The sequence below is a fragment of the Ensifer sp. 22521 genome (assembly GCF_052044795.1).
In the GTDB taxonomy this organism is placed as follows: domain Bacteria; phylum Pseudomonadota; class Alphaproteobacteria; order Rhizobiales; family Rhizobiaceae; genus Ensifer.
In genome coordinates this window covers 1-54,559 of the sequence record NZ_JBQENM010000022.1, presented here as the reverse complement: position 1 = coordinate 54,559, position 54,559 = coordinate 1, and the positions used below count along the sequence as shown (strand labels likewise).

Genomic DNA, 54,559 nt, shown 5'->3' with positions numbered 1-54,559 from the left:
CCCTGCAATGTATTCGTGCAGGTGCCGCTCCGTGCGCTGCGCTTCGTCAAGCCGATGCTTGACCACATCGCCGATGCTGACGACGCCCACAATGGCCTCCTCCTCCATGACCAGTACGTGACGTGTCCGTCTCTGGGTCATGATCGACATCACCAGGGGTAGCCCATCGACAGCCGAGCAAATCGCCACATTGCGGTTCATAATATCGGCGACCGGCATCAGCGCCGCCTCTGGCCCGTATTCCGCAAGTGCGTTGCAGCAGTCCCGTTCCGACAGCGTGCCCAGATACCTTCCGGGCGCGTGGCTGACGACCACGAAGCCGATATTGTTGTCACGAAAGAGCCGCAGGATCTCCACCATCGTCTGGTCGGGAGCGACCGCGATCACTCCGGAGCCCTTGTCTTTCACGATTTCACCGACAAGCATCTGAGCCTCCTATCTGCGCGCGCCGGTTTCATCGTTACTCCTCACGTTCGCCGGATGTTGCGCCACCAGTTATAGCCATGCGGCTCGCTCGTCTCGACCAGCACGTCCTGTTCTGTGTTCAGGCGTGCGGCGACGACGCCACCGCCGGTCATTGCCTTTCCAGGTTTGCCAAGCAGATCGTCACGTCCGATCACCAGGTCACGTGACGAGAAACTCGAGAACTCATACTGCTGGCCAAGTGCGATGGCGTCCGCAGGGCAGGCGTCCTCGCACAGGCCGCAGAACAGGCACCGGGCCGTATCGATCTCGAATTTTGCTGGGTGGCGGTTGCCCTTCTCGTCCTCATAAGGAACGACTTCGATGCAATCGCAGGGGCAGATGCGAGCGCAGAGTTCGCACGCGACGCATTTGATTTCGCCCTCTTCGTCCCGTTTCAGGAAGTGATGCCCGCGATAGCGCGAGTAGGGGAGCCATTTCTCCTTGTCCGGATACTGCATGGTCACCGGCTTGGAGAACATATAGCCAAATGTCAGCGTAAAGGCGCTTGCCAGATCGGCAAAAAGCGCCCAGCCGATCCATGTTCCAGCTCTGTCGACTACGCGTGACATCTTCGCGCCCGTTCTACAGCGGCGTGCGTCTATTCCGACGCAGGAGGGCCGCTGTAGTCCCTTCGATCGCTGCACGTACCTTCCTCAGATCACCACCGATCTAGGAACGCACGCGGAGGAGCCGCCATGGCCCCTAAGTGAAAGCAATACCAGTGATAATTATGTTCGCCATCGACAAAGGAAGCAAGACCTTCCATCCGATCGCCATCAGTTGGTCATAGCGATAGCGAGGCAAAGTGAAGCGGAACCACATAAAAACATAAATGAAGAATGCCACCTTGAGCGCAAACCAGAGAAGCGGTGGCAGCGGAAGCAGAACACCGTTCCAGCCGCCGAAAAACAGGATGACGGAGAGGACCGATACCAAGAGCACGATGACGTATTCGCTGACCATGAAGAGCGCGAAGCGGATACCGCTGTACTCGGTATGGAACCCGGCGCCGAGATCCCCTTCCGCTTCGGCCAGGTCGAAGGGAATGCGCTGCGCTTCGGCCAAGCCCGCGACGAAGAAGACGAAGAACCCGATCGGCTGATAGACGATATTCCAGAGATCGCTCTGGGCGCGCACGATGTCCACGAGGCTCATCGACTGTGCCAGCATGACGACGCCGATGACCGCGAAACCCATAGGGATTTCGTAGCTGATCATCTGCGCGCAGGTCCTGAGACTGCCTAGAACCGCGTATTTGCTGTTGGCGGCCCAGCCGCCGAAGATGACGCCATAGACCTCCAGGCCAATCACTGCAAAGACGAAAAGCAGTGCCACGTTCAGGTTGGAAACGTAGAGCGTTATCTCGGCATTGAGCACTGAAACTGTCTCCCCGAAGGGGATCGCGACGAATACGACAAAGGGCGGAGCGAGCGCCAGGATCGGCGCCAGCTTAAACAGGAAGCGGTCAGCTTCTGCAGGGATGTGGTCTTCTTTCGTCAGAAGCTTGATACCGTCCGCCACGGGCTGCAGCAGCCCGTGCCACCCCACGCGCATGGGACCCATCCGTTGCTGCATATGGCCGGCAATCTTGCGTTCCAGCCAGGTCAGCGGCAAAGGCAGCAGAAGCAGCATTGCGATCAGCAACGCGATCTTGATGGCGATCACGCCAAGAGCGAAGAGAAGGTCCATGTTCCGCGGCCAACTAGTCAACAGGCTGAAACACGACTGCACTTGGCCGAGCTTACCCGTTGAGCGCTTCGGTACTCCGATTTCTCGATTCTCTCACGAAACGGCGGCTGTGGACAAGCTGCTGCTTCCGGCGAATGCCAAGATCATCGCGGGGTCCTTGGCGTATGACCAACACCCCGACGAAGCCGGAACCCACCTGTTAAGGGCGAATGGCCTCATTGGCGGCATCGCGGAATGAGACGAGTCTCTGGCGTCCGTCATCCCACAAGACGAGCCTGACGCAGCGCAAGCTTTCCCAAAGAGTGATGCGGCCGATATCCGCGAGTTGGGGGTGGTCGCGCAGAACTTCCGGCAATCTGTAGTAAGGGATCCTGCTCGACAGGTGATGCACGTGATGAATGCCGATATTGCCGGTCAGCCATCTCAGCACCAGCGGCAGGTCATAGTGGGATGCGCCGTGGAGGGCTGCCTGGGGAAACTGCCAATCCTCGCCGGCCGACCAGTGCGTCTCCTCAAACTGGTGCTGCACGTAGAAGAGCCAGATGCCGGCGGCGCCGGCCAGGAGCACGATCGGCAGATGGATCACGAGGAAAGGCAGGAGCCCAACCATCCAAGCCACCAAGGCGGCGCACACCAGGATCGCAGCGTTCGTCGCCATGGTGGAGACCCAGGGCAGCGCACCTCCCTTCATCATCCCGAAAGGCACACGCTGCTTAAGGAGAAAGAGCCAGGCAGGGCCGATGCCGAACATCACGAGCGGGTGCCGGTACAGGCGATAGCCCAGGCGTTTCATGGGTGAAAGTGCACGGTATTCCGAGATCGTGAGCGTGGTGATGTCGCCGGTACCCCGCTCGTCCAAATTGCCAGCCGAGGCGTGATGAGCGGCGTGTGCCCGGCGCCAGTAATCGTAAGGCGTCAACGTAAGCACGCCGATGACACGACCTGTCCAATCGTCAGGGCCGCGGCGGGCGAAGAACGAACCGTGGCCGCAATCGTGCTGGATCATGAAAAGGCGTAGGAGAAAGGCTGCGCCCGGAATGATTGCGATCAGTCCGTACCAGAACCCATAAGCGAGGGAAAAATAGGCGATGGCCCAGAAGCCGGCGAACGGCACGACTGTGACAAGAAGCTCCAAGGCGCTGCGCCCAATTCGGGGCTGACGGTATTTGGCGAGGATCTTCAACCACGCTCGGGCATCATTTTCTACAAGTGATGCCGGTGAGTAGACATGTGTGTTCATCAAAACTGGTCCGTATTTCCTCGCCTCGCAAATAACCAGCCAGGCCTATGGCTTGCGCCGGAGTCTCAAGCGCAATGGTGGAGAGTGTCAGGCCCGACGAGGCATGCACGCCGCATAACGGCGATCGCGCTCGGCCTCGTCGGTCAAAATGTCGTCATGGGTGCGCTTCTGGTGGCAAGGTGAATGTCGCGGGAGGGTGCCATATCTTGGCAGCATTGAACCTTCGGGCGCTGCGTGCGGGAACCTATCCTACGAAGTGGACGCGCAATGCAATAGCGTTGACCGCAATTATCTCCTGCAGGGCCGCGTTCGAAAAGCTTGCAAATGGGGGTCGCCTCACACCCGAACGAGTCGTGCCCGATCAGGTAGCCGAATAAGCTGATAAACCTCGGCGTCGTCAGCCGAGGCAGAGGCGGCATGCAAGTCGCCTCTGCTCCACTAGAGCTATTTCTGCTTCTTGCCTACGCTGGGCGCGCTCGTGGCGAACTTGACCTGATTGCCCTGCGCGGCGGCGGCGGCCGGTGCCACGGACTTGTCCTTTTTCGGCTTTCGAACTTCGCGATTGCTTCTTACCTGGCCTTTGGCCATCTGATCCTCCTGGGTTTTCGGTTGATTGTGGGTTGCAGAATTTCAATGCTGCGACATGACCGTGCCTTTGTGTCCACTCAGCAAGGACGGAACGTTCCGCCACGGAGGCAGGAAAGCCTGGGGCCTCGTGCTGCCGAACTGAACCGCTTGATACGGAATGCGGCCGTAGTTTCACCTTTACAAATTTGCTGAAGGCGACCGCGCTCGCGGTATCCAAACCCGCTGACATTGACGAGATTACGCGCGGTACTGTGAAGGTGAAGCTCGGAAGACACGCGGTCCTCCTTTCGTTGGGGCCAGGACACTAACGCCCCGAAGCAGCAGCGCCCTGAAAATGGCTACTGAAGAAGAGTAGCATGTGCTATTTGAAGGTCGTACGCAATGGCCGTTGTTCTCTCTTTGAACTGGCGGGTCGGCCCCAGACGCGCCCGCTGACATTGCTCACTTTTTACCATTTGTCTTCGTATTGCGCTCAGCTGAGTTCTTGGGCGAGTCCGATGAGAAGCCCTTCAGGTCCACGGATGTAGCAGAGCCGATACGCATCCTTGTACTGGACTACTTCGCCTACGAGCTGCGCGCCGCGCTTAAATAGCCTTTCAAGCGTCTCGTCGATGTCGTCCACGGCGAACATGACGCGGAGGTAGCCCAGGGCGTTGACCGGGGCGTTCCGGTGATCTGCGACCACAAGTGGCGTGAGGAAGCGGGAGAGCTCGAGCCGGCTGTGGCCGTCCGGTGTGCGCATCATGGCAATCTCGACACGCTGATCACCCAATCCAGTGACGCGTCCGGCCCATTCTCCTTCGATCGTTGCCTGGCCTTCGAGCTCGAGGCCGAGTTCGCGAAAGAAATCAATCGTCGCTGCCATGTCTTCGACGACGATTCCTACGTTGTCCATCCGCTTGAGCGCCATGTTTCCAATCTCCAGGGTGGCGTTCCAATCTACTAGGTGTCGCCTAGTCGAACAACGGACGCTTGAATGCTCCGAACTTCGGCAGTCATCCAGGCCCGATCCACGATTGGAGAAAGTCACCTCTCGGGACGTCAGCGAAAGCGGCAACTATTCTTGTTTTGGGCAGCGAAAGAGAACGTCATTCCTATAATCTATAAAAATTATGTATTTAATAATGTTACATTATCAACCGTGGTGGAACTCGGAGCCCATGTCCTATCTGATGAGCCTTCTCGACAAGAGTCCCGTCGATCCGGGAAAGACGGCGACGGAAGCCCTTCACGCAACGGCCAGTCTTGCTGCGAAGGCGGAGGAGTGGGGTTATCACCGCTTCTGGGTTGCGGAGCACCATAACATGTCGGGCCTTGCGAGCTCGGCGCCGGAAACCTTGATCTCTTATCTGCTGGCGAAGACGTCGAAGATCCGCATCGGTTCAGGCGGCGTTATGCTGCAACACTACAGTGCCTATAAGGTCGCCGAGACCTTCAATCTTCTCGCCAGCCTCGCCCCGTCGCGTGTCGATCTCGGTGTGGGCAAGGCGCCTGGCGGTTTTCCATTTTCCACCAAGGCACTGCAAGTAGGGGTCGACCCGGCTTTGCGGCCAAGTTTTGGCGAGCAACTGGCCGATCTCAATCGCTATCTGCTTTCGCAGGCTGGACCGGGAGCCGAGTTGCTGGCGACACCACTGCCGCCTGCTGCGCCGGAACGTTTCCTGCTGGGGGCAAGCGTCGACAGCGCACTGCTTGCCGCGGAAAAAGGCTGGAAGCTCGTCTTTGCCGGCCATCTCAACGGCGATCCCGCCAATCTTGAAAAGACCTTCGATGCCTATGAGCGCGCCACGGGCGGTGAACTGCCGCTGCTGGCTCTGGCGGCCCTTGCGGCCGACAGCGAAGAACGGGCGCGCGAACGGGTCGCTGACCTGAAGATCTTCAAGGTGCTCTTCGGCAATGGCCAGAGCGTCAATGTCGGCAGTAAGGAGCAGGCAGCCGAATACGCCCGCCAGGCCGGCGTCACCGACTACCGTGTTGAGGAGAAGACCCCAAGCATTCTCCATGGCACGCCGCGGAAGGTGCGCCGGGAGCTCGACGACTTGCATCGTCGCTACGGCGTCCAGGAATTCATCATCGATACGCCTTCGGTTGCTGCTTCCGAACGCTTCGCCTCGATCGAACTCATTGCACGAGAACGACTGTCTCTCGCCGCCTGATCATTCCGGGAAGGATCTGTCATGACCAAGAAGAATGTGACTTTCGGCATCATGCTGCAGGGACCGGGCGGGCACATGAACGCCTGGAAGCACCCAAGCGGACCGGCCGACGCCAGCGTCAATTTCGGCTTTTTCGTCGAAACGGCGCGCAAGGCCGAAGCGGCCGGCATTGCCTTCGCCTTCGTCGCCGACGGCCTCTACATCAACGAACAGTCGATCCCGCATTTCCTCAACCGTTTTGAGCCGCTGACGATCCTGTCGGCACTCGCCGCCTCGACCTCGAAGATCGGTCTCGTCGGCACGGTCTCTACCTCCTACAGCGACCCGTTCACGGTGGCTCGCCAGTTCGCATCGCTCGACCTCATCAGTGGCGGCCGCGCCGGCTGGAATGCGGTGACCTCGCCGCTTGAAGGGTCCGGCCGAAACTACGGGCGCGAACATCCAGAGCACGAGCTGCGCTACGAGATCGCCGACGAATATCTCGACGCCATCAAGGGGCTCTGGGACAGTTGGGACGACGACGCCTTCGTGCGCGATCGGGCAGCCGGCGTCTATGTGGACAAGACAAAGCTTCGCCGGCTCAACCACAAGGGGCGGTTCTTCCGGATCGAGGGGCCGCTCAATATCGAACGCTCCAGACAGGGACAGCCAGTGGTGTTCCAGGCGGGAGCCTCCGATTCCGGTATTCGGCTTGCCGGCAAGCACGCCGATGCGGTGTTCACCAACGGCGGCCCGATCGAGGACGCGAAGGCCTTCTACAAGCAGGTCAAGCAGAGTGCGGTGGCTCAAGGGCGCAGCACCTCCGAGATAGGCATCTTCCCGGGTATCGGCCCAATCGTCGGGGCGACTGCCGAGGAAGCCGAGGCGAAGTACCGTGCCATTCGCGATCTGGTGACGATCGAGGAGGCGTTGCTCTATCTCGGTCGCTTCTTCGATCATCATGACTTTAGCGCCTATCCGCTGGACGCACCGTTCCCGGATATCGGCGACATCGGCAAGAACAGTTTCCGGGCAACGACTGACCGCATCAAGAAGACGGCGCGCGAAACCGGGGCGACCCTGCGCGAGATCGCACTCGATGTCGCAACGCCCAGGACCGCCTTCATAGGCACGGCTGAGCATATCGCCGACGAGATCATCCGCTGGATCGAAGAAGATGCGGCCGACGGCTTCATTCTCGGCTTCCCGGTTATCGCCGAAGGCCTCGCCGATTTCGCCGAACATGTGCTGCCGCTGCTCGAGCGCCGCGGCTACTTCAAGCGCGAGCTCGTGGGCGAGACGCTGCGCGATCATCTGGGGCTCCCCTATCGCGAAAGCCGCTACGCCGCGCCGACACCGGATGCCGAACGGGGAAGGGCCATCGGAGCCTGACGGCTTCGGCGGGGCTGCGCTCATGAACCTCATTCTCACCGACACCCAGCGATCCTCCGCGGTCGAGCGTGGCCTCGGCGCCTTTCTCGATGAGATCGTCGCGATCCGGCGCGACCTGCACCAGCATCCGGAGCTTGCCTTTCAGGAGAAACGCACCAGCGCCCTTGTCGGCGATCTGCTCGCCGCCTGGGGCTATGAGGTGAGCCGCGGCATTGCCGGCACTGGGATCGTCGCGACGCTGCAGCGCGGACAAGGCGAGAAGGCGATCGGCCTTCGCGCCGATATGGACGCACTGCCGATCGAGGAGGCGACCGGGCTTGCCTATGCCAGCCGCCACAAGGGCGTCATGCACGCTTGCGGTCATGACGGGCACACGGCGATCCTGCTCGCCGCCGCGCGCTTTCTGGCGGCCGAGGGCCGTTTCGACGGCACGCTGCGGCTGATCTTCCAGCCGGCCGAGGAAATCGGCGCTGGCGCCCGCAAGATGCTGTCGGAGGGGCTGTTCGAGCGTTTTCCTGTCGATGCTGTCTTCGGCCTGCACAATTGGCCCGGCGTGCCCACCGGCCGCTTCGGCTTCGTTGCCGGCGCTGCCATGGCCTCCGTCGATCAGGCGAATATCACGGTCGTCGGCAAAGGCGGGCATGGTGCCGAGCCACATCTGACGGTTGATCCGGTGTTGGCGACAGCGTCGCTGATCACGGCGCTTCAGAGCCTGGTTTCGCGCAATGTCGACCCGCAGGACATGGCTGTCGTCACCGTCGGATCCATTCATGGTGGCCAGGCGTCGAACGTCATTCCCGGGAGCGTTTCCTTGAGGCTGACCTTGCGTGCCTTCAATGGCAAGGTTCGCCGCTTGCTCGGCGAGCGTGTTCAGGCGCTGGCGTGGGCGCAGGCCGAAAGCTTTGGCGCGACAGCGGAGGTTGACTACAGGCTGGGCTTCCCGGCGCTCGTAAACCATCGGCGCGAAACGGATTTCGCCCGAAACGTGGTGCTTAAGGCGCTTGGCCCCGACGCGGTCATAACCGACTTCAAGCCGCGCACCGCCAGTGAAGACTTCGCGTTCTTCCTGGAGGAGAAGGCGGGCAACTACGCCTTCGTCGGCAACGGCGACAGCGCGCCTCTTCACAGCGCCGAATACGATTTCAACGACGCGATCATCGCACCCGCCGCCCGCTACTGGGTCCGGCTAGTGGAAACCTTCCTCGCATGACGACCATGGGATGGCAAAGACATGAGCGACACGTTTCTCTACACCACGCCCCTCGACCCGCGCGCCAAGCCGCTGATCGACGAACTGATCGTGGAATATGACAGCCGCTACGGCAACTACTTCAGCGAAGAGGGGGCGGCAGCCGAAATGAACCGCTATCCGGCGGAGGCCTTCGCCCCGCCGCACGGCAATTTCGTACTGCTGATCCGCGACGGCGAAACCGTCGGCGGGGGCGCCTTCAAGCACTATGACGACCACACCGCCGAGTTCAAGCGCATCTGGACCCGGTCCGATCTGCGGCGCCAAGGCCTGGCGCGCAAGGTGCTCTTCGAGCTCGAGGCACAGGCGGCGCGGCAAGGCTATTCGCGCATCTATCTGACGACCGGATTTCGCCAACCCGAAGCGGTCGGCCTCTATCTCGCCAACGGCTATACCGCGCTCTTTGACGTCGATGCCGATCCGGAGGTCTACAAGACGCTGCCTTTCGAGAAGGACGTCACGCACCTCGTCACGACGCTTGCGTTTCTCGGCGAAGTGCCGCCCTCCCATCCCCAGGCCGCAAGCCACGCCTGACGCTGACCGGCCGCGCCGCGCGCGAGCCCGGTACCCAACCGATTTCCAGGAGAGGAACCATCATGGCAGTTGTGACCGACGTTGCCGGTATTCCCGCACCCAGATCAACCAGCGAGCCGAACCCTGGCTACGCCCACTACCGCATCGTGCCGGCACGCCATCCAGGCCGCGCGCTCGGCACGCTGTTTGCAGCACTTGTCATTGCGGGAGTGCTCTATTCGGTGCTGACCAACCCGCGTTGGGGCTGGCCGGTTTTTGCCGAATGGTTCTTCGCCGAGCCGGTACTCGCAGGTCTCGGCCGGACCTTGCTGTTGACGGCGCTCGCCACCGTCTCGGGCTCGTTGCTCGGAACAGCGTTGGCTCTCGCCCGCGTGTCGAAATCGCCGCTGCTTGCCAGCCTCTCCTTCGGCTATATCTGGCTGCTGCGTTCCATCCCGCTGATCGTTCTGCTGCTGGTGCTCAACAATCTCGGCTACCTCTACGAGACGATCGCGATCGGCGTGCCCTTCACCGATACCGTCTGGCTGAACTATCCGACGACCCAGCTGCTGACGCCGTTTGCCGCCGCTTTCCTCGGCCTCACCCTCAATCAGTCCGCCTTCTTCGCCGAGATCGTGCGCGGCGGCATCCTCGCCGTCGATCAGGGACAACACGAGGCGGCCGCGGCGCTGGGCCTGCCGCGCCGCCGCCAGGCCTTCCGCATCGTGCTGCCGCAGGCCATGCGCTCGATCCTGCCCACCGGCTTCAACGAGATCATCGGCCTCGCCAAGGGCACCTCGATGGTCTACGTGCTGGCGCTTCCCGAACTCTTCTACACGGTGCAGGTCATCTATCGCCGCAATCTTGAGGTCATTCCGCTCCTGATGGTCGCGACCGTCTGGTACCTGGTGATCATGACCGGACTTTCGATCGTCCAGCACTATATCGAGCGATACTATTCGAGAGGTGCGGTGCGTAATCCTGTGCCGCTGCCGTTTCAGGCGCTCATTTCGCGCTTTCGCCGACCACTGACGGAGGTCGCACGCCCCGCTGAAGCGGCCGCCAAGACCGGCTTTCGCGATGCGCAGGTTCTCCGCTCGGGCGGTACCGTGCACGTGCACGGCATATCGAAGAGCTTCGGGCCGCTGAAGGTGCTAGACCGGGTCGAGCTGAACCTGCCGGCGGGCAGCGTCACTGCGATCCTCGGGCCGTCCGGTTCGGGCAAGTCCACGCTACTGCGCGCCATCAATCATCTCGAGCGCGTCGACGACGGTTTCATCGCGATCGATGACGAGCTTGTCGGCTACAGCCAGAAGGGCGACACGCTCTACGAACTGAAGGAAACGGAGATCCTGAAGCGGCGTGCCGACATCGGCATGGTGTTCCAGAACTTCAATCTTTTCCCCCACCTGACCGTGCTCGAAAACCTGATCGAGGCGCCCATTCACGTGCGCGGTCTAAGCCGGGATGACGCGGTGCGCCTCGCTCGGGATCTGCTGGAACGCGTCGGCTTGAGCGACAAGATCAACGCCTATCCGCGTCAGCTCTCCGGCGGACAGCAGCAGCGCGTCGCGATTGCCCGTGCGCTGGCGCTCCGCCCGAAGGTGCTGCTCTTCGACGAGCCGACCTCGGCGCTTGATCCGGAACTCGTCGGCGAAGTGCTCGACGTCATCAAGGAACTGGCACGCACCGGCACGACGCTTGTCATCGTCACTCATGAAACCGGTTTTGCCCGTGAGGTCGCCGACACTGTCGTGTTCATGGAGGCGGGGCGTGTGCTTGAGGCCGGACCGCCGGCTCAGATCTTTGCCGACGCCAAACATCCGCGCACCCGCGAGTTCCTGGCGCGCGTTCTCTGAAAAAAGCTCTCCGCCATTCCCCATGGCGAAGCTTCACCACCATCGGCAACCAATGATTGAAATGGAGAGGATCATGACAATACTCGACACTGCAAAGTTGCTTCTAGCCGGTGCCGTCACGGCCGTTGCCCTCGGCTTGGACCCCGTCCAGGCCCAGGATAAATTCGACCTCAGCCCCGACACCTCCAACCGCATCCGTGCGGAGAAGAACGAGGCGGCGGTCAAGGCGATCGCTCCCAACTTCACGTTCGTCAACCCCGGCAAATTTACCGTTGCCGTCAATCCCTGGGATCCGCCGATTGCCACTTACGCATCGGACTCCAAGACGGTTGTCGGCGCCGATCCGGATATCGCTTCGCTGCTCGCCGACAGCTTCGGTCTTGAGCTTGAACTCGTGCCCGTCGCCTGGGCGGATTGGCCGCTCGGCGTCAGCTCCGGCAAGTACGACGCGGTGATCAGCAACGTCACGGTGACCGAGGAGCGCAAGGAGAAGTTTGATTTCTCCACCTATCGCAAGGACGTGCTCGGCTTCTTCGTCAAGTCCGACAGCAAGATCACTGAGATCAAGGAACCGAAGGACGTCGCCGGGTTGAAGGTGATCACTGGGGCCGGCACCAACCAGGAAAAGATCATTCTGGAATGGGACCGGCAGAACGTTGCCGCCGGGCTGAAGCCGATCGAGGTACAATACTACGACGATCGCGCCGCCAGCGACCTCGCCTTGCAGTCGGGCCGCGCCGACGTCGAGTTCAACCCGAATGCCACCAGAGCCTATGCCGCGTCGATCAAGGACGACACCAAGGTTGTCGGCATCGCCAGCGGCGGCTGGCCGCTGACGGCCGAGATTGCTGTGACAACCCGCAAGGGCGGCGGCCTGGCCGACGCGATTACAGTCGCGCTCAACGATCTAATCAAGAGCGGCAAATATGGCGAGGTGCTGAAGCGCTGGAGCCTGGGTGCCGAGGCGGTCGACAAGGCCCAGACCAACCCGCCTGGCCTGCCGAAGAGCGGTTCCTGATCTGGCCTCGCTGGATCGACGGCGCCGCCGCCGGTCCAGCTTCTGCATTTCACCCGGAGACTAACAGCATGAACGGCACGACCCGATATCGTACTCTTCTCGCCGCCGCCGCGGCGGCCCTTCTTCATCTCGGCTCGGCGCAGGCCGACACTGGCTTTGATCTCAGCCCCGAACAGCCCGGCCGCGTCCATGCCGTTCGCAACGAAACTGCAGTCGCGGCCATCCCCGCGGATTTCGAGTTCGTGACACCGGGCAAGTTCACGGTGGCCGTCAGTCCGGGGGGACCACCGCTGGCCACCTACGCTACCGACGCCCGCACGGTGATTGGCGCCGATCCGGAATATGCCGGCGCGATCGCCAACAGCCTGGGTCTCGAGCTTGAGCTCGTGCCCACCGCCTGGATCGACTGGCCGCTGGGACTGACGTCCGGCAAGTACGATGCCGTGATCTCCAATGTCGGGGTCACCGAGCAGCGCAAGGAGAAGTTCGACTTCTCGACCTATCGGCAGGGGCTGCACGGCTTCTTCGTCAAATCCGATAGCGGCATCACTTCGATCGAGGAACCGAAGGATGCGGCGGGTCTCAGGATCATCGTCGGCGCCGGCACCAACCAGGAGCGTATCCTCCTCAAATGGAGCGACGAGAACGTCGCAGCGGGGCTGAAGCCGCTGGAACTGCAATATTACGACGACGAGGCGACGAGCCTCGTGGCGCTCGCTTCCGGGCGTGCCGACGTCATCGTCCAGCCGCATGCGCAGCTCGTCTTCATCGCCGCGCGAGACAACAACATCAAGCGTGTCGGTACGCTGAGCGCCGGCTGGCCGGAGCGTTCGGACGTGGCGATCACAACGCGCAAGGGCAGTGGGCTCGCCAACGCTCTGACGATCGCCACCAACGGTCTGATTGCGGATGGCACCTATGGCAAGGTTCTGGAACGCTGGCACCTCCAGGAGGAGGCTTTGCCGAAGTCCGAAACCAACCCGCCCGGTCTTCCGAAATTCTAAGGAGCCTTGGCGTGACGCGGAACAAGATATCGATCAGCCATATTGGCTTCCTGAGCCCGGGCAACTACCCGGCGGAGGACCCGTTGGATGGGCTGGAGAAGACCTTGGCGTTGCTGCAGTATGGCGAGGCGCTCGGTTTTGCCAGCGCCTGGGTGCGCCAGCGACACCTCGAACCCGGGATATCGTCGGCCGCCGCCTTTCTCGCGGCGGCGACCCAAAGGACAAGCCGCATCGAGCTTGGCACTGCCGTCATCCCGATTGGCTATGAAAGCCCGTACCGGCTGGCAGAAGATCTCTCGACCGTCGATGTGCTCTCACGCGGTCGTCTGAACATCGGCCTCAGCGCCGGACGTCCGCTGCATGCCGATCTTATCGGCCGCCTTGTCTTCGACGATGGCTGGGAACGTTTCGACTTCACCCACGCACGCGTGCTGCGCTTTGTCGAAAATCTACGCAGTCGCCCGATCGGCGATGAAAACACCTTCATCAAGACGCCGTTTGGCCCGCAGCGCCCCCGGCTCCAGCCCCATGCCAGGGGAGTGACGGACCGGATCTGGTACGGCGGCGGCTCGTTGAAATCTGCCGGATGGGCAGGGCGCAGTGATCTCAATCTCCTGATCGGCAATGTTACGACCGGGGAAGGCACCGACGATTTCTTCCTCGCGCAGCAGCGCCAGCTCGAGACCTATCGTGCGGCGGGCGGTACGGAGAGGAGGGTCGCGCTTGGCCGGGTCATTGTTCCGCTGGATGGTGCCGACGCGAGAACGCGCAAGCGCTATCTCGACTACGCGGCCGGACGCACCGAGCGAACGCTGGCGCCGCAGGGCGATCGGCGCACGCTTTACGCCCGCGACCTCGTCGGTAGTTCGGATGAAATCCTTGAACGGTTGTTTGCAGACCCGATCCTGCCGCATGTCCGCGAACTCAGGCTCGAGCTCCCTTACGAGTTCGAGGACGAGGACTACCGCCAGATCGTCCATGACTTTGTTGCTCGCATTGCTCCGCAGCTCGGGTGGCAGCCCGCCGACCAGAAAGCGGCCTAGAAACAAGGGGCCTCCGAGATGAGGCCTCGCAAACAGGAACATATGAGTGCCAAAGACGATCGACTACTTCTTCTCCAATGGCTCGCTGTGGTCGTATATCGGATTCGACACCTCGTCGGCCACGCAAGGACTATAGCCGCGAAATCGTAATGGCGAGAAATACAAAGGCCTCAGTCACGATAACCTCCGGGCGCTTGCCGCGCTCTTCGACGTTCATGCGGTCGTTATTCTCGTTGCGGAGGATAAGGCGGCTTTCTTCGAGAGCGTTGGGGACATTTCGCTGTAGGAGGCAGAGTTCGACGCGGCGCTGTCGTCAGCGGCTCCGGGAACCGTTCAACTTGCCGAGGTCTATCCGGAGTCGCGTTTTGACTTTTGGCCTGTTGCAACGGCGTCCGGTCACCGCGCCGTGATTGGGCTCGCCTTCGATCTCGACCGGCGCCCCGACATACCGGAGACATTGATCGATCAGTAGCATCTTGGCGTTGGTACTCGATCGCCAACAGACTTCCTAAAGCCAGCCAGACCTTTTGAAACGCCAGTACAGGATGGCGCAAAGCGTGACGATAACGCCGAGGACGGCAAAGTAGCCGTAGCGCGTCGCAAGCTCGGGCATGTTTTCGAAGTTCATCCCGTAGATGCCGGCGATGGCTGTCGGCACGGCGAGGATTGCCGCCCAGGCCGCAAGCTGCCGAGTAATGGTGCCCTGGCGCTGCTGCTCCAAGAGATTGGAGGCCTCGAACACGGACGTCATCACCTCGCGAAGGCCGCCGACCGACCCCTCAACGCGCCTCACATGGTCATACACATCTTTGAAGAAGGGTTTCGCATTGTCGTCGATGCAGGGGAGTTCGAGGTGGCTGAGCTTTCCCGCCACTTCCCCCATGGGTCCGAGAACTCGCTGAAAGCGGATCACTTGGCGACGCATGCGGAAGATGCGCCGGATTTGCTCGGGCTGCAGCAGCGACACGAGCACGTGTTTCTCGAGCTCCAAAACTTTGTCCTCGAGTGTCTCGACCACCGGCAAGTAGCCGTCGACAACGAAGTCAATGATGCCGTGAAGGACGTAGTCGGGACCGTGTTCAAGTAGCCGTGGGGACTGCTCGAGTTGCAGGCGCAGTTCCTTGTGGGAGCGGGCTGAACCATGGCGAACCGAAATCAGGTGGTGCTTCCCGACAAAGATGCAGGTTTCGCCGTAGGCAATCTTGTCACCCTCCAGATGCGCCGTCTTGGCGACGACAAACAACTGGTCTCCGTAGATGTCCACTTTCGGCACTTGATTGCCATTGAGGGCGTCCTCAACCGCCAAAGGATGAAGGCCGAACATTGCCTGAAGGCTCGCCATTTCGTCTGTGGAGGGATCCGTCAGCCCAATCCACGCAAATTCGCCGTCTGGCGCCTCGAATGGCTGGGCAGCAAGGGGCACTTCTTCGGCGCGCTTGCCCAAACGATACAGATAGGAGGCGACGACTGTCATTTGAGCTTTCCGAAATTGCGTTGGTCACGCGTTCAACGTCTGAGCGGAGACGACTAAATCGTGACCTGCTCGCCGATCTCGACGACGCGATTGGCGGGCAGCTTGAAGTATGACGACGGATCAATGCCGAGCCCCGCGAGCGCGATGTAGAGCTTGTCCTGCCAGCCCGGCAGACCGGAGTTTGGATCACTGATAAGGGTCCTGCGCCCCAGATAGAACGACGTCTGCATGATCTCGAACTTGAACCCTGCCTTCTTGCAGAGCGAGAGCGATTTCGAGACGTTCGGCTCGTCCATGAAGCCAAAGCAAAGTTCGAGCCTTGCAAACCGGTCCGAAAGTTCCGTCAACGTAACGCGCTCTTTCTCCGCGACATACGGGTGCTCGGACGTCCGGACGGTCAGAATGACGTTTTGCTCGTGAAGGACGTGATTGTGCTTGATGTTGTGAAGGAGGACGGCGGGAGTCTTGTCGCCCACGCTTGTCAGAAAGACGGCGGTTCCTCGAACCGTCTGGGGCGCATGGGTCGATTTCTCGATGGAACGGATAAATGTCTCCAGTGGGACGTCGTTTCGCGCGGTCTTCTCGCGCAGCATTTGTGACCCGCGTGTCCAGGTCCACATCACGATCATGATGGACAATGCCAGCGCCACCGGTACCCAGCCACCATCATGGATCTTCAGCAAGTTGGCCAGCAGGAAGACGGTCTCGATGACAAGCAAGGGCGCAAGCAGCAATGCTGCGACAACCGTGGAGTAGCCCCAGACGGAGCGAAGGAACTGGAATGCCATCAGCGTGGTGACGACCATCGCGCCGGTGACCGAGATCCCGTAGGCGGTGGCAAGGGACTCCGAGTCGCCGAACGAGAAGATGAGCACGATGACGCCAACAAACAGGAGCACGTTTACGGCAGGCACATAAATCTGCCCGGTGTTGGTCTCGGAGGTGAACTTGATCAGAAGTCGAGGGAGGAAGCCCAAATGAACCGCCTGCCGTGCGAGCGAGAACGCCCCCGTGATGACCGCCTGGCTGGCAATGATTGTGGCCATGGTGGCGAGGATGACCATCGGCAGCAGAGCCCAGTCCGGATAGAGAAGGTAAAAAGGATTGTGCACCGCCTCGGGGTGACTGAGTACGAGCGCGCCCTGTCCGAGGTAGTTCACCGCCAATGCGGGGAACACAAGCACAAACCATGCGGTGCTGATCGGCTTGCGCCCGAAGTGACCGAGATCCGCGTATAGGGCTTCTGCTCCCGTGACCGTCAGGAAGACGGCGCCGAGTACGATCAGGCCTGCCCAGCCCGCGTGGGTGATGAACCAAAAGGCATTGATCGGGTTGAGAGCCTGCAGGATCGTCCAGTCATCGCCGATATGGATGAGACCGCCCCAGGCCATCGCGAGGAACCATACCACCGTGATCGGCCCGAAGAACTTTGCGACCGCTTGAGTACCCTTTGACTGGACCGCGAAGAGCGCGACCATGACGGCCGCGGCCAGAGGGAGTACGTAGTCGTCAAAGGTGGGTGTGACGAGCTTCATACCCTCAAGCGCCGACATGACCGAAAGGGCAGGGGTAATCATGGCGTCGCCGATGAAAAGTGCGGCCCCGATCAAGCCGGCGAAGAACAATACCGGCATGAAGCTGCCCGTCTTCTTCATCAGAAGCGCGAGAAGCGACAAGGTTCCGCCTTCCCCGTCGTTGTCGGCGCGAAGCAGGAAGAGCACGTATTTGAATGTGACGATAATTGTCAGCGTCCAGACCATCAGTGAAATGAGGCCGATAACCTTGTCTGCTTGCACGCCTTCATTCAAAAAGGGACGAAGTGCCTCCCGAAAGGCGTAGAGCGGGCTCGTACCGATGTCGCCATAGACCACGCCAACGCAGCCAATAAGGAGAACAAGAAAGCTTCGCATCTCCGTTTGAGGTTCGAAAGCTTCGCTATGCGAGGTGGGCATGAGGTCTCCTGGATCGAACCGCTAAAAACGGTCCCAGTATATGGTGCATTGCGAAAGGTGAGGCAAATACGGATTTGCGAGTTTCCCGCCTGGTACGCCTCAGGTCGTCACCCAGATCCGTCTCATGCGCGGGAATTTGCGCCGCTGCTCGCCGTGTGGAACGAGTGGAGTGGTCCGATGCTTCCGGGTGCCATAGCGACATGCCGAGAGCGGCGATCGCAAGATCCGGGACCGCGTTCGGCAAACGCAACAGCACGGCCAATCCGGCGACTATCGCTTCCTCCGGCCGCAGGGATTTCAGCAAGGCTTCGCGTTGGCCGGCGTAGACCCGCTTCGCCCGCCTGGCAATTGCCGATCTTGCTGGAAACCGGATGGCTCATGCCAAGGGCGTAGGACTTGTTTTGGTCATAAGGCGTTCGCGTCTGAAACGCTGGACGTGGTCGACCAGGGCGCGCAACTTGGGCGCCATATTGTGCCGGCTGGGGAAATAGAGAAAAAAACCCGGGAAGGGCGGCAGATAGTCTTCCAGGATTGAAACCAACTCGCCTCGTTCGAGATAGGGGCGAAAGGTCTCCTCCAGCGCGAATGTAATGCCGCCGCCGGCCAGCGCCGCCCGTATCATAAGGCGCAGGTCATTCGTGGTGATCTGGGGTTCGACCGAAACGTCGAAGGCTTCGCCTTCCTGGGCGAATTCCCACCGGTAGGGAGCCGTGTCCGGTGACGGACGCCATCCGATGCAGCGATGATGGATCAGGTCCCTCGGATGTGTCGGAAACCCGTGGGCTTCGAAATAGGCGGGGGTCGCCACGACGACTTCCTTTTGTTCGCCCGACAGTGGAACGGCCACCATATCCTGCTCGATGACATCCCCCAGCCGCACCCCTGCATCGAAGCCGCCGGCGACGATATCGAACGTATCGTCCGTCACCGTCACGTCGACGATGATATTGGGGTAGGCCTCGGCAAAGGAGGCGACAAGAGGCCCGGAGAGAAAATCTTCGGCAATCGAGGTCACCGCGATGCGAAGCACACCGTGCGGGTTGGCGTTACCGCCAACATCTTCGAGCGCAGACAGGACGTCGGCCATCGGACGCGAAAGCGTATCGCGCAGGCGCTCACCCGCTTCGGTGAGCCGGACGCTGCGCGTGGTGCGGGTGACGAGCGCTATCCCGCAGCCGTCTTCCAGCCGCCGGATGCCCTGGCTGACGGCCGAGCGAGTGACGCCGAGGCGGGCGGCGGCGGCCGCGAAATTCGCCTCCTCGGCCACCGCGAGGAATAGTGGCAGCAGGTTCAGATCCAGATTCATTGTCGCACCATACTAACCAATCTGATTAGTTATAAGGGGATACCGACGACAATCAACCGCATCTATCCTTCCTTCATCTCACGGCGCAGGCGGCGAGTGGGGTCGAAACGGCACCCGCGATGAAAGGAAGTACGATGACCTCTTTGAAGATCATGTTTGCCACCGGGGCAATCGTCGGCGCACTTGCCGGCCAGGTTGCCGCATGCCCGCAGGATGGCCGCAAAGCGTCCCTTGGTGCTTCCCGGAAAGAAATCGTCGAAACGCTTTTCAACGTCATTCCCCATGCCGGTTATCCGCTGGAGGAAAAAGCTCTGCTGATCGCGCAGGAGCGCATGTCCAATCGCAGACAGGCGCCTGCGGCATAGCCAGAGAAGCGCCTTGCGCAAGATCCCGACGGCTCGCGCAAGCCGGCAAGAGAGTTCTGCCGGTGGTGGGCCCAGGTTCAGTCGACCCTTCCGGATTGGATGAGACCGCAGCAAACAGGAGCCACCCATGTCAGCCTACCTCGTTGTCGATCTCGACATTCAAGATCATGATGCGATTGCCGATTACCGTTCCAAGGCACTGCCGCTCGTCGCCGAGGCCGGCGGCCGGCTCATTGCCCTTGATGATGCCCCGCTCCAGCTCGAAGGCTGGGAGGCGAGCAACATGCTGATCATCGAATTCCCCGACATGCAGGCGATCCGCGATCTTTTCGCCTCGTCGGCCTATGCGCCTCTCGCAAGACAAAGACAGTCTGCGGCGGGCTCGCGGATCATCGCCCTGCGCGGCTTCGTGCCGGCGTGACGGTCGTTGATGAGAAGCCGCAACATGACCATCACACCTCAAGAAAGGACATTCTTATGAGCAATATCACAAACAAGATCGTTCTCGTCACCGGCGCCAGCAGCGGTATCGGCGAGGCGACGGCACGCGCGCTTGCCAAGGCCGGCGCCGTGGTCGTGCTTGGGGCACGACGCATCGACCGCCTCGAAACCCTGGCCGCCGAGATCACTGCCACAGGCGGCAAGGCACTCCACCGGAGCCTCGACGTCACGTCCCGCGCGGATGTCCAGGCCTTCGCCGATACCGCGCTCGATACCTTTGGGCGCATCGACGTGATCGTCAACAATGCCGGCGTCATGCCGCTTTCGCCAATGGCTTCGCTGAAAGTGGATGAATGGGACCGGATGGTCGACGTCAACATCAAGGGCGTGCTTTACGGCATCGCCTCCGTGCTGCCCGCCATGAACCGGCAGGGCGCCGGGCAGGTGATCAACGTCTCGTCCGTCGGAGGCCTTTCCGTATCGCCGACGGCCGCCGTCTACTGCGCCACCAAATATGCCGTGCGGGCCATTTCCGACGGGTTGCGGCAGGAGAACGACCGGATCCGCGTGACCTGCGTGTATCCGGGCGTCGTGGAATCGGAACTGGCCGATAGCATCACCGATCCGACTGCCGCCGAAGCGATGGTCGTCTATCGCCAGATAGCCCTGAAGCCGGAGGCCATCGCTGACGCGATCGTGCACGTGATCGGCCAACCCGCGGATGTCGATACCAGCGAAATCGTCATCCGACCCACTGCAAGCATGTGATCGGAGGACGGGATGCCGAACCGATCCGAACTTGCAACGGCGGACCTTGCCGCGATGCTGTTCTGCATGGCCTCCGCCCAGGAAGGATATTCCCAGATGACAATGATCCGGAACACAACTCCACCAGACCAGGCGCATCCCTATGTCGGTATGTGGATCACCGCGGATGGCCGCATTCGTCACAACCTGTTGCCGAACGGCCGCTATGACGAGGCGCGTGGCCGACGGGAAAGCGCCTATCAGGGACGATACGAGGTCCGCGGCAATCACATCGACTACTGGGACGATACCGGATTTACCGCCGATGGCGATTTCATCGACGGAGTGCTGCACCATGCCGGCATGATCCTCTATCGCGACGGAAAGAAACTGGACTAAGCGGCGAAGTCTTCGTTCTTCCCTTTTCCCTGGCGCCGGATATCCTTGATCCCGGCGCCACGTTTGCTTGAGCGATCCATGGGGAGGGAGACGATCATGGCTTGGGACGAACCATCCGCGTATCTGCCCATCCCCGAGCGAACCTCCCCGGTCGGTCTCGAAAGTTACATCAGCGGAAACACGCTGGTCAGCGGCGACGGACCGGCGTGGAGAGATGTCTTCGTGCAGGTGCTCTCGCGACACCGCGCTCAGCATCCCTTCCTGGTGCCCGCCGTCGCCGAGCCTCTTATCGTCTGGATCATGTCTGGCATCGCCATTGTCGAGGAGCGGGATCTCGGCGGCGAATGGATGGCAAACCGCGTCGAGGTCGGCGATTTCTTCCTGACATGTTCGCCGGTGCCCTACGAAATGCGCTGGCAGGCCGAGGGCGACCAATCCTTTCGCGTCATGCATCTTTACCTTTCCGTGCCGCTGTTCGAGCGGGTGGTCGAGGCGATGTTCGGCAAGGATGGCGGGAACGTTACCTTGAAGGACGTCTCCGGCGGCCGCGACGCGACGCTCTCGCATATCCTCGGTCTCCTTAACGAGGAATTGGCAGCGGATTGCGGTGGCAGCCCGCTTTATGTCGAAGGGCTGGCGCAAAGCCTTGCCGTCCATCTCGTGCGCCACTATGCGGTCGCAAATACCGAGATGCGTACGCAGAACGCCTTGCCCGGCGTAAAGCTCAGGAGAGCGATCGCCTTCATGGAGAAACATCTCGAGGAGCCGTTCGATCTCGGCCGCCTGGCACAAGAGGTCGGCATCAGCGAATTCCATTTCAGCCGGCTGTTCAAGAAGGCGACCGGGCTTCCTCCCTCGCACTATTTCATCCGGCAGCGGGTGGCCAAGGCCCAGCAGTTGCTCCAGGAAACCGATACCAGCATCATCGAGATCGGCCTCATGGTCGGCTATTCCAGTCCCAGCCACTTCGCCCAGATTTTCCGCCGTGAAACGGGGCTTTCGCCGAGCGACTATCGCAGGGGCTAGGCTCATTCAGCACAGAATGGAGCAAAATCCCGATAGCCTCGGCAAGCCGCCGGGAGAGGAAAAATCCCAGATTTCATAGGGTTCTCCTTGTCGATAGCAAACACCTCTCCGCTTCCGGAGCGGGTTTGCAAGCAACAAGGAGATATCATCATGACGAATATCAACGGCAAAGTCGCACTGGTCACCGGTGCTTCGAGCGGCATTGGCGCAGCAACGGCGCTTGCGCTTGCCGGAGCTGGCGTAAAGGTTGGCATCGCGGCACGGCGCACCGATCGTCTGGAAGAGCTGAAGGCCGAAATCACTGAGAAGGGTGGGGAAGCCCTGGTCATCGAGATGGACGTGGTCGATCCGGCTTCCGTCGAAGCCGGTGTGAAGAAGCTGATCGATGCCTATGGTGCGATCGACATCCTCTTCAACAATGCCGGCCTGATGCCGCTTTCCGACATCGACCAGTTCAAGACGGCCGAATGGCTTCGCATGGTCGACGTTAACGTGAAGGGCCTCTTGAACACGACGGCGGCCGTGCTGCCGCAGATGATCAAGCAGCATTCCGGCCACATCTTCAACACCTCCTCGATTGCCGGCCGCAAGGTCTTCAAGGGACTGTCGGTCTATTGCGCCACGAAGCATGCCGTGACCGCCTTCTCCGACGGTCTGCGCATGGAGGTCGGCCAGAAGCACAACATCCGCGTCACCTGTATTCAGCCCGGCGCGGTCGCGACCGAACTTTATGACCAGATCACGGATCAGGGCTACCGCCAGCAGATGGACGATCTCGCTCAGCAGATGACCTTCCTGCAAAGCGCCGACGTGGCCGACACGATCGTGTTTGCGGCCCAGGCACCCGCGCACGTCAACGTGGCCGAGCTCTTCGTCCTGCCGGTTGAACAGGGCTGGTAGTCGTGAACCATCGGCCTTCCCGTCCGGGATGGGGAGGCCGACGATCAAGGAGTTTTCCTATGAAGGAAGTACCGGCCTCCGGGGCCTTTCGTCAGCTCGAACCGGGTCCGATCGTACTGGTGACGACCAGATATGAAGGAACGCCCAACGTCATGACGATGGGCTTCCACATGATGATTCAACATGCGCCGCCGCTGATCGGCTGTGTCGTCGGTCCCTGGGATCATAGCTACAGCGCGCTGAGAGCGACCGGCGAATGCGTCATCGCCGTCCCGACCATCGATATTGCAAGGGCGGTCGTCGATATCGGCAATTGCTCGGGCGACACCGTCGACAAGTTCGAGCGTTTCGGCTTGACGCCGCAGCCGGCACGCAGCGTCGCGGCGCCACTGATCGGCGAGTGCGTTGCCAACATCGAATGCAGGGTGGTCGATACCGTCGAGGCCCATAACCTCTTCATCCTGGAGGCCGAACGGCTGTGGATCGACATGGACCGCAAGGAGCGGCGGACCCTGCATCATCGCGGCGATGGTGTTTTTGCCGCCGATGGCGATGTGCTCGATCTCAGCGAGCATATGGTGAAATGGCGTCACCTTCCGAGGTGACGCCATCGCCGTCTTAGCAATCGCCGGGCTGGAAAGCCCCTCGGCAATGGTCGAGTCCCGGCCCGGTCTCGTCGAAAGCGGCTAGCGCCGAGGGCGCTCCGGCATTGGCATTGCCCGTCCATCGATCGAAGTTGACCGCAAACACGAGCAGCAGGACGACCGCTGCGGCGAGAGCTTCAACCAGCGACGGGCGGGGGGGCCTGCGGCGAGCGTCGTCGGCCGCCGCAATATCCCGGAAAGCGGGATGAAGATTGTCACAACCGGACATGACGGTTTCCTTCGAAGGCGATCAAGGGACGAGCACCATGAGGCCGTCGCCGCGGCGTTCGAGAATGTCGGCGTGCGCGCGCTGCGCTTCCGACAGAGGATATTTCCGGGCGCTGACCGTGCCGAACACCCCGTTCCGCCAGGCATCGAACACTTCGTCTGCGGCGGCCTGAAGGTTGTCCTTCGTCACATACTGGCCGGTGCTGCCACGCGCCAGGCGGATGCCGTGGCGGCTGAGGACCGTCTCATCGATGGCGGCGCCACCCGATGCCGCGCCGATTACAGCAATAGTTCCGCCATCGCGGATCACGCCGAGCGTTGTGGCGAAGGTCGTTGCGCCGACCAGTTCATAGACGATATCGACGCCATTGGGGGCGACGGTGCGGATGTGCTCGTCGAGCGCGACGGTCTCATATGCAAATGCGTGGTCGACCGCCTGCTCCAGACCGGCGAGCTTACGTTGCGACCCGGTTCCGATCACCGTGATCCCGCGCACCCGCAGCCAGCGGGCAAGCAGGTTTCCGACGCCGCCGGTCGCGCCCTGAACGAGCACGCGGTCGCCTTCGCCGGGTTTCGCCATGGCGTTGATGGCCATCCAGGCGGTCAGGCCCTTGGTGAGGATGGACGCTGCCGTCTCAGCCGAAACGTCTTGGGGCAGTTTCACGAGGACGTCCTCGCTCACAACGCGCTCTTCGGCGTAGCTGCCGGGTGCGAAGAAATAGGCGACCCGGTCGCCGGCGGCAAAGCGGGTGACACCCGGACCGACCGTTTCGACTGTGCCGGCGCCTTCCACTCCGGCCACCGCAGGCAGGCCGGCCTTGAACGTGCCGTCCCGGAACATGGTGTCCACGAAGTTCACGCCGATTGCTTCCTGCCTGATCAGCACTTCGCCGGCGCCGGGCGCACGGGCATTTTCCTGTTCTACGCGCAGGACGGATGGACCGCCCCACTGGCTGTATTTGACGACGTAGGTCATGGCTTTCTCCATGGGCAGGCGGGGCCTGCCGACCTGTTGATCGGATTTCGGGGTGGGTGAGATCGCAAACATGCGTTTGCAGGTGTTTCGGCTTACAGCGTCAGCGCTTCAATGCACCGAGCTGGGTGAGACCGGACATCCAATCCTCAGTGTGCCAGGTCTTTTGGATCCTGCCGTCTTCGACAAGGTGAATATCGACGGCCTGGATGAGCAGTTTCCGCCCGGATGCTGAGAACCCGGCAAATGATCCTTGTGGGTTCCCGAGATGGTCGATCGGACGACGACCTTGTTTTCGTCGGAGATGATGTCCTCGACCGTGATCTGAAAGTCCGGGAAGGCGGTGTGAAGCATTCTCAGGACCGCCTTGGCGGATTGCGCTCCGCGAGGCGCGTCGGGTGCATCGGGAATATCACGCGAACCGTCGGCGAGAATGGCTTCAAGGATCTCCGGCTTGTTCTTGTCGAAGGCTTCGCACCATTTGACGGCGATTGCCGTTTCCTCGTTCGGCGGTGCTGCCATTGCCCATGCCCAGCCGCAGCGAAGCGACCAACGGAAGGATCTTCAGGACGCGCATGAGATCTGCCTTTCTTGTATGGAGTGGAAGCTGACACAGGAGCGCCGGCTCGAAAGCCGGCGCGGTCCTTCCGCCTAGCGGCGCCAGCCATCGATGCTGAACTTGCCGCCGCCAAAGGCGATGACATGCAACAGGCCACCTGCCATGGTGATGTTCTTGAAGAAGTGAACGAACTGGTTCAGGTCTGCGAGATCGTTGTGGAAGCTGACTGCTGTGGCGACGGAGAACACGGCAAGACCCGCTGCGACGAGGCGCGTCTGGTAGCCGAGGACAAGGGCGGCGCCGCCGATGAGTTCCACGGCGAGTGCTGCGCCATAGGCCAGCGTCGGGAACGGCAGGCCGACGGATTCGATATAGCCGATCGTCATCGCCGGGGCGGTGAGCTTGCTGAAGCCCGACAGCAGAAAGATCAGGCTGATGAGGATGCGGCCGATGGCCGGCAGAACGGCCTGAACGATGGCGGAGGACGTCAGGTCTCCGGCCTGACGAGCGGTTGCGATATGCGACATGCTGGTTTCCTTTGGGATCGGCAGCCACCATGGCCGCTCTGTGGAAACAACTATGCCGCGATCGAACTCATCGCAAAAGCCGAATAAAATAGACGATAATGCTCTATAAATTCGAACGATTTGGGCTGCGTTCCAGCCACGGATTCCCATGCGAAAAATCCCCATCGCTCGCGCAATGAGGGCGTTGACGCCGAGTATGGGCGGCCGTGAAAGGGCTCCGTCAGCCCTTCCTGATCAGATTGACCGCCACCAGCGGACCGCCGAACTGTTGCATGGGCGCGGCGGCCTTGAGGCCACCGAGATCGAGCGCTGCAAAGCCTAGTTTCTCAATAAGACCTGCGACGCTGGCATTGGCGTCTTTATCGTCGCCGGACAACAACACGACCCGGCGTCCCGACGCCTCGGCGGGGTCGGCTGCGAGCAAGGCGGCCGGAAGCGTATTGAAGGCCTTGACCACTTTTGCGCCTGGAAGCGTCTCCGCGACGATCTCGCTCGAAAGCCTGCCGCCAAGGTCGGCGGGGCGGAATTCGGGGAAGGTGATCGCATTGGTGGCGTCGATGACGATCGTCCTCGTCCAGTCCTTGCGAACCTTTGCCAGGTCGGGCACCGCCGTGAACGGCAGGGCGAGGATGACGATATCCTGCGCCACGGCTTCGTCGATCTCGACGGGGATTGTCGTGTCGCCGGACGTCCTGACGGCGGCAAGCGATGCGGGTCCTCGGCTGTTGGCCACTTTGACAGGTATGCCCTTTGACGCGAAATGTGCGATGAGCGCCGAGCCGATGGCACCGGATCCGATGATTGCGTAGGTCATTTCCGATTTCCTTCAGTTTCCTTGTTTGGGATGGGGTTAGGTGATGTTTCTGGGCCCGTCGGGCAACGGCGTAAACTCCGTTTCTCCCGGCACCCCGGGGAATGAGCGGTTCTGCCAGTCGAGGGCCGCCTGCTCGATGCGGTCGCGGCGGCTCGACACGAAGTTCCAGAAAATGTGCCGTTTCTCGGCGAGCGGTTCGCCGCCCAGCACCATCAGCCGCGCTGGGCCAATCGCCTGGAGGACGATTTCGGAGCCGGGTTTGAAGACAACCAGTTGATCCTGCATGAACCGCTCTTGCTGTCCGGTGACTTCGATCGTTCCACTGATGACGAAGACGGCCCGCTCGATGTGCTCGCCGTCGAGACGGAAGCGCGCGCCGGCCAAAAGGACCACGTCGGCATTGAACATGTCGGAGAACATTCTTGCCGGCGCGCGCTCGCCATGAAGCGCGCCTGCGATCAGGCGCATGTCGACGCCTTCCCCCTCGATGCGCGGTAGCGCATCCGCCGCAATATGCTGGAAGCCAGGGTCCGTTTCCTCGTGCGTGGTCGGCAGCGCCACCCAGCTTTGGAAGCCGAACAGACGTCCTCCTGTCTGGCGTAGCGTGTCGCTGCTGCGCTCGGAATGGACAATCCCCCTACCTGCGGTCATCACGTTGACTTCACCCGGCCTTATCTTTTGGACATAGTTCTCGCTGTCGCGATGGATGATTTCTCCGTTGATCAGATAGCTGATCGTAGACAGTCCGATATGCGGGTGCGGTCGCGAGTCGATCCCGGCGCCGGGACCGAACGTCACGGGTCCGAAGCTGTCCAGAAATATGAAGGGGCCAACCGTGCGTCGCAGCGGTGACGGAAGCGCACGCTTGACCGAGAACCCGCCAAGGTCGCGCGTCGCCGGGAGGATGATCTGTTCTATTCGTGTATTCGAGGCATAAGTCATTTTCGCTCCTTCAACGATCCAGTCTCAGCCGGGAGGCGAGGGGGAAGTTGCTGTCGAGTTCGAAATTACCGCTGGTCGCTTGTGGAAAAAACTGACATAAAATGAAGGCAAACGTTCGAGGAAATAGATATGCAGAATCCGGGCATGCCGACCCTTGATCAACTCAAGGTGTTTCTCACCGTGGTGGATGTCGGCAGTTTCGCGGGGGCCGCGCGCAAGCTGGGCAGGGCCACATCGGTCATCAGCTACTCGATCGCGAACCTTGAGGCACAGCTCGGAATTTCCCTGTTCGATCGCGACACGACGAAGAAGCCGCAGCTGACGACCGAAGGACGCACGGTGCTCGCCGAGGCGAGGATCGTGTCGAACGGCGTCAGCGGTCTGCGGGCGAAAGTAAGGGCGATGCTCGAGGGCGTTGAGCCCGAGATTCATGTGGCGCTGGACGTCATGCTGCCCGCTGCCCGCGTTACCGATGCGTTGAAGGCGTTCAGCGAAGAGTTTCCGTCTGTCACGCTCCATCTCTATGTGGAAGCGTTGGGCGCGGTTGCGCAGATGGTGCTGGATCGCAAGGCGGTGATCGGCGTCAGCGGGCCGCTCGATATCGAGATTGATGGCATTGAGCGGATCGGCGCCGGCTTCGTCCAGCTTATTCCCGTGGCAGCACCATCCCATCCGTTGGCAAAGGCGGGTAGGAACCTTCCGGGCGCCGGGCGCGAGCACGTCCAGCTCGTTCTCACCGATCGTTCGAAATTGACAGAAGGGTTTGAGCTGGGCGTTGTCGGCGCCAGAACCTGGCGCCTGGCCGATCTCGGCTCCAAGCATATGCTCTTGAAAGAGGGGATGGGTTGGGGAAACATGCCCGAGCCGATGGTCAGAGAAGACATTCGAACCGGCCGCCTGGTTCATCTCGACCTACCGGACTGCAAGGGCGGTCCCTATCGGCTCCAGGCGGTCCACCGCACGGATGTCCCTCCCGGTCCCGCCGGCCGCTTCCTCATATCGCATTTCGAAGGCCAAGCCGAAGGCGACGACATGGTCTATTCAAACCGTTGGTAGGCGTCGCACTTCGAGCGTTCTTCACGCAGAGCTGAGCCTGGCAGTCAACCGGGCGGTCAGGGCATCGGTCGACGAGAAGCGAACCGACTACCGCTGAGCGCACCGGCCGCCACGGTCAATTCATGATGAGGACATTCTTGACTGCGGCTTCACCCGAAGCAGTGCTGCGATAGGCATCGACCGCCTGGTCGAACGCCCATTGCCGCAAGGCTGGTTTCTTGAAGGAACCATCGTCGAACGCGGCCCTTAGCCGGTCGAGGATGCCTGCGATCTCTTCACCCGACAGCTTTGCGGTGTCGACCCCCAAGAGCGCCGAACGATTGTGGTAGAAATCGGCGAGATCGAACTCGACGCGCTTCTGGCCGACGCTGGTGATGGCAAGATGGCGGCCGCCCACAGCCAGTGATTTGAGCGACGGCTCGAACATGGCGCCGCCCACTGCATCTAGAACCAGATCGGTTCCCTTGCCCCAGGTCGCCTTGTGGACAGCGTCTGGCAGGTTCGCTTTCGATAGGTCGATGAAATCATCGGCGTCGTTTGCAGCTTCGCTTCTGGCGGCCACGATGACGCGGGCGCCAAGATGACGAGCGACCTGTGTGGCGGCCCGACCGACGGCTCCGAGACCGCCGGTAATCAGAAGCGTCTCGCCCTTCTTCAGCGAGCCGACATCGACGAGTGCATGCCAGGCCGTGGCGAAAGGGGCCCCGACCGCGGCCGCCTCTGCCATCGACAGGCTCGCGGGCTTCTCCGACAACCAGCTTGCCGGCACGACAACGTAGTCGGCATGCGCACCGTCCCGCCGAAACCCGAAGCCGGCGCCGCTGCCCCAGACATGCCTGCCGACAAGTGCGTTGCCTTCGACGACCACGCCGGCGAAATCGCGCCCAGGTGTGCGCGGAACCGCGCCACCAAACAATCCGCTGACGATCTTGACGTCGCTCGGATTGATCGCCGCAGCATGGATCTTGACGAGAACCTCGCCGGCATTGAGGGCGGGGGTGGGGATATCCCGGTGAACAAGCACATCCGGCGTGCCGAATTGTTCGAAACGAAGGGCTTTCATTGTCGAGTTCCTTGAGGGGTCAGAGGACTGCCAGCAGGCCGCCGTCCACGAGAAGCGCGATGCCCGAGACGTAGCTGGAGAGATCCGAGCCGAGATAGGCGACCGCGTCGCCCACCTCGGAGGGCTGGCCAAGGCGGCGTAGCGGCGTGCGCTTGCGAAACCCCTCCGATGCCTCGGCAATACCGGGGCTGGTGCGCAGAAGCTCGGTATCGATGGTGCCCGGCGCGACCGCATTGACTCGGATGCCGTCGGGGCCGAGCGCGTCGGCAAGCGATTTCGCCATCAACACAACGCCGCCCTTGCTGGTGGAATAGGCGACGGTGATTCCGGCGCCCGATATCCCGCCCATGCTGGCCATCAGCACGATGCTGCCGCCCTTGCCATTCGCCTTCATCTGGCGGGCGGCGGCCTGCGCGCCGAACAGCGGGCCATCGAGATTGATCGACAACAGCCGGTGGTAATCTTCCTCAGGTACGTCCGCGCCGTCGGTGCGCAACGTGATCCCGGCATTGGCGACCATGACATCGACACCGCCGAATTCGGCCGACGCAGCGATGAGGGCGTCATTGTCGGCGCGCTTGCTGACGTCGGCTTTCACGAAGCGGGCGGCCGGTCCGATCGCCTCGATTTCCGCGACCGTCGGTCGGCCGCCCTCGCGCGGCGCCTCGGTGATATCGGCGACGATCACGGCTTTCGCCTCATGTTCGGCGGCGCGGATGGCGATGGCGCGGCCGATGCCGCTCGATGCGCCCGTCACGACGACAACCTTGTTCTTCAGAATGTCACTCATGGCAAGTTTCCTTCGGCAAGATGGGATGGCTCAGCCCTTCGGCTGAAGCTGGAGGCCGAGTTGGCCGACGAGCGAATAGAGGTTGGCGACGCCCCAGTGTTCGGTGATCTTGCCATCGACGACGCGCATGGCATCGACAGTCTCGAACTGGATCGTCTTGCCGGTGGGCTCGATGCCGAGGAAGGTTCCCTTGTGCGTGCCGTAATAGGTCTTGAAGGTCGTCACGAGGTTGCCCTCGGCGGTCTGCCAGTGGATGACCGCATGGAAATCCGGGAAAGCCTTGCGCAGGCCGGCATAGAGGCCGCGCACACCCTCCTTGTCCGGCACCATGTTCGGCTGCGGCGTATGGTCGAGAAAGTCCTCGGAAAACACTTCGTCGAAGACGGCGAAATTGCCCTTTCCCTGTACTTCCTCGGTGTTCCGGCGAACTACTGCGATCGCCACTTCGCTTTCTGCACTTCTGGTCATGGTGGTATCCTTCGATGTCAGGGGTTAGAGTTCGAAACCGCCGATGGTCATGCCGCCGTCGACGACGATCATCTGGCCGAAGACGTAGCTGGCGGCCGGGGAACTGAGCCACACGGCCACTTCGGCGAGTTCGCGCGGCTGGCCGCCCCGCTTGGCGGGGATGGCTTTTCGGGCAAGGTCGGCAAAAGCCGAGTTCTGGGCGCTGTTGGCCACCACCATCGGTGTTTCGGTCCAGCCGGGGGCAAGCGCGTTGACGCGGATGTTGCGGCTGGCGTTCTCCATCGCCGCGACGCGGGTCAGGCCATGGATGCCGTGTTTGGAGGCGGCATAGGCGCTCATGCCGCCCGGTCCGGTCAGTGCCGCGACGGAAGCCGTGTTGGTGATCGCGCCCGCACCTGTTTTTGCGATCAGCGGGATCTCGTATTTCATGCCGAGGAACACGCTGCGCAGGTTGACGGTCAGCACCCGGTCGAAATCGTCGGTCGGGTAGTCCTCGATCCGGTGAGTGCCCCCTGTGATGCCCGCGTTGTTGAACGCCGCATCCAGCCGACCGGCATCCTTTTCGATGCGCACGAGGAGGGCTTTCACCTGCTCTTCGCTCGAAACGTCAACGCTGAAGATATCGATCTTTCCTGGCGCCGCGATGTCCTTCGTTTCCTCAAGGCCGCTCTGATTGAGGTCGGCCGCGAAAACATGGGCACCGCGCTCGGCAAACAGCCTTGCCGCCTCCCGGCCGATCCCCGAGCCTGCGCCGGTGACCAGGACCACTTTGCCGTCGAAATCCGCTGACATGGCTTCGCTCCTCGCCCGCGCGCGGGACGATGTTTCCTTGGAATTGTCGGGGTTGATTGGAAGCCGAAGGCACTAGCCTCCGACGGATCGGTCTAGCCGAAAACCTTGATGGCAGCAGCGGCTACCAGTTCGCCCTGGTGGCGGGCACCGGCGAGGTCGATTTCGGTCGGCCGGCGCGATCCGTCGCCGCCGGCCACCGTGGTTGCGCCGTAGGGCGCACCGCCGACGATTTCGTCGACGCTCATCTGACCCTGGTGGCTGTAAGGAAGCCCGACGATCATCATGCCGAAATGTAGAAGGTTGGTGATGATCGAGAACAGGGTGGTTTCCTGTCCGCCATGCTGGGTTGCGCTGGAAGAAAAGGCCGCACCAATCTTTCCATGCAAGGCCCCCTTGACCCACAGGCCGCCCGCCTGATCGAGAAACGCAGCCATCTGCGAGGACATACGGCCAAAGCGCGTGCCGGTCCCAACCACGATCGCATCATAGCCCGCCAGCTCGGCAATGGTGGCGGCCGGAGCTACCTGATCGAGCTTGAAATGATTGTTGCGCGCGATCTCCTCCGGAACGGTCTCCGGAACGCGCTTGACGTCGACATGGGCTCCCGCCTTTCGGGCTCCCTCCGCAACGGCATAGGCCATCGTCTCGATGTGTCCGTAGGTTGAATAATAGAGGACCCAGTACCTTCGCCATTGTTGTTCTCCGTTGGTTGGAAGCAGTCGCCCTTGCGGCTTGGGAAAAAGCTCGCATCAAATAGCTTGGGGGAATAGTCGAATAAAATGATTGGTTACGGTCGAGAAAATCGAACGATATAGCGCGAGATGCGTTGACCAGACCGTTCGATTTCTTCGACCGTAACCCTCGAATCTTTGCCGCTTTTGCCGAAATTTCTGACGTGTAGCCTTCTGCGAGAAGCAGGGCCTCGGTCGAGGCAGTGTGGGGATCAGCCGACATGGACGCCTCCTGCAGCGACGGGCTCGGCGGCGGTCTTGCCGCGAAGGCGGATGGGGGCGGTTTCCTTGAGAAGCAGGATGACGACGATGCCGAGGCCGAGGGCATAGAGTGGGACCGCCGCGGCATGCTCGATGCCGTAGTGTTTTGCGATGGTGCCGGCGATGGCGGGCGCAAAGCCGCCGCCGAAGATTTCACCGATGCCGATGACCATCCCGGAGCCCGTGGCCATCAGTCGAGCGGGCACGGATTCGGCCGTGATCGGACCGACCGTCAGTGTGAGGAGCGCATAGAGGCTGCCCATCGCCACCATCATGCAGAGGAAGAGCACGGTGACATTCGCGCCTGCTCCGCCGCAAATCCAGAAGGCGCCGAAGGCCAGCACGGCCGACAGGAGCATGACGGGCTTGCGACCGACCCGGTCAGACAGCGCTGGCAGCAGCAACGCGCCGATTGCCCCGCCAAAACCCATGGAAGAGAGGATGAAACTCATCTGGTCCATGTTGAGGTGCAGATGGTCGACAAGGTAGCTCGGGAACAGCGCGGCGACGACGATGATGCAGGTCAGCCAGAAGCCAGAACTTTTATGACCGGATCGGCCAGAACAACATGACGCCGCTGTGGACGTCACTGACCGATCTCGTCACACCAACGCCACGCAGCCATTGCCGCCCGGCGCATTGGAGCTTTCCGACGATCCGCGAGGCCATCCTCGAAGCCGGCGGCCTGATCACCGCCAAAGAGGCCGAGCGGCGCGTGCTCGTGCTCGAAAATCCCGGCCTGCGCGGGCAATCGAAAATCACCACCGATCTTTACGCCGGGGTGCAGCTCGTACTGCCCGGCGAGGTGGCGCCGGCCCACCGCCATACGCAAAGCGCGCTCCGCTTCGTGCTGGAAGGCAGCGGTGCCCATACGACGGTCAACGGCGAAAAGACTATCATGCACGAGGGCGATTTCATCATCACCCCGCCGATGGCCTGGCACGATCACGGCAACCAGAGTTCCGAGCCGATCTTCTGGCTCGACGGGCTCGACATCCCTATCGTGCAGTTCCTCGACGCCTCGTTCGCGGAACATCTAGACCAGGACGAGCAGCCGCTGGACCGCCCGATCGGCGACAGCGACGCCACTACGGCGCCAACCTCCTGCCAGTCGACCATGGTGTTGGCGGAGGCACGTCCCCCGTCTTCAACTACCCTTACGAGCGCACACGCGACGCACTGGAACGCATGCGCTGCCACGATGCCTGGGATCCGTGTCACGGACTGAAGATGCGCTACACCAATCCGATCACCGGAAACCACGCCATGGCGACCATCGGCACCTTCGGGTTTACAACCGCCCGTTACCGCTCGACCGATGCCACCGTTTTCGTACCGATCGAAGGGCGCGGGCGATCACATATCGGCGATACCGTGATCGAATGGGGCAAGCGCGACATCTTCGTCGTGCCCTCGTGGCACGACGTACGCCATGAGAGCGACGAGGACAGTGTGCTCTTCTCCTTCTCGGATCGGCCCGTTCAACAGGCGCTGTATCTGTTTCGGGAGGACCGCTATGCCTGAGGATGTATCAGGCATAGCGGTCCATCATTTCGGGATTACGGTCTCGTCCCTAAAAACGTCGCTGAATTTCTGGATCAACGTTCTCGGCTTCGAGCTCATTGGAAGGGATGTTTTGGAGGATCGTGATTTCGTTTGCGACGTGACGGGAGTTCGTGACGGGTCCATTGAGCTTGCCATGCTAGCAAAGGGGCCGCATATCGTCGAACTTCTGGAGTACAAGACGGCTTTAGGGCGAAAGGCGCTTGCCTTCCAGGCATGCGACAGCGGGGCATCGCACATCGGACTCATGGTGCGGGACGTCGATGCTACTCTGCGCATGGCAGCGCCCTACGGGTGGAGCGCCTTCGGCGCGCCGCAGGTCGTGGCAAACGGGCACTGGGCGGGGCGGCGGGTTGTCTATCTAAAGGGCCCGGACAACGTGCTGATCGAACTCGTCGAACCAGGTCCGGAGGGCGAGCGGCGTGATATCATGCTTTGAGCGACAGAACGGCGGGACTAAGGGGCGGCCACCTTGAGCACCGCTTAGGCCAACTAGCTTGCGCACGCGAAGGTTTTGAGAGGTGCGAGCTGGCGATCGGGGAACAGCCCATCCGGTAGTCAGACTTGTTTGGGCGGCGCCGCGCATGACCCGGCTATGCGGCCCTCTCGATTTCCGGATCCGTTACAACTCATCCGTGAACAACGGATGAACCGGGCGATGGAACTTCTGCGCAAAGAGGGACATTGCATAACGGAGACTGCTTTCGAAGCCGGTTTCTCTTCGAGCTCCGCATTTTCAAGTGCGTTCTTTGGTTATGTCGGAAAGACGCCCTCAGTTTACGCAAAGGTTTTTAGCCGGCGTCAGAGATCGAGTGCTGAATGAAGGCCAGGGAGTCGCGGCCGCCTCTCGGGGAGGCTTGAGCGGGCGCAGCCCACCCGGGTTTCCAACTTCGATCGTCAACGGGTGGAAAGGGGCGGGGGAGGCGGTGGCGTCGTCGCGCCGGTGCCGAGCGAGCGTTGGACCATGACGCTGTCCGCCCAGCGCCCGTAGCGATAGGCTACCCCCTGCAGGAGGCCAACGCGAAGGAAGTTGAACCGATCGTGCAGAGACAGCGAGGCAACATTCTCGGCATCGATATAGCCGATCATCTGCCGGAAGCCGGCTGCGGCACAAGCGTCGATCAGGCCGCGCATCAGCAGACCTCCGATGCCCTGGCCCAGATGCTCGTGATGAACATAGATCGAGTGCTTGACGGTATAGCGGTAGGCAGGTCGCTTGCGAAACAGTACGACATAGGCGTAGCCGACCACTGCGCCCTCCTTGATCGCGACAAGGTGCGGGAAGCGGCGGCTCTTCAAGTTCTTCCGCCGCTCGCGCAGATCGTCCGGCTGTGGCGTGTCGCCCTCGTCCACACCCTCCTCGATGCCGAAGCGAATGTGGCGGCGATAGATCGCCAGCATGGCGTCCACGTCGCCGTCCCGCGACGGGCGAATGACGATTGACTTGTCCTGCGGCATGAGGATCCGAAATTCCTAAATCCTATTCGGCGACGACGTAGGTATGAAGTCGTACGCGGCCCGATGCGTCCGTTTCACGGTAGAGACCTTGGATCTCGACGTCAAAGCCGGGAAACGTGTTGAAACAAGCTTCGAACATCTTGAGGTATTCGATCATTGGCTGCGCACGCTCGGTCAACCGCTCGCCCGGCACGATGGTGGCGATCCCCGGCGGATAGACGACGAAAGGCGTCGTTGCGATCCGTCCGGCGATGGCGTCGATCGGAAGATAGTCCACATCGTTGCGCACGAGGCAGCGCGCCGCGTCGTGGGGCGAAAGGGCGATATCAGGCAGGTGCGCTTCGGAAAATTGCTTCGCCTGCAGCGCGCTGACATTGGCGTCGCGGAAGAAGCGATGCATATCGCCGCACAGGTCTCGCAACCGCACGCCAGCGTAACGACCGGGCCGGCGACGATAGAATTCCGGGATCGCCTCTTCCAGAGGCGCATTGTCGTCATGAAGCCGCTTGAAAGCGACAAGGCCGCTGATCAATGTGCCCGCCTTGCTTGCCTCGACGCCGGGCGTGAGCAGGAACAGCAGGGAATTCAGGTCATTCTTTTCCGCGACGATCCGGTTTTCCCGCAGGTATTGCGCGACAATCGGCGCCGGAATGCCATGCTCGGTATATGCGCCGGTCGCCCTTTCAAACCCGGGCGTGAGCAGTGTGAGTTTGTTGGGATCGGTCATTGCGAAGCCCGGCGCCATATCGGAAAAGCCGTGCCACGCAGCACCCGGGGCAAGGTGCCAGAAGGCAGGATTGATGGCGAGCTGATCGGTGGCAACACTCTCCCAGGGCACGTCGTGCACCGCTCCAGGGCTTGCCACATCCGGCATCGCCACACGGTCCGGCACGAAGGGCTCGAAAAACCAGCGGCGCTCGGGCCGACGCTCCTTCTCCTCGAACTCCCGGCGCACGGCCCGTATCTTCTTGCGCAATTCGATGCCGAGGCGGATCGTATCGTCCCACAGCACTTCGCCAGAGCGGCCCTTCATCATCTGCGCGCCGACGTCCAGGGAGGCGAAGAGCGGATAGAAGGGCGATGTCGACGCGTGCTGCATGAAGCTCTCGTTGAAGCGCCGGTGTTCGACCCGCCGCTTCTGGCCGGTGATGTGCCGATCCTTCATGTGGATCTGCGAAGCCTGTGAAAAGCTCGCAAGCTGTTTGTGCGTGGATTGCGTGGCGATGATGCCCGGCGCTTCGGGTCCGAGTTCTGCAAGGCCCATGGCAAAACGACCGGCATAGAGCGGATGAAACTTCATGAAGCCCGCCCAGGCCTCGTCGAACAGGATGTAGTCGCACAGATGCCCGATGGCCTTCAGGATCATCTCCGCATTGTGGATCGTGCCGTCATAGGTGCACTGTTCCACCACCGCCACCCGAAACGGGCGCGGCTTTTGCCAGGCGTTGGGGTCCTTGACCAATGGGTGGGTGCGGATGCGTTCCCGCAGCGTCTCCTCGTTCAGGGAGCCAAAATCCATGGGCCCTATCAGGCCATGGGCGTTTCGCGCGGTCGGCACATAGACCGGGATACCGCCGGAGATCATCAGCGCGCCGTGATGGGCTGCCTTGTGGTTGTTGCGGTCGAACAAAACAAGGTCGCCATCGGTGACGAGGGCGGAGAGCGCGATCTTGTTGGAGGTCGAGGTGCCGTTGAGGACGAAATATGTCTTCTCCGCGCCAAAAATCTTGGCGGCTTCCTTCTGCGCCGCGAGCGCCGGGCCCTCATGGGTCAGGAGATCGCCGAGGTCGAGCACGGAATTGTCGAGATCGTCGCGGAAAACCGCTTCGCCCAGATGCTCCATAAACACGCGGCCGACCGGGCTGCGGCTATAGAACACGCCGCCATTATGGCCGGGACATGTCCAGAGCTGGTTGCCTTCCTCGGCGTAATCCACCAGCGCGCCAAAGAAAGGTGTCTTCATCGTCTCGGCATACTGCTTGAGGCGGCTGATGAGGTTCTTTGCGATGAAGGCGGGGGTCTCCTCGGACAGGAAGACATAACCGTCGATGAAGTCGAGCACTTCTACCGGCACATCCTCGAAGCGCTTGCGGCGGATCAAGAGAATGATCGGAAACTCGAGACCTCGGCGGCGCATCAGATTGATGAGGGAGGCTGTCTTGCCCTCCATGCCCTTCTTGCCCCAATCGACCATCATGCAACCGATGGCCGCGTCCGTCTGGACGGCGATTTCGGCGTCTTCAAGATTGCGTGCGCGCACCACCTCGAAACCGGACCGTTCGATCTCCTCGACGATCTGGTGGTAGCGGGCCCCCTCCAGGTCCTCGCTGTCGAAGGCGGGTGTCGCGAACAAAAAGGTGAAGCGCCTGAAGTAGTCCATCTGAGCCTCCGCCATCTATACGAAGCAAGTTGTTCGTGTGTTTCGTGACGATGTTGTGACGGCGGCCCGGATTATCTGTGATCTTCGAAACCAACTCGTGCGGGCCATTCGTCCAAGAGTCCTCGTGGAGCAGCGGGAGAGGGAGCGGTGGCTCTCTATTCAAAGTTTGTCTGCCCCCATCAAACGGGATGCTGTGTAAGATTTCCCCAACTGCACCGGACGGATCACGGCTCCAGGGCCGCACCCCGGTGACCTTCATTCCGTGGGGAAAACAATGGATCTGCAAAAGATCAAGACGCTTCTCGACTTTGTCGGGCGTTCGCATGTCTCGGAGCTGACAGTCAGCGATGCGGACACGACTGTCGTCATTCGCAATCCGGCTCGTGTAGCCAACCTGGAAATCCCAACCACCGTGCAGGCAACGCCATCGACGGTCGAGCCGCCAAGGTTGGACGACCAGCCGCAAACGCAGCTTGTTCGTGCTTCGACCTCAGGCATCGTACATCAGTCAAACAGCCCGGGATCCGCTCCAATCGTGGCGGAAGGCGATCCGGTAGAGGTGGGGCAAGCTCTCTGCATCGTGGAGGCGATGAAAGTCTTCACGACCATTTCGGCTCCGTTCGGCGGCATCGTCAAGCGCATCTTCTTTGCGGACGGCCAGGAGGTCGCCTTCGGCGACCCGCTCGTGGAGATCGGGTGATGGACGCGTCTTTCGAGGCCGCCCGGAAAACCGGTCATCCATTTCTGTCCGTCCTCATCGCCAATCGAGGAGAAATCGCCGTCCGGATCGAACGGGCCTGCAAGGAACTCGGCCTTCGCGCGATCCGTGTTGCATCCGAGGCGGATAGGGCCGGCGCGGCAGCACCGGGCGAAGGTGGTCCACTCTCGATCGGGCCGTCAGCACCAGCCAGGAGTTATCTCAACCAGGCGGCGATCCTGCTTGCAGCGCGTGTGACCGGCGCGGAGGCGATCCATCCGGGTTACGGGTTTCTCTCGGAGAATGCGGAATTCGCCGAAGCGGTCGAAAGGGCCGGACTGGTTTTCGTTGGCCCACCGGCCTCGGCAATCCGCATCATGGGCGACAAGATCGCTGCCAAGCGCGCGATGATGGCGGCCGGCGTCCCTTGCGTGCCGGGACCGGGCGAGCCTCTACCTGATAACATAGATGCCGTGCGCGCCACCGCTGAGGCCATTGGTTACCCGGTCATCGTCAAGGCGGCCGGCGGCGGCGGCGGGCGGGGCATGCGCGTCGTGCGCGACGGCGCCGATATAGCCGATGCGGTCGCGATCACGCGCGAGGAGGCGCGCCGGGCCTTCGGCAAGCCTGAGCTCTACGTGGAAAAGTTTCTGGAGCACCCGCGCCATGTCGAATTCCAGGTGCTCTGCGACAATCACGGCAATGCAGTCTGGGTTGGTCATCGCGATTGCTCCGTTCAGCGACGGCACCAGAAGGTCGTCGAGGAGGCGCCGGCACCCGGTATCGCACCGGAACTCGCAGAGAGGATCGGCGCGCGCTGCGCGGAGGCCTGCCGGCAGATCGGTTATCGTGGGGTTGGGACCTTCGAGTTCCTTTACGAGCACGGCGAGTTCTACTTCATCGAAATGAACACCCGGCTGCAGGTCGAACATCCCGTGACGGAGGCGACAGCGGGCGTCGATCTCGTGCACGAGCAGCTGCGTTCGGCCCAGGGCGACGTGCTCGACACGCGCCGTTTCCGCGGAGAGACGCAAGGACACGCCTTCGAATGCCGTATCAATGCAGAGGACCCGACCACTTTCGTGGCCGCTCCCGGCCGCATTTCAGCGGTTCGTTTTCCAAGCGGACCGGGCATTCGCGTCGATACCCATGTCTCGGCCGGATACCGGGTTTCCCCGTATTATGATTCCCTGATTGCCAAGCTGATCGTCCACGCCCCGACCCGCGACGAGGCGCTCCGGCGCATGCAGGTCGCGCTTTCGGAAACCAGGATCGAAGGCATCTCCACCAACCTCCCGCTGCACGAAAGGATATTTGCAGATCCGGATTTCATGCAGGGCTGCGTCGATATCCATCATCTTGAAAAACGTTTGAGGGAGGAAGCCGGTGTCAAGGCGTGACCGCTCGTCAGGCAGATCCGTGATCGGTGACTTCTCCGATCCGGCCCTCATCTCCACTCTGACCACCTGGCTTGGCGCTTCCGGCGCGAGCGAGTTGGAGATCAGCACGAAGGACGGCCACGCCTTGAAGATCGTGCTGGCCCCCGACGCCAGCCCGGTCGAGCGTCGTCAAGAGGCTCAGGATGTGACCTCGTTGGTGCCCGAAGGCCGGGCCGTCAAGGCGCCGCTTGCCGGGGTTTTTCGCGACCGGCATCCCGCTGGATCGGACGCTTCACCGCTTGCCGGTGAGGGCCGAGCGCTCGAAGCCGGCGATATCGCCGGTTTCGTCGAGGTCGGGCCCATCCTCGTCCCGGTGGTCGCGCCGGCAACCGCGATCGTCGCAGACGTTCATGCCCGTGCCGGAGAGTTGATCGGCTACGGAGATCCCGTTTTGACCATGGAACACGCCCAATGAGCCTCCTGCAACAGGCCCCGTTCCCGTCGCCTGCCTCAATCGTCCCGAATACCGAGGCGCTGGCGAAGATTTCCTTCATCGGCACGCGTGCCTTTCTGCTCGAAGCACCCGGGGCCTTCGACCTGCCGAACCAGAGGCGCATCTGGGCGCTCTCCCGCGCGCTCGAGACGCACGAAGACGTCGCCGAAATCGTTCCTGGCATGACCAACCTGTTGGTCCTCTTGAAGGAGACCCCGGACGATCCGCAAGCTGTCGTCCGGCACCTGCAGGACGAATGGCAGCGTTCGCAGGGCATCGAACTTGCCGGTCGGCAAATTGAAATCTCCGTCACCTATGGCGGCGAACATGCCACCGACCTGCCGGCGCTCTGCGACCTCAGCGGCCTCAGCGACCGGGAGGTCGTGCGCATTCACCACGAAGGCATCTATCGCGTCTTCGCTCTCGGCAGTGCGCCGGGCTTCGGGTACCTGCACGGACTTGATCCACGCATCCACATGCCGCGAAAGACCGTGCCCTCGCTCAAGATGGCGCGGGGCTGCGTCACGATCGGCGGCATGCAAACCGGTGTTGCCGTGCTGACCGGCCCGAACGGATGGAATTCGATCGGCTTTGCCGAACTTCAGATGTTCGATCCGCTGGCTGCAGCGCCCGCCTTGATGGCGCCTGGCGATACCGTGCGCTTCCGCCCTGAAAGGATCGACTTGTGATCGAAATCCTCGAAACCGGCCCGCTGAACACTGTCCAGGATAGGGGGCGTCCGGGCTATCGAAATATCGGGGTCACGGCCTCAGGAGCAATGGATCCCGTGGCACTGGAGATCGGCAACATTCTCCTTGGCAATCCGCAGGGTGCCGCCGTCATCGAGGTGCAGACTTTCCCCTTCCGGCTATGTTTTGCCAAAGGTGGCGCTTTCGCGCTTACGGGTGCCGATTGCCGGGCGAAGCTCGACGGTGTCGCCCTGCCGCCCTGGTGGGCTGCGGAAATTGAGGCCGGTCAGGTGCTGGAGCTCTTCCCGCCGCTTCGCGATGCACGGGCCTATGTGAGCCTGGCTGGCGGGGTCGATGTGGCGCAGGTGATGGGATCGCGCAGCACGTCGTTGCGTGGCAGCTTCGGCGGGCTTGCGGGCAGGACCCTTGCCGCCGGCGACGGCATCACGACCGGTCCGGTTGAACCCGCTGTCCTGCCGAAAGGTGGTTTCGGCGTTGTGCCGCCAGCGGTTGCTTTGAAGGATGTGTTTCCTGTCGACGAACATGGTGCGCTTCTCATTCGCGCACTCCCGGCCGGCGAACACGACCTCTTCGGAGCCGACGCGGACCGGTTCTGGCGCCAGCCGTGGAAGATCTCGGCGCGCAGCGACCGCACCGGCTACCGTCTCAGCGGAGATCCGATCCATCCGGTGGAGGTGGTGGAGATGCGTTCGCACGGCGTCGTGCCCGGTGTCATCCAGGTGCCGCCTGCAGGCGAACCGATCGTCCAGATGAGCGATGCCAACACGGCCGGAGGCTATCCGAAGATCGCCGGCGTCATCGAGGCGGATCTCTGGCGGATGGGGCAGGCTCGCATCGGTTCGACGCTGCGTTTCGTGCCGGCCACGCACGCTGAGGCTCGGGCCATTGAGAAGGCGCTCGCCGCCTATGTCGAAGACATCAGAAATACCGCGCGCCTCGTCAGCAAGGCGCTCGCCGCCATGGCTTAGGAGACATTCATGAAGGTGGATCTCAATTCCGATATGGGCGAGGGCTTCGGACCCTATTCGCTTTGCGACGATGAGGCGATGATGGATGTCGTGACCTCCGCCAACGTCGCCTGCGGTTTTCATGCCGGCGACCTCGAGACGATGGCCCGGATGGTGCGTCTCGCACGGGCGAGGGGAGTTGATGTCGGTGCGCATCCGGGCTTGCCGGACCGGCAAGGTTTCGGTCGCCGCGAACTGCCCTTCGGACCTGATGAGCTGCGCCAGCAGATGCTCTACCAGCTGGGCGCGCTGATTGCGATCGCCCGCGCGGAAGATGTGCGCGTCTCCCATGTCAGTTTTCATGCTGCAATGGGCAACATGGTCAATCGCGACCCGACCCTGGCGGCTGCGATGATGGCGGCGATCCGTGCGGTCGATCCCGAGTTGATTGTCTTTGGCACGTCCGGCAGCACCATTGAACGCGCGGCGCTCGATGCCGGGCTCAAGACGCTGACCCTCTTCCTTGCGGACCGCGCCTATGACGCCGAAGGCAAACTCGTGCCGCGTGGCAAGCCCGGTGCCCTCGTCAAGGAGGAGGCCCTGGTGCGCGCAAGGGTGCGGCAGTTTCTGATCGAGGGGACCGTAACCGCCATCGACGGGACCGTGATCCCCATGCTGGCTCGTTCCATCCTCGTGCACAGCGATACGCCGGGTTCGCTCGAACTTGCCCGTACCGTCCGCAGCGAAATCGAGGCGGCTGGCGGCGTGGTCACGCCCGTCTCCAAGCTTCTGGGTTGAGCCCTCGCACACTACAAACCTTATCCGTCCCTATCGAAAGCAACGATCATGCCCGCTATTGCCGACCGCTTGAAGAACGTTTCCGTTTCCGCTTCTGCTACCATGAGCCAGCGCGCCCGCGACCTTGCAGCAAACGGCATCAAGGTTATCAGCCTCTCCTCAGGCGAGCCGGATTTTCCGACGCCCGCAAACGCCGTCGAGGCGGCCCATGCCGCAGCTCTTGCAGGCGACACGAAGTATCCACCACTCGACGGAACGCCGCCACTTCGGCAAGCCATCGCCCGCAAGTTCAAGCGGGACAACAACCTCGACTACGATCCCTCCGAGATCGTTGTGGCCGGCGGCGGCAAGCAGATCATCTTCAATGCCGTCCTTGCCACCTGCAATCCCGGCGACGAGGTCGTCATCCCTTCGCCCTCATGGATCAGCTATGCGGATATAGTGAAATTCGCCGGCGCGGTACCGGTTCCGGTCGATTGCCCGCAACAGAACGGATTCAAACTCAGGGCCGAAGACCTCGAAGCCGCGATCACGCCGCGCACCAAGTGGCTGTTTCTGAACTTCCCGAACAACCCGACCGGTGCTGCCTGCTCACGCGCCGAGATGAAAGAGATTGCCGAGGTGATGCTCAGGCACCCGGATGTCTGGATCATGACCGACGACATGTACGAACACCTGATCTACGACGACTTCGAGTTCTGCACGATTGCCGAGGTCGAACCGCGCCTTAAGGATCGCGTGCTGACGGTCAACGGTGCATCGAAGGCCTATGCGATGACCGGCTGGCGCCTCGGCTTCTGCGGCGGCCCGAAAGACCTGATCGAGGCGATCAGCAATGTCAACGGCCAGAACAGCGGGGGCACGTCGACGATCACCCAGGCCGCCGTTGCCGCCGTGCTCGATGGTCCGCAGCACATCCTTAGGGAGCGGGCGGCGATCTACAGGAAGCGGCGCGACTTCGTGGTTGAGCGGCTGGGCGCGATCGAAGGGATCCGCTGCCACAAGCCGGAAGGCGCCTTCTACGTTTTCCCGAACATTGCCGAGTTCATCGGCCGGACCAGCAAGAAAGGTCGCAGGATCGAGAACGACACCGATTTCGTATTGGCGCTGCTCGACGAACATCACGTGACGACCGTGCAGGGGGCTGCCTACGGGATGAGCCCGTTCTTCCGGATTTCCTATGCCACCAGCATGGAACAGCTGAGTGAGGCCTGCGACCGCATCGCTGATTTCTGCGCCGGTTTGAAGTAAACGCTCAGCCGTTAAACCTTGAGGCGGGCGGTGAGCTCCATGAGGATAGATCTCACCGCCAGTGCCGGCTCCGACAGTTCGCTCTGATCGGAAACACAGAGCGAGAGGGTCTCTTCGATCTTCGGCGTGACCATACGCGAGACGAGAGGTTCCGGCGACTCCGCAATGATCCGTTCAGCGATGGCGCGTGGCATGATGGTCGCGCCGACCCCGCCGCTGACGGCGCGCGCGAGTGTGCGGACGATCTCGACCTCGGCCACGACATTCAACGAGAAACGGGCGCGCGTGAAGGCAAGGTCGATCGCCCGGCGCACGAAATTGTAGGGCGGCGGCAGGAGCAGCGGAACGTCATTGAGAGCGCTCAACGGCAGCGGCGCGTCACCCGGTTCGATGCCGAAATTGCGGTGCGCCACGAGGTGAAATTCTTCCACGAAGACAGGCTCGAACCGGACACCCTTGATGGGTCCGGTTCCATGGATCAGTGCCATTTCCAGCCGGCCATTCATGATCATCTGGCTGTAGGTCTGACCCACACTTTCGGTCAGATGCAGTAAGATGCCGGGATGGCGCTTGCGCGTTTCTGTCAACAGCTCGACGGAGAGCGTGGCCGCACTCGAAAAGGGCACGAGACCAACCGAGACGCGCCCGACAAGCGTGTCGCCAGCTGCCTTTACGTCCGCCTGTGCCTGGTCCATTTGCCGCAGGATGATTTGGGCATGACGGTAAACGGCCTTGCCGGCCTCCGTCATCGAGACCCCCTGCTGGCTGCGGATCAGAAGCTTCTGGCGGAAATGGTCTTCCAGCGCGGCAAGCTGCTGGCTGAGGGCCGGTTGGGCGATGTGGAGAACGTCGGCTGCACGCGTGATGCTACCGGTGTCGACGATGACGATGAAGGATTTGAGACGCCTGATATCCATATGCCCTGCCTGCCTGTTCGCCCCAGATGTTACAGGGCAACGGGCTTGCCGCAAGTCCATAAGCCATCCTTATCCATCCAGATTCAAACGGTCTTATTCAGAGGCGGAAAGCTTCGCTACTCTCGCTTTCAACAACAGGGGAACCACAATGTCCTTTTCCGATTACAGAACCGCACTCGTGACGGGCGCATCCTCCGGGATCGGTGCTGCGGTCGTCGAGCGGCTCCGCCGCGAGGGCCTCGAGGTGCATGCGGTTGCCCGTAGCGCCGATGCGCTGAAGGCACTTGCGGAGCGCACCGGCTGCATTTCTCACGCAATCGACGTAACCGACCGTGCCGCCCTGGCGAAGCTTGCCGGTGAAGTTGAGTTCGACATTCTGGTGAACAATGCCGGCGTCGACCGGCCGAAGAAATTTCTGGAGGCGGAGGATGGCGACATCGATCTCCTCGTCGATGTCAACTTGCGCGCCGTCCTCCATCTCTGCCGTCTGATCGTGCCTGGCATGGCTGAGCGCGACTGCGGCCATGTCATCAACATTTCTTCGATTGCCGGCAACTACAACTTCAATGGAAACTCCACCTATCAAGCGACCAAGGCCGGCGTCAGCATGCTGTCCAACCAGCTGCGCATCGACACTTTCGGCAAGCGCGTGCGCGTAACCGAGATCTGCCCGGGCCGGGTCGCTACCGACATCTTCAATCATGTTCACGGCAACGATCCTTCCATCCGCGAGCGCTTCATCGACGGCTTTGAACTGCCGCAGGCGAGCGACATCGCCGATGCGATCGCCTTTGCGATCGCCGCACCCGTCGCTGTCAACATCGGGCACATGGAAATCACCCCGACGCTTCAGGTGATGGGTGGACTGCAGACGGCCAAACCGCAGACGAAGGAACCACGGTCGTGAAGGGCTTCGAACTCGCCGCGATCCTCGGAAACCCGGAATACGTCGCCATGCTGCTGCATGGCATCGAGATGACCTTCATCATCGCCGTGTGCTCGTGGACCCTGGCCATGACACTTGCGGTCATCCTGCTCGCCGTCCGTTTTTCTCCCGGCCGCATCGGCAACACGGTGGTCGCAGCTTACGTCTCCTACCACCGAAATGTGCCGACACTCGTGCAGCTCATGCTCTGGTACTTCGGCATCTACACCATCCTGCCCTCAGGGCTGGCTGACTGGCTCTCTGCGCATTCGGCGGAAATGATCTTCGCCATCGTCGGCCTTGGCCTCTGCCAGGCGGCTTACTTCAGCGAGGATCTGCGCTCCGGCCTGCGCTCGGTCAATCCCGGCCAGATGGAGGCGGCACGTGCCCTGGGTCATGGCTATCTCTCTGCAATGCGCTTCGTGCTGATCCCGCAGGGTGTTCGCAATGCCTTGCCGGCGCTTGTCAATCACAGCGTTTCGCTCTTCAAGAACAGCAGCCTTGCCATTGTAATCGGCGCGCCGGAGCTCACCCATGCCGTCAAGGAGATCGAGAACCTCTCCTTCCGAACCTTCGAAATCTACCTGGTCGGTACGGTCCTCTATCTCTTCTTCACCCTGATAATCATGGCCGCTGGTGCCTACCTCACCTGGCGAGCTGATCCGGCGAATGGAGCGAGACGATGATCCATGACCTGATCGCCATCGTCGACCAATACTGGCTCCTGCTCCTTATTGGGCAGTACCCGAACGGACCGCTCGGCGGCCTTGCCAATACGCTGATCCTTTCGGCGCTTAGCATCGCGATTGCCTTTCCGTTCGCGATCCTTCTGGCTTTCGCCAGGCTCTCTAAATACCGGGTTCTGCGTTGGCCGGTGACCGTACTCGTCTATGTGACGCGCGGCGTGCCGCTCCTGATGCTCGTGCTCTGGAGCTACTTCCTCGTGCCGCTGCTCACGGGCGCCGATGTGCCGAGCTTCCTCACCATGCTGACGACCCTGGTTGTCTACCAGGGCGCGTTCCTGAGCGAGATCATCCGGGCAGGCATCGTTGCCTTGGGGCAGGGCCAGATGGATGCAGCTCGTGCGCTCGGTCACAGCTATTTCAGCGCGATGCGCTACGTGATCCTGCCGCAGGCGCTCTACAACATGATCCCGAGCATGCTGTCGACCTTCGTCGCAACCATCAAGGACACGACGCTCGGCTACGTCATCAACGTGCCGGATCTCACCTTCGCCGCCAGCCAGGTCAACAACCAGCTCCTCACGCAACCCTTCCAGGTCTTCCTAATCCTGGCGCTGACCTACTACGTGATCTGCTGGTCGCTCACCTGGCTCACCAACGTCGTCGAGCGGCGCATTACACGCCGGCGCGCTGGCCTTATTGCCCCGAAACGCCGCAGGCAGTTGCCGATTTCCCTGACACCGAACGCCACGGAGCAGCCATGACCGCGTCAACCTCCACTATTGCAAAGGATCAGGCGATCCGGCTCGCCGATGTCCGCAAGAGCTATGGCGACTATGACGTCTTGAAAGGCATCGACGCGACAGTCGCGCGGGGCGAAGTGGTCGTCATCTGCGGTCCCTCCGGCTCGGGGAAGTCGACCTTGATCCGCACGGTGAACCGGCTCGAGGAGATCAACAGTGGTTCGATCTTCTTCGAAGGGCAGGACGTCCACGCACAGATGAGCGGGCGAGACCTCAACCGCCTGCGCAGCCGCATCGGCTTCGTTTTCCAGAGCTTCAATCTTTTCCCGCACCTCTCCGCGGTCGACAATGTCGCAATGTCCCCGATCCGGGTGAAGGGCGTGGCCCCGGCAGAGGCACACGAGAAGGCCTTGAAGCTGCTCGACCGTGTCGGCCTTCGCGAAAAGGCAAACTCCTATCCGGGCCAATTGTCCGGCGGGCAACAGCAGCGCGTGGCGATCGCTCGCGCGCTCGCCATGGAGCCGCCCGTGATGCTGTTCGATGAGCCGACCAGCGCGCTCGACCCGGAAATGGTCGGAGAAGTGCTGAACGTCATGAAGTCGCTTGCCGCCGAAGGCATGACCATGATGTGCGTCACGCACGAAATGGGCTTCGCCCGTGATGTCGCCGACCGCATCTGGTTCATCGACGCAGGCCAGATCATCGAGACCGCGACGCCTGAGGAATTCTTCAAGAACCCCAGGCATCCGCGTGCGCAGCGGTTTCTCGCCGACCTGCGCCACTAGAACAAGCAAGACCAACAACGAAGGAGAACAGCAATGAAGTGCAGCCATCTTATTCTTGGAATGACCGTCGCGGCGGCAGCGCTCGCAGGTCCGGCGAAGGCCGATCAGCTTGAAGACATCCTCGCCAACAAGACACTGAGGTGCGCGACTTTCGCGGACGTGCCGCCCTTCGCCGCTCCGGACGCAAAGACGCGTGAAATGGTCGGCTTCGACGTCGATCTGTGCGGCGCAATCGCCCGTGAACTCGGCGTGAAGGCCGAGGTCAAACCGGTTTCCGTTGAAGCTCGCGTACCGGAGGTGAAACTCGGCCGGGTCGATATCACCGTCGCCAATCTTGCCTATACGCAGAGCCGTGCCGAACAGATCCAGTTCAGCGATCCCTATTACCTCGCCAAGGAAATGCTGATCGTGCCGGCGGACGATGCAGGCAAGGCAAAGACCGATTATGCCGGCCAGCGCCTTGCCTCCACCAAGGGTTCGACCTCCGAAATGTCGATCAAGCTCAACAAGTCCGAGCCGCTCACCTTCCAGGACACGGCGTCGGCTTATCTCGCCGTGCAGCAGGGCAAGGCCCGCGGCATGGTCGCCAACACGATGACGACCACCAAGCTGGTCAACGAATCGAAGACCCGCGGCAAGGAAATGCGAATGATCCCTGAGCCCATGCTGTTCCAGCCGATCGGCGTCGGCATGGCAAAGGATCAGCCGGCACTGACGGCCAAGATCAACGAAGTGCTGCACAAGCTCGATGATAGCGGCGAGATCAACCAGATTTGGGACAAGTGGCTCGGCCCGAACACCGAATACAAGATGGCTCGCACCGACAAGGTTGCACCGCTCTCCGAACTGAAATTCGACCCGATCCCCTGATGGGGCCGGGTCGCGCGTAAGCGACCCCCGTTCTTCCAAATGTCTTGAACAACGCAAACGGCGGGCGTCGCGCCCGCCGCGACCACCCATGGGAAAAATCATGACGCATATCAAGAAAATGCCCGTTCGCCCGAGTGCCGCCGAAGTGGAAGCGGTGGCCAAGTTCTCGCCGGCAACGATCCATGAGGCGCAGGGACGCCGGGGGGCATTGTCCTCCCGCATCAAACCCGTCGACTACCGCATGAAGCTCTGCGGTCCGGCCTTCACGGTCCGTTGCGCACCCCGCGACAACATCATGCTACAGCTTGCAATCGACTACGCTCAGCCGGGCGACATCATCGTCGTTTCGGCGGGCGAATACGAAGAGGCCGGATCGTTTGGCGACGTGCTAGCCAACGCCTGCCTTGCCAAGGGAATTGGCGGTCTTGTGACCGACAGCGGCGTGCGCGACACTCTGCAACTGCGCGAACTCGGTTTCCCGGTGTTTTCGCTCAGCGTCTGCATCAAGGGCACGGTCAAGGAAACTCTGACCTCGACCAACGACCCGATCATCATCGGTGGGGAGGTTGTCCATCCCGGCGACATCATCGTCGGCGACGCTGATGGCCTGGTCGTGGTGCGGCGGGAAGAAGCATTTGAGGTCGCGAAGCTGTCGCAGGCGCGCGAGGATGCCGAAGCCGAGTACATTGCCGCGTACAAGGCAGGAAAATCGGTCATCGAAGTCAGCAAGCTCGAGCCGGTGCTGAAGGCAAAAGGGCTCGTGATCGAAGGCTGACCAAGGGCCGGGACGTCTCGTGCGAGCGCCCGGCGGTAAAGGAGAGTAGGTTTGTCATTTCCACTTTTTGACCTCAAAGGGCGGCGCGCCTTGGTGACGGGCTCGTCGCAAGGGATAGGCTTGGCGCTGGCGCGTGGTCTTGCCGAACACGGAGCTGCACTTGTCCTCAACGGTCGCGACCGCTCGAAGCTGGAGGCGGCCGCTGCCGCATTGAAGGATGCCGGCTACACTGTCGATGTCGCGGATTTCGACGTCACGGACGCGGACGCGGTAAAGCGCGGAGTCGACCAGATCGAGCAGGATATCGGCGCCATCGACATCCTCGTCAACAATGCCGGCATGCAGTTTCGCGCGCCGCTTGAAGACTTTCCCGCCGAGCGCTTCGAGCAATTGCTGAAGACGAATGTCTCCAGCGTCTTTTACGTCGGCCAGGCGGTCGCCCGACACATGATCGGTCGCGGCGCCGGCAAGATCATCAACATCGCCTCGGTGCAGAGCGAGCTCGCGCGCCCATCGATCGCGCCCTACACGGCGACCAAGGGCGCGGTCAGGAACCTGACACGCGGCATGTGCACCGACTGGGCAAAGTATGGATTGCAGGTGAATGCGATTGCGCCCGGCTACTTCAAGACGCCGCTGAACCAGGCGCTGGTCGACAGCGCCGAGTTTTCCGCCTGGTTGGAAAAGCGCACGCCGGCGGCCCGCTGGGGCGATGTCGAAGAACTGGTGGGTGCCGCGGTCTTCCTGGCAAGCAACGCCTCCTCTTTTGTCAATGGACACACGCTCTATGTCGATGGCGGTATCACGACCAGTCTCTGAACTCCGTCGCGGCTTTGGCCCGGTCGTCGTCATGGGCGTATCCGGCTGCGGCAAGTCCACCGTCGGCGACCGGCTCGCCAGCTATCTCGGCGCGCGCTTCATCGAGGGCGACAGCCTGCATTCGGCGGCCAATGTCGAGAAGATGCGCAGCGGCACGCCGCTGACCGATTCTGACCGCTGGCCCTGGCTCGACGAGATCGGCACCCGTCTGGCCAGTCCGGCCGCGACCGTCGTGTCGTGCTCGGCCTTGAAACGAGCCTATCGCGAACGGCTGAGGGAAGTCGCCTGGCGACCGATCACCTTCGTCTTTCTGCAGGGCACCCGGGCGCTGCTCGCGGCGCGGCTGGGTGAGCGAAAGGGCCATTACATGCCGCTGGCGCTGCTCGATAGCCAGCTTGCCACCCTCGAACTGCCATCGGGGGAGGCGGACGTCGTTACCATCGAAATCGATCAGTCGCTGGAGCGCATCGTCGCGCTGGCGATGAACACGCTGGCGATCCGCGCCGATCGCGCCGCCAGTGAACCAACCATGGGAGGAAACTGATGACGAAACCGGAAATCCTGCTGATGGGTCCCTATCCGGATTGGGACCTGGTGGAACTCGAAGCGCGCTACGCGGTCCACAAGATCTACGAGGCCGAGAATCGGGACGCCTTCCTTGCAACGCATGGGCCGAACATCCAGGCGATTGCGACCCGAGGCGAGCTCGGCGCATCGGCCGATCTGATCGGCAAGCTGCCGCAGGTCGAAATCGTCTCCGTCTATGGTGTCGGCTATGATGCCGTCGATCTCGCCGCCTGCCGGGAGCGCGGGATCCGCGTCACCAACACCCCTGACGTCTTGACCAACGACGTTGCCGATCTCGGCGTCGCCATGATGCTCTGCCAGTCGCGCGGTATGATCGGCGCGGAAAGCTGGGTGAAGGACGGAAGCTGGGCAGCCAAGGGCCTATATCCGCTGAAGCGGCGGGTTTGGGGACAGCGGGCCGGTGTACTCGGCCTCGGTCGCATCGGCTTCGAGGTGGCCAAGCGCCTCAAGGGCTTTGACATGGACATTGCCTATAGCGACGTCTCCGAAAAACCCTATGCGGATGGCATGACCTTCGTCGCCGATCCGGTTGCCCTGGCAGAACGGTCGGATGTGCTTCTCGTGACGCTCGCGGCCTCGGCTGCGACGCGGCACATCGTCTCGAAGCAGGTGATCGAGGCGCTCGGTCCCGACGGCATGCTGATCAACATCTCGCGCGCCTCCAACATCGATGAGGACGCGCTGCTCGACGCGCTCGAAAGCGGTGCGCTCGGCTCGGCGGCGCTCGATGTATTCGAGGGTGAGCCGATGCTCAATCCTCGCTTCCTGAAGCTCGACAATGTCCTGCTGCAGCCCCACCACGCCTCCGGCACCATCGAGACCCGCAAGGCCATGGGCAAGCTGGTGCGCGACAATCTCGCCGCGCATTTTGCCGGCGAAGCTCTGCCCACCCCTGTCGTTTGAGGTCCCGAAATGAAAGCCGTTGTCATTCACGCCGCCAAGGACTTGCGGATCGAGGATCGAGAGACGCAGGCGCCTGGAAAGGGCCAGGTCGAGGTTCAGATCGAGGCCGGCGGCATCTGCGGGTCGGATCTCCACTACTACAACCATGGCGGCTTCGGCACGGTGCGGCTGCGCGAACCGATGATCCTCGGTCATGAGGTTGCCGGCACGGTCAAGGCGCTCGGCGACGGTGTCTCGACGTTGGCCGTCGGCGATCGGGTGGCGGTGTCACCGAGCCGCCCCTGCGGGTCCTGCGACTATTGCCAGCGCGGTCAGCAGAACCATTGCCTGAACATGCGCTTCTACGGCAGCGCCATGCCGATGCCACATATCCAGGGGGCGTTTCGGCAGCGGCTGGTTGCCGAGGCGTGGCAGTGCCACAAAATCGCTGACGGCGTCTCGAGCAACGAAGCCGCAATGGCCGAACCCTTTGCCGTGACGCTTCACGCCGTTTCGCGCGCCGGTTCGCTGCTTGGCAAGCGGGTTTTGGTCACCGGCTGCGGCCCGATCGGGGCGCTGGCGATCATCGCCGCACGCGCTCACGGCGCGCGTGAGATCGTTGCGACCGACGTGATGGACGGTGTGCTCGACAAGGCGCTATCGATCGGCGCCGACCGGGTGATCAACGTTGCCAACAATCCCGATCAGCTTGCCGCCTATGCCGCCAACAAGGGCACCTTCGACGTCCAATTCGAGGCCTCGGGCAATGCGCAGGCGGTGCGCTCCGGCCTCGACGTTCTCAAACCGCGGTCGGTGCTCGTCCAGCTCGGGCTTGGCGGCGACGTCGCCATCCCGCAAAACCTCGTGGTGGCAAAAGAGATCGAGATGCGCGGTACGTTCCGGTTCCACGAAGAATTCGGGCTTGCCGTCGATCTCATTAACGCCGGCCGGGTGGACCTGACCCCACTCTTGACCGGGATCTTCCCCCTGGAAGACGCGGTGCGCGCCTTTGAGACTGCCGGCGACCGTAGCCGTTCGATGAAGGTGCAACTCGCCTTCTAGCCTTCATTGCTCCATCGGTCGACCGGTCCCCCGATCGATGGAGCCTCCACGTCGAGCGCGCGAAAACGTCAGCTCGCGTTCAATCTCCTAAGGAGCAATCACGTGTCACAGGCGGAAATCGGCCTAATCGGTCTCGGCGTCATGGGCTCGAACCTGGCGCTCAACATCGCTGAAAAGGGCAACAAGATCGCGGTGTTCAACCGCACCGTCGAGGCGACGCACAAGTTCTACGCGGAAGCCGGTGAACTCAAGGGCCAGATTGTGCCCTGCGACACCATTGAAGAGTTTGTTGCCGCCATCCGTCCGCCGCGCCCGATCATCATCATGATCAAGGCCGGCGAGCCGGTCGATCAGCAGATGAAGATCCTCGAGCCCTACCTTTCCAAGGGCGACATCATGATCGACGCCGGCAACGCCAACTTCCGCGACACGATGCGCCGCTTCGAGGCGCTGAAGGACAGTGGCCTGACCTTCATCGGCATGGGGGTTTCCGGCGGTGAGGAGGGCGCGCGCCACGGCCCGTCGATCATGGTCGGCGGCAAGGAGGAGTCCTGGAAGCGCGTCGAGAGCGTTTTGACCTCGATCGCTGCCAAGTATGACAACGACCCTTGCGTTGCCTGGCTCGGCGAAAACGGCGCCGGCCATTTCGTCAAGACCATCCACAACGGCATCGAATATGCCGACATGCAGATGATCGCCGAAATCTACGGCATCCTGCGCGACGGCCTGAAGATGTCGGCGACCGAGATTGGCGACGTCTTCGGCACCTGGAACAAGGGCCGCCTCAACTCCTACCTGATCGAGATCACCGAGAAGGTGCTGAAGGCCGCTGATCCTCTGACCGGCAAGCCGATCGTCGATTTGATCCTCGACAAGGCCGGCCAGAAGGGCACCGGCAAGTGGTCGGTGATCGAAGCGCAGAACATGGGCGTGCCGGCAACCGGCATTGAGGCGGCGGTTGCGGCGCGCAGCACCTCCTCGATGAAGGACGAACGCGAAGCGGCCGAAAAGATCCTCGGGCTGCCTGAGGTCGGCGACTTCAAGGTGGCCGACAAGGCAGCCTTCATCAGGGATCTCGAAAGCGCGCTGCTGGCCGCCAAGATCGGCGCCTATGCGCAAGGCTTCGCGGTGATGTCGGCGGCATCAAAGGAGTTCAACTGGAACCTGCCGATGCCGACCAT

The 54,559-nt window shown here is 61.8% G+C and carries 59 protein-coding genes and 2 pseudogenes (1 of these 61 cut by a window edge); 37 read left to right on the top strand and 24 right to left on the bottom strand.

Annotated features, from left to right (window positions below):
* From ACTJKE_RS27085 to ACTJKE_RS27060, 6 genes are all read right to left on the bottom strand, one after another.
* Window positions 1–426, bottom strand: the 5' portion of a protein-coding gene (locus tag ACTJKE_RS27085) for a CBS domain-containing protein (protein WP_058327826.1). The gene continues 15 nt to the left of window position 1, outside the view; 426 of the gene's 441 nt are visible here — the first part of the coding sequence; its start codon is at window positions 424–426; its stop codon lies beyond the left edge, outside the window.
* A gap of 41 nt (window positions 427–467) precedes the next feature.
* Entirely contained in the window at window positions 468–1,034 is a 567-nt protein-coding gene (locus ACTJKE_RS27080; protein ID WP_113513605.1) for an NADH-quinone oxidoreductase subunit I, read from the bottom strand.
* 133 nt (window positions 1,035–1,167) lie between these two features.
* The gene (gene nuoH, locus ACTJKE_RS27075) at window positions 1,168–2,154 is read right to left on the bottom strand and encodes an NADH-quinone oxidoreductase subunit NuoH (RefSeq protein WP_058327824.1); all 987 of its coding nucleotides are present in this window, start codon (window positions 2,152–2,154) and stop codon (window positions 1,168–1,170) included.
* 199 nt (window positions 2,155–2,353) lie between these two features.
* Window positions 2,354–3,394 carry a fatty acid desaturase gene (locus tag ACTJKE_RS27070; protein WP_058327823.1) on the bottom strand — a complete coding sequence of 347 codons (1,041 nt, stop codon included), beginning with the start codon at window positions 3,392–3,394 and terminating at the stop codon, window positions 2,354–2,356.
* A gap of 444 nt (window positions 3,395–3,838) precedes the next feature.
* On the bottom strand, window positions 3,839–3,982 hold the full coding sequence (locus tag ACTJKE_RS27065) for a hypothetical protein (RefSeq protein WP_197417305.1): 144 nt from the start codon (window positions 3,980–3,982) through the stop codon (window positions 3,839–3,841).
* Between the two features lie 472 nt (window positions 3,983–4,454).
* Complete coding sequence (locus ACTJKE_RS27060; protein ID WP_113513609.1) at window positions 4,455–4,892, bottom strand: VOC family protein; 438 nt, start codon at window positions 4,890–4,892, stop codon at window positions 4,455–4,457.
* A 250-nt stretch (window positions 4,893–5,142) separates the two neighbouring features.
* Between ACTJKE_RS27060 and ACTJKE_RS27055 the strand changes: the two genes are divergently transcribed.
* From ACTJKE_RS27055 to ACTJKE_RS27020, 8 genes are all read left to right on the top strand, one after another.
* A complete protein-coding gene (locus ACTJKE_RS27055; protein WP_440638578.1) occupies window positions 5,143–6,138 on the top strand; it encodes an MsnO8 family LLM class oxidoreductase in 996 nt (331 codons plus the stop codon).
* 21 nt (window positions 6,139–6,159) lie between these two features.
* A complete protein-coding gene (locus ACTJKE_RS27050; RefSeq protein ID WP_440638580.1) occupies window positions 6,160–7,509 on the top strand; it encodes an LLM class flavin-dependent oxidoreductase in 1,350 nt (449 codons plus the stop codon).
* A gap of 22 nt (window positions 7,510–7,531) precedes the next feature.
* Window positions 7,532–8,719 (top strand): M20 aminoacylase family protein, encoded by a 1,188-nt coding sequence (locus tag ACTJKE_RS27045; protein ID WP_113513690.1) that lies wholly within the window; start codon window positions 7,532–7,534, stop codon window positions 8,717–8,719.
* A 21-nt stretch (window positions 8,720–8,740) separates the two neighbouring features.
* A complete protein-coding gene (locus ACTJKE_RS27040) occupies window positions 8,741–9,292 on the top strand; it encodes a GNAT family N-acetyltransferase (RefSeq protein WP_113513615.1) in 552 nt (183 codons plus the stop codon).
* A gap of 62 nt (window positions 9,293–9,354) precedes the next feature.
* A complete protein-coding gene (locus ACTJKE_RS27035; protein ID WP_440693010.1) occupies window positions 9,355–11,130 on the top strand; it encodes an amino acid ABC transporter permease/ATP-binding protein in 1,776 nt (591 codons plus the stop codon).
* A gap of 73 nt (window positions 11,131–11,203) precedes the next feature.
* On the top strand, window positions 11,204–12,148 hold the full coding sequence (locus ACTJKE_RS27030; RefSeq protein WP_440693008.1) for an ABC transporter substrate-binding protein: 945 nt from the start codon (window positions 11,204–11,206) through the stop codon (window positions 12,146–12,148).
* A 68-nt stretch (window positions 12,149–12,216) separates the two neighbouring features.
* Entirely contained in the window at window positions 12,217–13,152 is a 936-nt protein-coding gene (locus tag ACTJKE_RS27025; protein ID WP_440661502.1) for an ABC transporter substrate-binding protein, read from the top strand.
* Window positions 13,153–13,163: 11 nt separating this feature from the next.
* The gene (locus ACTJKE_RS27020; RefSeq protein ID WP_440661500.1) at window positions 13,164–14,195 is read left to right on the top strand and encodes an LLM class flavin-dependent oxidoreductase; all 1,032 of its coding nucleotides are present in this window, start codon (window positions 13,164–13,166) and stop codon (window positions 14,193–14,195) included.
* Window positions 14,196–14,703: 508 nt separating this feature from the next.
* Here ACTJKE_RS27020 and ACTJKE_RS27015 read toward each other — a convergent pair.
* From ACTJKE_RS27015 to ACTJKE_RS27005, 3 genes are all read right to left on the bottom strand, one after another.
* The gene (locus ACTJKE_RS27015) at window positions 14,704–15,669 is read right to left on the bottom strand and encodes a magnesium and cobalt transport protein CorA (protein ID WP_113513623.1); all 966 of its coding nucleotides are present in this window, start codon (window positions 15,667–15,669) and stop codon (window positions 14,704–14,706) included.
* A 53-nt stretch (window positions 15,670–15,722) separates the two neighbouring features.
* A complete protein-coding gene (locus tag ACTJKE_RS27010) occupies window positions 15,723–17,621 on the bottom strand; it encodes a potassium transporter Kup (RefSeq protein ID WP_440693006.1) in 1,899 nt (632 codons plus the stop codon).
* Window positions 17,622–17,997: 376 nt separating this feature from the next.
* Entirely contained in the window at window positions 17,998–18,927 is a 930-nt protein-coding gene (locus ACTJKE_RS27005; protein WP_440693004.1) for a LysR family transcriptional regulator, read from the bottom strand.
* A 134-nt stretch (window positions 18,928–19,061) separates the two neighbouring features.
* On the opposite strand from ACTJKE_RS27005, the gene ACTJKE_RS27000 reads away from it, so the two are divergent.
* The 7 genes from ACTJKE_RS27000 to ACTJKE_RS26970 all read left to right on the top strand — a co-directional run bounded on the left by ACTJKE_RS27000 (window position 19,062) and on the right by ACTJKE_RS26970 (window position 23,410).
* Window positions 19,062–19,292, top strand: coding sequence for a hypothetical protein (locus tag ACTJKE_RS27000; RefSeq protein WP_440693002.1), 231 nt, complete (start codon window positions 19,062–19,064; stop codon window positions 19,290–19,292).
* 127 nt (window positions 19,293–19,419) lie between these two features.
* Window positions 19,420–19,713, top strand: coding sequence for a DUF1330 domain-containing protein (locus tag ACTJKE_RS26995; protein ID WP_440661495.1), 294 nt, complete (start codon window positions 19,420–19,422; stop codon window positions 19,711–19,713).
* A 56-nt stretch (window positions 19,714–19,769) separates the two neighbouring features.
* Window positions 19,770–20,501: an SDR family oxidoreductase gene (locus ACTJKE_RS26990; protein WP_440661493.1), complete on the top strand. Its 732-nt coding sequence runs from the start codon at window positions 19,770–19,772 to the stop codon at window positions 20,499–20,501.
* Between the two features lie 12 nt (window positions 20,502–20,513).
* Window positions 20,514–20,879: an Atu4866 domain-containing protein gene (locus ACTJKE_RS26985; protein WP_440661491.1), complete on the top strand. Its 366-nt coding sequence runs from the start codon at window positions 20,514–20,516 to the stop codon at window positions 20,877–20,879.
* A 96-nt stretch (window positions 20,880–20,975) separates the two neighbouring features.
* Complete coding sequence (locus tag ACTJKE_RS26980; RefSeq protein WP_440693000.1) at window positions 20,976–21,905, top strand: helix-turn-helix domain-containing protein; 930 nt, start codon at window positions 20,976–20,978, stop codon at window positions 21,903–21,905.
* Window positions 21,906–22,055: 150 nt separating this feature from the next.
* Window positions 22,056–22,805, top strand: coding sequence for an SDR family oxidoreductase (locus tag ACTJKE_RS26975; RefSeq protein WP_058329546.1), 750 nt, complete (start codon window positions 22,056–22,058; stop codon window positions 22,803–22,805).
* Window positions 22,806–22,864: 59 nt separating this feature from the next.
* A complete protein-coding gene (locus tag ACTJKE_RS26970; RefSeq protein ID WP_113513637.1) occupies window positions 22,865–23,410 on the top strand; it encodes a flavin reductase family protein in 546 nt (181 codons plus the stop codon).
* A 13-nt stretch (window positions 23,411–23,423) separates the two neighbouring features.
* Here the strand turns inward: ACTJKE_RS26970 and ACTJKE_RS26965 are convergent, their stop codons facing one another.
* From ACTJKE_RS26965 to ACTJKE_RS26940, 6 genes and pseudogenes are all read right to left on the bottom strand, one after another.
* Window positions 23,424–23,678, bottom strand: coding sequence for a hypothetical protein (locus tag ACTJKE_RS26965; protein WP_440692998.1), 255 nt, complete (start codon window positions 23,676–23,678; stop codon window positions 23,424–23,426).
* A 21-nt stretch (window positions 23,679–23,699) separates the two neighbouring features.
* A complete protein-coding gene (locus ACTJKE_RS26960; protein ID WP_440692996.1) occupies window positions 23,700–24,653 on the bottom strand; it encodes an alcohol dehydrogenase catalytic domain-containing protein in 954 nt (317 codons plus the stop codon).
* A gap of 100 nt (window positions 24,654–24,753) precedes the next feature.
* Window positions 24,754–25,172: pseudogene (locus ACTJKE_RS26955) on the bottom strand (ester cyclase).
* Window positions 25,173–25,301: 129 nt separating this feature from the next.
* Window positions 25,302–25,736: a DoxX family protein gene (locus ACTJKE_RS26950; protein WP_440692994.1), complete on the bottom strand. Its 435-nt coding sequence runs from the start codon at window positions 25,734–25,736 to the stop codon at window positions 25,302–25,304.
* A gap of 220 nt (window positions 25,737–25,956) precedes the next feature.
* Window positions 25,957–26,550, bottom strand: coding sequence for an NAD(P)-binding domain-containing protein (locus tag ACTJKE_RS26945; protein ID WP_113513647.1), 594 nt, complete (start codon window positions 26,548–26,550; stop codon window positions 25,957–25,959).
* A gap of 36 nt (window positions 26,551–26,586) precedes the next feature.
* Entirely contained in the window at window positions 26,587–27,492 is a 906-nt protein-coding gene (locus ACTJKE_RS26940; RefSeq protein ID WP_113513649.1) for a pirin family protein, read from the bottom strand.
* A gap of 129 nt (window positions 27,493–27,621) precedes the next feature.
* Here ACTJKE_RS26940 and ACTJKE_RS26935 point away from each other — a divergent pair, with 129 nt between their 5' ends.
* Window positions 27,622–28,548: a LysR family transcriptional regulator gene (locus tag ACTJKE_RS26935; protein WP_112947740.1), complete on the top strand. Its 927-nt coding sequence runs from the start codon at window positions 27,622–27,624 to the stop codon at window positions 28,546–28,548.
* 115 nt (window positions 28,549–28,663) lie between these two features.
* On the opposite strand, the gene ACTJKE_RS26930 is transcribed toward ACTJKE_RS26935, so the two are convergent.
* From ACTJKE_RS26930 to ACTJKE_RS26905, 6 genes are all read right to left on the bottom strand, one after another.
* A complete protein-coding gene (locus tag ACTJKE_RS26930) occupies window positions 28,664–29,611 on the bottom strand; it encodes a quinone oxidoreductase family protein (RefSeq protein ID WP_440692991.1) in 948 nt (315 codons plus the stop codon).
* Between the two features lie 19 nt (window positions 29,612–29,630).
* A complete protein-coding gene (locus ACTJKE_RS26925; RefSeq protein ID WP_440692989.1) occupies window positions 29,631–30,401 on the bottom strand; it encodes an SDR family oxidoreductase in 771 nt (256 codons plus the stop codon).
* 30 nt (window positions 30,402–30,431) lie between these two features.
* On the bottom strand, window positions 30,432–30,869 hold the full coding sequence (locus ACTJKE_RS26920; RefSeq protein WP_440692987.1) for an ester cyclase: 438 nt from the start codon (window positions 30,867–30,869) through the stop codon (window positions 30,432–30,434).
* 24 nt (window positions 30,870–30,893) lie between these two features.
* Window positions 30,894–31,661, bottom strand: coding sequence for an SDR family NAD(P)-dependent oxidoreductase (locus ACTJKE_RS26915; RefSeq protein WP_440692985.1), 768 nt, complete (start codon window positions 31,659–31,661; stop codon window positions 30,894–30,896).
* Between the two features lie 92 nt (window positions 31,662–31,753).
* Window positions 31,754–32,302 (bottom strand): NAD(P)H:quinone oxidoreductase, encoded by a 549-nt coding sequence (wrbA, locus tag ACTJKE_RS26910; protein ID WP_440692983.1) that lies wholly within the window; start codon window positions 32,300–32,302, stop codon window positions 31,754–31,756.
* 302 nt (window positions 32,303–32,604) lie between these two features.
* The gene (locus ACTJKE_RS26905) at window positions 32,605–33,243 is read right to left on the bottom strand and encodes an MFS transporter (protein WP_113513660.1); all 639 of its coding nucleotides are present in this window, start codon (window positions 33,241–33,243) and stop codon (window positions 32,605–32,607) included.
* Here ACTJKE_RS26905 and gtdA point away from each other — a divergent pair.
* From gtdA to ACTJKE_RS26890, 3 genes and pseudogenes are all read left to right on the top strand, one after another.
* Window positions 33,222–34,177, top strand: a pseudogene (gene gtdA, locus ACTJKE_RS26900) (gentisate 1,2-dioxygenase). The gene ACTJKE_RS26905 and the pseudogene gtdA sit on opposite strands and share 22 nt — an antisense overlap.
* A complete protein-coding gene (locus ACTJKE_RS26895) occupies window positions 34,170–34,655 on the top strand; it encodes a VOC family protein (RefSeq protein ID WP_440692981.1) in 486 nt (161 codons plus the stop codon). Before gtdA ends, ACTJKE_RS26895 begins: the two are co-directional and overlap by 8 nt.
* A 156-nt stretch (window positions 34,656–34,811) precedes the next feature.
* Window positions 34,812–35,039, top strand: a complete 228-nt coding sequence (locus ACTJKE_RS26890) for a helix-turn-helix domain-containing protein (protein ID WP_440638623.1) — start codon at window positions 34,812–34,814, stop codon at window positions 35,037–35,039.
* Window positions 35,040–35,113: 74 nt separating this feature from the next.
* Here the strand turns inward: ACTJKE_RS26890 and ACTJKE_RS26885 are convergent, their stop codons facing one another.
* Both ACTJKE_RS26885 and ACTJKE_RS26880 read right to left on the bottom strand, forming a co-directional pair.
* On the bottom strand, window positions 35,114–35,674 hold the full coding sequence (locus ACTJKE_RS26885) for an N-acetyltransferase family protein (protein ID WP_440692979.1): 561 nt from the start codon (window positions 35,672–35,674) through the stop codon (window positions 35,114–35,116).
* A 22-nt stretch (window positions 35,675–35,696) separates the two neighbouring features.
* Window positions 35,697–38,054, bottom strand: a complete 2,358-nt coding sequence (locus tag ACTJKE_RS26880; protein WP_440692977.1) for an Orn/Lys/Arg decarboxylase N-terminal domain-containing protein — start codon at window positions 38,052–38,054, stop codon at window positions 35,697–35,699.
* Between the two features lie 274 nt (window positions 38,055–38,328).
* On the opposite strand from ACTJKE_RS26880, the gene ACTJKE_RS26875 reads away from it, so the two are divergent.
* The 7 genes from ACTJKE_RS26875 to ACTJKE_RS26845 are packed head-to-tail and all read left to right on the top strand — an operon-like array spanning window position 38,329 to window position 44,329.
* Window positions 38,329–38,754, top strand: a complete 426-nt coding sequence (locus tag ACTJKE_RS26875) for an acetyl-CoA carboxylase biotin carboxyl carrier protein (RefSeq protein ID WP_058329540.1) — start codon at window positions 38,329–38,331, stop codon at window positions 38,752–38,754.
* On the top strand, window positions 38,754–40,151 hold the full coding sequence (locus ACTJKE_RS26870) for an acetyl-CoA carboxylase biotin carboxylase subunit (protein WP_440692975.1): 1,398 nt from the start codon (window positions 38,754–38,756) through the stop codon (window positions 40,149–40,151). Before ACTJKE_RS26875 ends, ACTJKE_RS26870 begins: the two co-directional genes overlap by 1 nt.
* Window positions 40,138–40,605: a hypothetical protein gene (locus ACTJKE_RS26865; RefSeq protein WP_440692973.1), complete on the top strand. Its 468-nt coding sequence runs from the start codon at window positions 40,138–40,140 to the stop codon at window positions 40,603–40,605. Before ACTJKE_RS26870 ends, ACTJKE_RS26865 begins: the two co-directional genes overlap by 14 nt.
* Entirely contained in the window at window positions 40,602–41,312 is a 711-nt protein-coding gene (gene pxpB / locus ACTJKE_RS26860) for a 5-oxoprolinase subunit PxpB (RefSeq protein ID WP_058329537.1), read from the top strand. The genes ACTJKE_RS26865 and pxpB overlap by 4 nt, the downstream gene beginning before the upstream one ends.
* Complete coding sequence (locus ACTJKE_RS26855) at window positions 41,309–42,301, top strand: biotin-dependent carboxyltransferase family protein (protein ID WP_440692971.1); 993 nt, start codon at window positions 41,309–41,311, stop codon at window positions 42,299–42,301. The genes pxpB and ACTJKE_RS26855 overlap by 4 nt, the downstream gene beginning before the upstream one ends.
* A 9-nt stretch (window positions 42,302–42,310) precedes the next feature.
* Window positions 42,311–43,078 carry a LamB/YcsF family protein gene (locus ACTJKE_RS26850; RefSeq protein ID WP_058329535.1) on the top strand — a complete coding sequence of 256 codons (768 nt, stop codon included), beginning with the start codon at window positions 42,311–42,313 and terminating at the stop codon, window positions 43,076–43,078.
* A 48-nt stretch (window positions 43,079–43,126) separates the two neighbouring features.
* Entirely contained in the window at window positions 43,127–44,329 is a 1,203-nt protein-coding gene (locus tag ACTJKE_RS26845) for a pyridoxal phosphate-dependent aminotransferase (protein WP_440692969.1), read from the top strand.
* An 11-nt stretch (window positions 44,330–44,340) separates the two neighbouring features.
* Here the strand turns inward: ACTJKE_RS26845 and nac are convergent, their stop codons facing one another.
* Window positions 44,341–45,246, bottom strand: coding sequence for a nitrogen assimilation transcriptional regulator NAC (gene nac, locus ACTJKE_RS26840; RefSeq protein WP_058329533.1), 906 nt, complete (start codon window positions 45,244–45,246; stop codon window positions 44,341–44,343).
* 148 nt (window positions 45,247–45,394) lie between these two features.
* Here nac and ACTJKE_RS26835 point away from each other — a divergent pair, with 148 nt between their 5' ends.
* From ACTJKE_RS26835 to gndA, 11 genes are all read left to right on the top strand, one after another.
* Entirely contained in the window at window positions 45,395–46,153 is a 759-nt protein-coding gene (locus ACTJKE_RS26835; protein ID WP_440692967.1) for an SDR family oxidoreductase, read from the top strand.
* Window positions 46,150–46,857 carry an amino acid ABC transporter permease gene (locus ACTJKE_RS26830; protein WP_440661474.1) on the top strand — a complete coding sequence of 236 codons (708 nt, stop codon included), beginning with the start codon at window positions 46,150–46,152 and terminating at the stop codon, window positions 46,855–46,857. The genes ACTJKE_RS26835 and ACTJKE_RS26830 overlap by 4 nt, the downstream gene beginning before the upstream one ends.
* Window positions 46,854–47,618, top strand: coding sequence for an amino acid ABC transporter permease (locus ACTJKE_RS26825; protein ID WP_058329531.1), 765 nt, complete (start codon window positions 46,854–46,856; stop codon window positions 47,616–47,618). The genes ACTJKE_RS26830 and ACTJKE_RS26825 overlap by 4 nt, the downstream gene beginning before the upstream one ends.
* Window positions 47,615–48,382, top strand: a complete 768-nt coding sequence (locus tag ACTJKE_RS26820; protein ID WP_058329530.1) for an amino acid ABC transporter ATP-binding protein — start codon at window positions 47,615–47,617, stop codon at window positions 48,380–48,382. Before ACTJKE_RS26825 ends, ACTJKE_RS26820 begins: the two co-directional genes overlap by 4 nt.
* Window positions 48,383–48,415: 33 nt before the next feature.
* Window positions 48,416–49,252: an ABC transporter substrate-binding protein gene (locus ACTJKE_RS26815; RefSeq protein ID WP_058329529.1), complete on the top strand. Its 837-nt coding sequence runs from the start codon at window positions 48,416–48,418 to the stop codon at window positions 49,250–49,252.
* Between the two features lie 100 nt (window positions 49,253–49,352).
* Entirely contained in the window at window positions 49,353–50,027 is a 675-nt protein-coding gene (locus ACTJKE_RS26810; RefSeq protein WP_058329528.1) for a 4-carboxy-4-hydroxy-2-oxoadipate aldolase/oxaloacetate decarboxylase, read from the top strand.
* Between the two features lie 51 nt (window positions 50,028–50,078).
* Window positions 50,079–50,846 carry an SDR family oxidoreductase gene (locus ACTJKE_RS26805; protein ID WP_058329527.1) on the top strand — a complete coding sequence of 256 codons (768 nt, stop codon included), beginning with the start codon at window positions 50,079–50,081 and terminating at the stop codon, window positions 50,844–50,846.
* A complete protein-coding gene (locus ACTJKE_RS26800) occupies window positions 50,815–51,390 on the top strand; it encodes a gluconokinase (protein ID WP_440692965.1) in 576 nt (191 codons plus the stop codon). The genes ACTJKE_RS26805 and ACTJKE_RS26800 overlap by 32 nt, the downstream gene beginning before the upstream one ends.
* Window positions 51,390–52,337 carry a 2-hydroxyacid dehydrogenase gene (locus tag ACTJKE_RS26795; protein WP_440692963.1) on the top strand — a complete coding sequence of 316 codons (948 nt, stop codon included), beginning with the start codon at window positions 51,390–51,392 and terminating at the stop codon, window positions 52,335–52,337. Before ACTJKE_RS26800 ends, ACTJKE_RS26795 begins: the two co-directional genes overlap by 1 nt.
* A 9-nt stretch (window positions 52,338–52,346) precedes the next feature.
* Window positions 52,347–53,378 carry an L-idonate 5-dehydrogenase gene (locus ACTJKE_RS26790; RefSeq protein ID WP_440692961.1) on the top strand — a complete coding sequence of 344 codons (1,032 nt, stop codon included), beginning with the start codon at window positions 52,347–52,349 and terminating at the stop codon, window positions 53,376–53,378.
* Window positions 53,379–53,480: 102 nt separating this feature from the next.
* Window positions 53,481–54,559, top strand: a 1,079-nt coding sequence (gene gndA, locus ACTJKE_RS26785) for an NADP-dependent phosphogluconate dehydrogenase (protein ID WP_440692735.1), incomplete at its 3' end; no start/stop codon positions are given.

What these genes read in the sequence shown, in the direction of transcription:
- ACTJKE_RS27015 (WP_113513623.1), bottom strand. Translation starts at nt 15,669, where the DNA reads ATGACAGTCGTCGCCTCCTATCTGTATCGTTTGGGCAAGCGCGCCGAA.
- ACTJKE_RS26790 (WP_440692961.1), top strand. Translation starts at nt 52,347, where the DNA reads ATGAAAGCCGTTGTCATTCACGCCGCCAAGGACTTGCGGATCGAGGAT.
- ACTJKE_RS27055 (WP_440638578.1), top strand. Translation starts at nt 5,143, where the DNA reads ATGTCCTATCTGATGAGCCTTCTCGACAAGAGTCCCGTCGATCCGGGA.
- ACTJKE_RS26940 (WP_113513649.1), bottom strand. Translation starts at nt 27,492, where the DNA reads ATGACTTATGCCTCGAATACACGAATAGAACAGATCATCCTCCCGGCG.
- pxpB (WP_058329537.1), top strand. Translation starts at nt 40,602, where the DNA reads ATGAGCCTCCTGCAACAGGCCCCGTTCCCGTCGCCTGCCTCAATCGTC.
- ACTJKE_RS26870 (WP_440692975.1), top strand. Translation starts at nt 38,754, where the DNA reads ATGGACGCGTCTTTCGAGGCCGCCCGGAAAACCGGTCATCCATTTCTG.
- ACTJKE_RS27025 (WP_440661502.1), top strand. Translation starts at nt 12,217, where the DNA reads ATGAACGGCACGACCCGATATCGTACTCTTCTCGCCGCCGCCGCGGCG.
- ACTJKE_RS26820 (WP_058329530.1), top strand. Translation starts at nt 47,615, where the DNA reads ATGACCGCGTCAACCTCCACTATTGCAAAGGATCAGGCGATCCGGCTC.
- ACTJKE_RS26850 (WP_058329535.1), top strand. Translation starts at nt 42,311, where the DNA reads ATGAAGGTGGATCTCAATTCCGATATGGGCGAGGGCTTCGGACCCTAT.
- ACTJKE_RS27005 (WP_440693004.1), bottom strand. Translation starts at nt 18,927, where the DNA reads ATGAATCTGGATCTGAACCTGCTGCCACTATTCCTCGCGGTGGCCGAG.
- ACTJKE_RS27080 (WP_113513605.1), bottom strand. Translation starts at nt 1,034, where the DNA reads ATGTCACGCGTAGTCGACAGAGCTGGAACATGGATCGGCTGGGCGCTT.
- ACTJKE_RS26975 (WP_058329546.1), top strand. Translation starts at nt 22,056, where the DNA reads ATGACGAATATCAACGGCAAAGTCGCACTGGTCACCGGTGCTTCGAGC.
- ACTJKE_RS26920 (WP_440692987.1), bottom strand. Translation starts at nt 30,869, where the DNA reads ATGACCAGAAGTGCAGAAAGCGAAGTGGCGATCGCAGTAGTTCGCCGG.
- ACTJKE_RS27030 (WP_440693008.1), top strand. Translation starts at nt 11,204, where the DNA reads ATGACAATACTCGACACTGCAAAGTTGCTTCTAGCCGGTGCCGTCACG.
- ACTJKE_RS26990 (WP_440661493.1), top strand. Translation starts at nt 19,770, where the DNA reads ATGAGCAATATCACAAACAAGATCGTTCTCGTCACCGGCGCCAGCAGC.
- ACTJKE_RS27010 (WP_440693006.1), bottom strand. Translation starts at nt 17,621, where the DNA reads ATGCCCACCTCGCATAGCGAAGCTTTCGAACCTCAAACGGAGATGCGA.
- nuoH (WP_058327824.1), bottom strand. Translation starts at nt 2,154, where the DNA reads ATGGACCTTCTCTTCGCTCTTGGCGTGATCGCCATCAAGATCGCGTTG.
- ACTJKE_RS26985 (WP_440661491.1), top strand. Translation starts at nt 20,514, where the DNA reads ATGCCGAACCGATCCGAACTTGCAACGGCGGACCTTGCCGCGATGCTG.
- wrbA (WP_440692983.1), bottom strand. Translation starts at nt 32,302, where the DNA reads ATGGCCTATGCCGTTGCGGAGGGAGCCCGAAAGGCGGGAGCCCATGTC.
- nac (WP_058329533.1), bottom strand. Translation starts at nt 45,246, where the DNA reads ATGGATATCAGGCGTCTCAAATCCTTCATCGTCATCGTCGACACCGGT.
- ACTJKE_RS26815 (WP_058329529.1), top strand. Translation starts at nt 48,416, where the DNA reads ATGAAGTGCAGCCATCTTATTCTTGGAATGACCGTCGCGGCGGCAGCG.
- ACTJKE_RS26980 (WP_440693000.1), top strand. Translation starts at nt 20,976, where the DNA reads ATGGCTTGGGACGAACCATCCGCGTATCTGCCCATCCCCGAGCGAACC.
- ACTJKE_RS26945 (WP_113513647.1), bottom strand. Translation starts at nt 26,550, where the DNA reads ATGACCTACGCAATCATCGGATCCGGTGCCATCGGCTCGGCGCTCATC.
- ACTJKE_RS27000 (WP_440693002.1), top strand. Translation starts at nt 19,062, where the DNA reads ATGACCTCTTTGAAGATCATGTTTGCCACCGGGGCAATCGTCGGCGCA.
- ACTJKE_RS26875 (WP_058329540.1), top strand. Translation starts at nt 38,329, where the DNA reads ATGGATCTGCAAAAGATCAAGACGCTTCTCGACTTTGTCGGGCGTTCG.
- ACTJKE_RS26800 (WP_440692965.1), top strand. Translation starts at nt 50,815, where the DNA reads ATGTCGATGGCGGTATCACGACCAGTCTCTGAACTCCGTCGCGGCTTT.
- ACTJKE_RS27050 (WP_440638580.1), top strand. Translation starts at nt 6,160, where the DNA reads ATGACCAAGAAGAATGTGACTTTCGGCATCATGCTGCAGGGACCGGGC.
- ACTJKE_RS26880 (WP_440692977.1), bottom strand. Translation starts at nt 38,054, where the DNA reads ATGGACTACTTCAGGCGCTTCACCTTTTTGTTCGCGACACCCGCCTTC.
- ACTJKE_RS26915 (WP_440692985.1), bottom strand. Translation starts at nt 31,661, where the DNA reads ATGTCAGCGGATTTCGACGGCAAAGTGGTCCTGGTCACCGGCGCAGGC.
- ACTJKE_RS27035 (WP_440693010.1), top strand. Translation starts at nt 9,355, where the DNA reads ATGGCAGTTGTGACCGACGTTGCCGGTATTCCCGCACCCAGATCAACC.
- ACTJKE_RS26925 (WP_440692989.1), bottom strand. Translation starts at nt 30,401, where the DNA reads ATGAGTGACATTCTGAAGAACAAGGTTGTCGTCGTGACGGGCGCATCG.
- ACTJKE_RS27065 (WP_197417305.1), bottom strand. Translation starts at nt 3,982, where the DNA reads ATGGCCAAAGGCCAGGTAAGAAGCAATCGCGAAGTTCGAAAGCCGAAA.
- ACTJKE_RS26825 (WP_058329531.1), top strand. Translation starts at nt 46,854, where the DNA reads ATGATCCATGACCTGATCGCCATCGTCGACCAATACTGGCTCCTGCTC.
- ACTJKE_RS26950 (WP_440692994.1), bottom strand. Translation starts at nt 25,736, where the DNA reads ATGTCGCATATCGCAACCGCTCGTCAGGCCGGAGACCTGACGTCCTCC.
- ACTJKE_RS26965 (WP_440692998.1), bottom strand. Translation starts at nt 23,678, where the DNA reads ATGTCCGGTTGTGACAATCTTCATCCCGCTTTCCGGGATATTGCGGCG.
- ACTJKE_RS26795 (WP_440692963.1), top strand. Translation starts at nt 51,390, where the DNA reads ATGACGAAACCGGAAATCCTGCTGATGGGTCCCTATCCGGATTGGGAC.
- ACTJKE_RS27045 (WP_113513690.1), top strand. Translation starts at nt 7,532, where the DNA reads ATGAACCTCATTCTCACCGACACCCAGCGATCCTCCGCGGTCGAGCGT.
- ACTJKE_RS27060 (WP_113513609.1), bottom strand. Translation starts at nt 4,892, where the DNA reads ATGGCGCTCAAGCGGATGGACAACGTAGGAATCGTCGTCGAAGACATG.
- ACTJKE_RS26895 (WP_440692981.1), top strand. Translation starts at nt 34,170, where the DNA reads ATGCCTGAGGATGTATCAGGCATAGCGGTCCATCATTTCGGGATTACG.
- ACTJKE_RS26835 (WP_440692967.1), top strand. Translation starts at nt 45,395, where the DNA reads ATGTCCTTTTCCGATTACAGAACCGCACTCGTGACGGGCGCATCCTCC.
- ACTJKE_RS26935 (WP_112947740.1), top strand. Translation starts at nt 27,622, where the DNA reads ATGCAGAATCCGGGCATGCCGACCCTTGATCAACTCAAGGTGTTTCTC.
- ACTJKE_RS26930 (WP_440692991.1), bottom strand. Translation starts at nt 29,611, where the DNA reads ATGAAAGCCCTTCGTTTCGAACAATTCGGCACGCCGGATGTGCTTGTT.
- ACTJKE_RS26995 (WP_440661495.1), top strand. Translation starts at nt 19,420, where the DNA reads ATGTCAGCCTACCTCGTTGTCGATCTCGACATTCAAGATCATGATGCG.
- ACTJKE_RS26845 (WP_440692969.1), top strand. Translation starts at nt 43,127, where the DNA reads ATGCCCGCTATTGCCGACCGCTTGAAGAACGTTTCCGTTTCCGCTTCT.
- ACTJKE_RS26885 (WP_440692979.1), bottom strand. Translation starts at nt 35,674, where the DNA reads ATGCCGCAGGACAAGTCAATCGTCATTCGCCCGTCGCGGGACGGCGAC.
- ACTJKE_RS26970 (WP_113513637.1), top strand. Translation starts at nt 22,865, where the DNA reads ATGAAGGAAGTACCGGCCTCCGGGGCCTTTCGTCAGCTCGAACCGGGT.
- ACTJKE_RS27040 (WP_113513615.1), top strand. Translation starts at nt 8,741, where the DNA reads ATGAGCGACACGTTTCTCTACACCACGCCCCTCGACCCGCGCGCCAAG.
- ACTJKE_RS26810 (WP_058329528.1), top strand. Translation starts at nt 49,353, where the DNA reads ATGACGCATATCAAGAAAATGCCCGTTCGCCCGAGTGCCGCCGAAGTG.
- ACTJKE_RS27070 (WP_058327823.1), bottom strand. Translation starts at nt 3,394, where the DNA reads ATGAACACACATGTCTACTCACCGGCATCACTTGTAGAAAATGATGCC.
- ACTJKE_RS26960 (WP_440692996.1), bottom strand. Translation starts at nt 24,653, where the DNA reads ATGACCTACGTCGTCAAATACAGCCAGTGGGGCGGTCCATCCGTCCTG.
- ACTJKE_RS26890 (WP_440638623.1), top strand. Translation starts at nt 34,812, where the DNA reads ATGCGGCCCTCTCGATTTCCGGATCCGTTACAACTCATCCGTGAACAA.